Annotated in this window: 63 protein-coding genes and 1 other annotated feature (2 of these 64 only partly in view); of the genes, 42 read left to right on the forward strand and 21 right to left on the reverse strand. The window is 38.0% G+C overall.

Annotated elements, in window-relative coordinates; all coding sequences use genetic code 11:
* The 6 genes from DT250_RS22375 to mnmL all read right to left on the reverse strand — a co-directional run.
* Window positions 1-80, reverse strand: partial view of a PepSY-associated TM helix domain-containing protein gene (locus tag DT250_RS22375; RefSeq protein WP_149213717.1) — the 5' portion only. Its footprint begins 1,222 nt before the window's first position; 80 of the gene's 1,302 nt are visible here — the first part of the coding sequence; it begins with the start codon at window positions 78-80; the stop codon falls past the left edge of the window.
* A 158-nt stretch (window positions 81-238) separates the two neighbouring features.
* The gene (locus DT250_RS22380; RefSeq protein ID WP_149213718.1) at window positions 239-913 is read right to left on the reverse strand and encodes an aspartate/glutamate racemase family protein; all 675 of its coding nucleotides are present in this window, start codon (window positions 911-913) and stop codon (window positions 239-241) included.
* Between the two features lie 24 nt (window positions 914-937).
* Window positions 938-1,618, reverse strand: coding sequence for an ABC transporter permease (locus tag DT250_RS22385; RefSeq protein ID WP_149213719.1), 681 nt, complete (start codon window positions 1,616-1,618; stop codon window positions 938-940).
* 18 nt (window positions 1,619-1,636) lie between these two features.
* The gene (locus tag DT250_RS22390) at window positions 1,637-2,470 is read right to left on the reverse strand and encodes an ABC transporter ATP-binding protein (RefSeq protein WP_149213720.1); all 834 of its coding nucleotides are present in this window, start codon (window positions 2,468-2,470) and stop codon (window positions 1,637-1,639) included.
* Window positions 2,471-2,668: 198 nt separating this feature from the next.
* A complete protein-coding gene (gene mnmM / locus DT250_RS22395) occupies window positions 2,669-3,241 on the reverse strand; it encodes a tRNA 5-(aminomethyl)-2-thiouridylate-methyltransferase MnmM (protein ID WP_088064619.1) in 573 nt (190 codons plus the stop codon).
* Window positions 3,238-4,197, reverse strand: a complete 960-nt coding sequence (gene mnmL, locus DT250_RS22400; RefSeq protein WP_029440192.1) for a tRNA modification radical SAM protein MnmL/YtqA — start codon at window positions 4,195-4,197, stop codon at window positions 3,238-3,240. Before mnmL ends, mnmM begins: the two co-directional genes overlap by 4 nt.
* Before the next feature lie 111 nt (window positions 4,198-4,308).
* Between mnmL and DT250_RS22405 the strand changes: the two genes are divergently transcribed.
* From DT250_RS22405 to DT250_RS22465, 11 genes are all read left to right on the forward strand, one after another.
* Window positions 4,309-4,572 carry a YtzC family protein gene (locus tag DT250_RS22405; RefSeq protein ID WP_000840869.1) on the forward strand — a complete coding sequence of 88 codons (264 nt, stop codon included), beginning with the start codon at window positions 4,309-4,311 and terminating at the stop codon, window positions 4,570-4,572.
* 15 nt (window positions 4,573-4,587) lie between these two features.
* Entirely contained in the window at window positions 4,588-4,737 is a 150-nt protein-coding gene (locus tag DT250_RS22410) for a hypothetical protein (protein WP_001129345.1), read from the forward strand.
* A gap of 136 nt (window positions 4,738-4,873) precedes the next feature.
* Window positions 4,874-5,896: a DUF418 domain-containing protein gene (locus tag DT250_RS22415; RefSeq protein ID WP_088064618.1), complete on the forward strand. Its 1,023-nt coding sequence runs from the start codon at window positions 4,874-4,876 to the stop codon at window positions 5,894-5,896.
* Between the two features lie 253 nt (window positions 5,897-6,149).
* Window positions 6,150-6,911, forward strand: a complete 762-nt coding sequence (locus tag DT250_RS22420) for an ABC transporter ATP-binding protein (RefSeq protein ID WP_046198226.1) — start codon at window positions 6,150-6,152, stop codon at window positions 6,909-6,911.
* 16 nt (window positions 6,912-6,927) lie between these two features.
* Complete coding sequence (locus DT250_RS22425; protein WP_149213721.1) at window positions 6,928-8,787, forward strand: FtsX-like permease family protein; 1,860 nt, start codon at window positions 6,928-6,930, stop codon at window positions 8,785-8,787.
* A gap of 345 nt (window positions 8,788-9,132) precedes the next feature.
* Entirely contained in the window at window positions 9,133-9,699 is a 567-nt protein-coding gene (locus DT250_RS22435; protein WP_088064616.1) for a tyrosine-type recombinase/integrase, read from the forward strand.
* A 34-nt stretch (window positions 9,700-9,733) separates the two neighbouring features.
* Complete coding sequence (locus DT250_RS22440; RefSeq protein ID WP_001026048.1) at window positions 9,734-10,231, forward strand: cation:proton antiporter regulatory subunit; 498 nt, start codon at window positions 9,734-9,736, stop codon at window positions 10,229-10,231.
* Window positions 10,232-10,234: 3 nt separating this feature from the next.
* Window positions 10,235-11,458: a cation:proton antiporter gene (locus DT250_RS22445; RefSeq protein ID WP_149213723.1), complete on the forward strand. Its 1,224-nt coding sequence runs from the start codon at window positions 10,235-10,237 to the stop codon at window positions 11,456-11,458.
* 257 nt (window positions 11,459-11,715) lie between these two features.
* On the forward strand, window positions 11,716-12,909 hold the full coding sequence (locus DT250_RS22450) for an MDR family MFS transporter (RefSeq protein ID WP_001137571.1): 1,194 nt from the start codon (window positions 11,716-11,718) through the stop codon (window positions 12,907-12,909).
* A 188-nt stretch (window positions 12,910-13,097) separates the two neighbouring features.
* Window positions 13,098-13,317, forward strand: a binding site (T-box leader).
* Window positions 13,318-13,382: 65 nt separating this feature from the next.
* Window positions 13,383-15,791 carry a leucine--tRNA ligase gene (gene leuS / locus DT250_RS22455; protein WP_149213724.1) on the forward strand — a complete coding sequence of 803 codons (2,409 nt, stop codon included), beginning with the start codon at window positions 13,383-13,385 and terminating at the stop codon, window positions 15,789-15,791.
* A gap of 203 nt (window positions 15,792-15,994) precedes the next feature.
* Complete coding sequence (locus tag DT250_RS22465; RefSeq protein ID WP_149213726.1) at window positions 15,995-17,011, forward strand: hypothetical protein; 1,017 nt, start codon at window positions 15,995-15,997, stop codon at window positions 17,009-17,011.
* A gap of 44 nt (window positions 17,012-17,055) precedes the next feature.
* Here the strand turns inward: DT250_RS22465 and DT250_RS22470 are convergent, their stop codons facing one another.
* The 5 genes from DT250_RS22470 to DT250_RS22490 all read right to left on the reverse strand — a co-directional run bounded on the left by DT250_RS22470 (window position 17,056) and on the right by DT250_RS22490 (window position 22,392).
* Window positions 17,056-17,478, reverse strand: coding sequence for a pyrophosphohydrolase domain-containing protein (locus DT250_RS22470; protein WP_000180547.1), 423 nt, complete (start codon window positions 17,476-17,478; stop codon window positions 17,056-17,058).
* Between the two features lie 189 nt (window positions 17,479-17,667).
* A complete protein-coding gene (locus DT250_RS22475) occupies window positions 17,668-17,853 on the reverse strand; it encodes a hypothetical protein (protein ID WP_001982745.1) in 186 nt (61 codons plus the stop codon).
* A 90-nt stretch (window positions 17,854-17,943) separates the two neighbouring features.
* Entirely contained in the window at window positions 17,944-19,023 is a 1,080-nt protein-coding gene (locus tag DT250_RS22480; protein ID WP_149213727.1) for a Ger(x)C family spore germination protein, read from the reverse strand.
* Window positions 18,999-20,093, reverse strand: a complete 1,095-nt coding sequence (locus DT250_RS22485) for a spore germination protein (RefSeq protein WP_106382724.1) — start codon at window positions 20,091-20,093, stop codon at window positions 18,999-19,001. Before DT250_RS22485 ends, DT250_RS22480 begins: the two co-directional genes overlap by 25 nt.
* A gap of 16 nt (window positions 20,094-20,109) precedes the next feature.
* The gene (locus DT250_RS22490) at window positions 20,110-22,392 is read right to left on the reverse strand and encodes a spore germination protein (protein WP_149213728.1); all 2,283 of its coding nucleotides are present in this window, start codon (window positions 22,390-22,392) and stop codon (window positions 20,110-20,112) included.
* A gap of 155 nt (window positions 22,393-22,547) precedes the next feature.
* On the opposite strand from DT250_RS22490, the gene DT250_RS22495 reads away from it, so the two are divergent.
* Complete coding sequence (locus DT250_RS22495) at window positions 22,548-23,672, forward strand: homoserine O-acetyltransferase family protein (RefSeq protein ID WP_087984855.1); 1,125 nt, start codon at window positions 22,548-22,550, stop codon at window positions 23,670-23,672.
* Between the two features lie 49 nt (window positions 23,673-23,721).
* Here the strand turns inward: DT250_RS22495 and DT250_RS22500 are convergent, their stop codons facing one another.
* On the reverse strand, window positions 23,722-23,904 hold the full coding sequence (locus DT250_RS22500) for a hypothetical protein (RefSeq protein ID WP_000171896.1): 183 nt from the start codon (window positions 23,902-23,904) through the stop codon (window positions 23,722-23,724).
* A gap of 199 nt (window positions 23,905-24,103) precedes the next feature.
* Between DT250_RS22500 and DT250_RS22505 the strand changes: the two genes are divergently transcribed.
* The 6 genes from DT250_RS22505 to DT250_RS22530 all read left to right on the forward strand — a co-directional run bounded on the left by DT250_RS22505 (window position 24,104) and on the right by DT250_RS22530 (window position 30,138).
* Entirely contained in the window at window positions 24,104-24,409 is a 306-nt protein-coding gene (locus DT250_RS22505) for a rhodanese-like domain-containing protein (protein ID WP_000141210.1), read from the forward strand.
* Between the two features lie 77 nt (window positions 24,410-24,486).
* Complete coding sequence (locus DT250_RS22510) at window positions 24,487-24,711, forward strand: spore germination protein (protein ID WP_000512461.1); 225 nt, start codon at window positions 24,487-24,489, stop codon at window positions 24,709-24,711.
* A gap of 20 nt (window positions 24,712-24,731) precedes the next feature.
* Window positions 24,732-25,055 (forward strand): hypothetical protein, encoded by a 324-nt coding sequence (locus DT250_RS22515; protein WP_001110863.1) that lies wholly within the window; start codon window positions 24,732-24,734, stop codon window positions 25,053-25,055.
* Between the two features lie 118 nt (window positions 25,056-25,173).
* Window positions 25,174-27,921 carry a BclA-related collagen-like exosporium protein gene (locus DT250_RS22520; protein WP_149213729.1) on the forward strand — a complete coding sequence of 916 codons (2,748 nt, stop codon included), beginning with the start codon at window positions 25,174-25,176 and terminating at the stop codon, window positions 27,919-27,921.
* Between the two features lie 173 nt (window positions 27,922-28,094).
* Entirely contained in the window at window positions 28,095-29,108 is a 1,014-nt protein-coding gene (gene moaA / locus DT250_RS22525) for a GTP 3',8-cyclase MoaA (protein ID WP_060486692.1), read from the forward strand.
* A gap of 16 nt (window positions 29,109-29,124) precedes the next feature.
* Window positions 29,125-30,138: a molybdopterin-synthase adenylyltransferase MoeB gene (locus DT250_RS22530; RefSeq protein ID WP_149213730.1), complete on the forward strand. Its 1,014-nt coding sequence runs from the start codon at window positions 29,125-29,127 to the stop codon at window positions 30,136-30,138.
* A gap of 37 nt (window positions 30,139-30,175) precedes the next feature.
* Here DT250_RS22530 and moaC read toward each other — a convergent pair whose 3' ends face one another.
* A complete protein-coding gene (moaC, locus tag DT250_RS22535) occupies window positions 30,176-30,661 on the reverse strand; it encodes a cyclic pyranopterin monophosphate synthase MoaC (protein WP_000094144.1) in 486 nt (161 codons plus the stop codon).
* Between the two features lie 84 nt (window positions 30,662-30,745).
* On the opposite strand from moaC, the gene moeA reads away from it, so the two are divergent.
* The 7 genes from moeA (at window position 30,746) to DT250_RS22570 (ending at window position 35,422) form a co-directional block, all read left to right on the forward strand.
* On the forward strand, window positions 30,746-32,035 hold the full coding sequence (moeA, locus tag DT250_RS22540; RefSeq protein ID WP_097856804.1) for a molybdopterin molybdotransferase MoeA: 1,290 nt from the start codon (window positions 30,746-30,748) through the stop codon (window positions 32,033-32,035).
* Window positions 32,005-32,520 (forward strand): molybdopterin-guanine dinucleotide biosynthesis protein B, encoded by a 516-nt coding sequence (mobB, locus tag DT250_RS22545; protein ID WP_060486695.1) that lies wholly within the window; start codon window positions 32,005-32,007, stop codon window positions 32,518-32,520. The genes moeA and mobB overlap by 31 nt, the downstream gene beginning before the upstream one ends.
* Window positions 32,517-32,981, forward strand: a complete 465-nt coding sequence (gene moaE, locus DT250_RS22550; RefSeq protein ID WP_000185929.1) for a molybdopterin synthase catalytic subunit MoaE — start codon at window positions 32,517-32,519, stop codon at window positions 32,979-32,981. The genes mobB and moaE overlap by 4 nt, the downstream gene beginning before the upstream one ends.
* 2 nt (window positions 32,982-32,983) lie before the next feature.
* Entirely contained in the window at window positions 32,984-33,217 is a 234-nt protein-coding gene (gene moaD, locus DT250_RS22555; RefSeq protein WP_000621775.1) for a molybdopterin converting factor subunit 1, read from the forward strand.
* A gap of 92 nt (window positions 33,218-33,309) precedes the next feature.
* Complete coding sequence (locus DT250_RS22560; RefSeq protein WP_048540764.1) at window positions 33,310-33,729, forward strand: DUF3888 domain-containing protein; 420 nt, start codon at window positions 33,310-33,312, stop codon at window positions 33,727-33,729.
* A 36-nt stretch (window positions 33,730-33,765) separates the two neighbouring features.
* Entirely contained in the window at window positions 33,766-34,623 is an 858-nt protein-coding gene (glcU, locus tag DT250_RS22565) for a glucose uptake protein GlcU (RefSeq protein ID WP_048540762.1), read from the forward strand.
* Between the two features lie 13 nt (window positions 34,624-34,636).
* Window positions 34,637-35,422, forward strand: coding sequence for a glucose 1-dehydrogenase (locus DT250_RS22570; protein WP_000286669.1), 786 nt, complete (start codon window positions 34,637-34,639; stop codon window positions 35,420-35,422).
* A 72-nt stretch (window positions 35,423-35,494) separates the two neighbouring features.
* Here DT250_RS22570 and DT250_RS22575 read toward each other — a convergent pair whose 3' ends face one another.
* Complete coding sequence (locus tag DT250_RS22575) at window positions 35,495-35,989, reverse strand: CarD family transcriptional regulator (RefSeq protein ID WP_000451450.1); 495 nt, start codon at window positions 35,987-35,989, stop codon at window positions 35,495-35,497.
* A 256-nt stretch (window positions 35,990-36,245) separates the two neighbouring features.
* Between DT250_RS22575 and DT250_RS22580 the strand changes: the two genes are divergently transcribed.
* Both DT250_RS22580 and DT250_RS22585 read left to right on the forward strand, forming a co-directional pair.
* Entirely contained in the window at window positions 36,246-36,482 is a 237-nt protein-coding gene (locus DT250_RS22580; protein WP_000533808.1) for a DUF2553 family protein, read from the forward strand.
* Window position 36,483: 1 nt separating this feature from the next.
* Complete coding sequence (locus DT250_RS22585; RefSeq protein ID WP_000621751.1) at window positions 36,484-36,666, forward strand: sporulation protein Cse60; 183 nt, start codon at window positions 36,484-36,486, stop codon at window positions 36,664-36,666.
* A 34-nt stretch (window positions 36,667-36,700) separates the two neighbouring features.
* On the opposite strand, the gene DT250_RS22590 is transcribed toward DT250_RS22585, so the two are convergent.
* Window positions 36,701-36,928, reverse strand: coding sequence for a DUF3973 domain-containing protein (locus DT250_RS22590; RefSeq protein WP_000498995.1), 228 nt, complete (start codon window positions 36,926-36,928; stop codon window positions 36,701-36,703).
* A 424-nt stretch (window positions 36,929-37,352) separates the two neighbouring features.
* On the opposite strand from DT250_RS22590, the gene DT250_RS22600 reads away from it, so the two are divergent.
* The gene (locus tag DT250_RS22600; RefSeq protein WP_106382720.1) at window positions 37,353-37,784 is read left to right on the forward strand and encodes an SRPBCC family protein; all 432 of its coding nucleotides are present in this window, start codon (window positions 37,353-37,355) and stop codon (window positions 37,782-37,784) included.
* A complete protein-coding gene (locus tag DT250_RS22605; RefSeq protein WP_000098837.1) occupies window positions 37,785-38,108 on the forward strand; it encodes an ArsR/SmtB family transcription factor in 324 nt (107 codons plus the stop codon).
* Window positions 38,109-38,140: 32 nt separating this feature from the next.
* Here DT250_RS22605 and DT250_RS22610 read toward each other — a convergent pair whose 3' ends face one another.
* Entirely contained in the window at window positions 38,141-39,580 is a 1,440-nt protein-coding gene (locus DT250_RS22610) for an MDR family MFS transporter (RefSeq protein ID WP_001228003.1), read from the reverse strand.
* Window positions 39,581-39,840: 260 nt separating this feature from the next.
* The gene (locus DT250_RS22615) at window positions 39,841-41,112 is read right to left on the reverse strand and encodes a BaiN/RdsA family NAD(P)/FAD-dependent oxidoreductase (RefSeq protein ID WP_000558876.1); all 1,272 of its coding nucleotides are present in this window, start codon (window positions 41,110-41,112) and stop codon (window positions 39,841-39,843) included.
* Between the two features lie 294 nt (window positions 41,113-41,406).
* Here DT250_RS22615 and DT250_RS22620 point away from each other — a divergent pair, with 294 nt between their 5' ends.
* Both DT250_RS22620 and DT250_RS22625 read left to right on the forward strand, forming a co-directional pair.
* Complete coding sequence (locus DT250_RS22620) at window positions 41,407-43,059, forward strand: putative polysaccharide biosynthesis protein (RefSeq protein ID WP_001284033.1); 1,653 nt, start codon at window positions 41,407-41,409, stop codon at window positions 43,057-43,059.
* 41 nt (window positions 43,060-43,100) lie between these two features.
* Complete coding sequence (locus DT250_RS22625; RefSeq protein WP_001234944.1) at window positions 43,101-43,829, forward strand: pseudouridine synthase; 729 nt, start codon at window positions 43,101-43,103, stop codon at window positions 43,827-43,829.
* 81 nt (window positions 43,830-43,910) lie between these two features.
* On the opposite strand, the gene DT250_RS22630 is transcribed toward DT250_RS22625, so the two are convergent.
* Window positions 43,911-44,132, reverse strand: a complete 222-nt coding sequence (locus tag DT250_RS22630) for a DeoR family transcriptional regulator (protein ID WP_000805512.1) — start codon at window positions 44,130-44,132, stop codon at window positions 43,911-43,913.
* Between the two features lie 357 nt (window positions 44,133-44,489).
* On the opposite strand from DT250_RS22630, the gene pepV reads away from it, so the two are divergent.
* The 4 genes from pepV (at window position 44,490) to DT250_RS22655 (ending at window position 50,266) form a co-directional block, all read left to right on the forward strand.
* Window positions 44,490-45,896, forward strand: coding sequence for a dipeptidase PepV (gene pepV / locus DT250_RS22635; protein WP_147786586.1), 1,407 nt, complete (start codon window positions 44,490-44,492; stop codon window positions 45,894-45,896).
* Window positions 45,897-46,265: 369 nt separating this feature from the next.
* On the forward strand, window positions 46,266-46,811 hold the full coding sequence (thpR, locus tag DT250_RS22640) for an RNA 2',3'-cyclic phosphodiesterase (RefSeq protein ID WP_098147795.1): 546 nt from the start codon (window positions 46,266-46,268) through the stop codon (window positions 46,809-46,811).
* Between the two features lie 288 nt (window positions 46,812-47,099).
* Window positions 47,100-49,241, forward strand: a complete 2,142-nt coding sequence (gene pulA, locus DT250_RS22650) for a type I pullulanase (RefSeq protein ID WP_060486711.1) — start codon at window positions 47,100-47,102, stop codon at window positions 49,239-49,241.
* 227 nt (window positions 49,242-49,468) lie between these two features.
* Entirely contained in the window at window positions 49,469-50,266 is a 798-nt protein-coding gene (locus DT250_RS22655; protein ID WP_087984845.1) for a phosphotransferase family protein, read from the forward strand.
* A 3-nt stretch (window positions 50,267-50,269) separates the two neighbouring features.
* On the opposite strand, the gene DT250_RS22660 is transcribed toward DT250_RS22655, so the two are convergent.
* Complete coding sequence (locus DT250_RS22660) at window positions 50,270-50,548, reverse strand: YtzH-like family protein (protein WP_001122236.1); 279 nt, start codon at window positions 50,546-50,548, stop codon at window positions 50,270-50,272.
* A gap of 227 nt (window positions 50,549-50,775) precedes the next feature.
* On the opposite strand from DT250_RS22660, the gene trmB reads away from it, so the two are divergent.
* Window positions 50,776-51,429 (forward strand): tRNA (guanosine(46)-N7)-methyltransferase TrmB, encoded by a 654-nt coding sequence (trmB, locus tag DT250_RS22665; RefSeq protein ID WP_001239384.1) that lies wholly within the window; start codon window positions 50,776-50,778, stop codon window positions 51,427-51,429.
* 71 nt (window positions 51,430-51,500) lie between these two features.
* Window positions 51,501-52,355: a YtnP family quorum-quenching lactonase gene (locus DT250_RS22670; RefSeq protein ID WP_149213732.1), complete on the forward strand. Its 855-nt coding sequence runs from the start codon at window positions 51,501-51,503 to the stop codon at window positions 52,353-52,355.
* A gap of 40 nt (window positions 52,356-52,395) precedes the next feature.
* Here the strand turns inward: DT250_RS22670 and DT250_RS22675 are convergent, their stop codons facing one another.
* Window positions 52,396-52,905: a GNAT family N-acetyltransferase gene (locus tag DT250_RS22675; RefSeq protein ID WP_149213733.1), complete on the reverse strand. Its 510-nt coding sequence runs from the start codon at window positions 52,903-52,905 to the stop codon at window positions 52,396-52,398.
* A gap of 72 nt (window positions 52,906-52,977) precedes the next feature.
* Window positions 52,978-53,289: a PepSY domain-containing protein gene (locus tag DT250_RS22680; protein WP_048540743.1), complete on the reverse strand. Its 312-nt coding sequence runs from the start codon at window positions 53,287-53,289 to the stop codon at window positions 52,978-52,980.
* 148 nt (window positions 53,290-53,437) lie between these two features.
* Between DT250_RS22680 and DT250_RS22685 the strand changes: the two genes are divergently transcribed.
* The 5 genes from DT250_RS22685 to ytpR all read left to right on the forward strand — a co-directional run.
* Window positions 53,438-54,511 carry a M42 family metallopeptidase gene (locus DT250_RS22685; RefSeq protein ID WP_001031515.1) on the forward strand — a complete coding sequence of 358 codons (1,074 nt, stop codon included), beginning with the start codon at window positions 53,438-53,440 and terminating at the stop codon, window positions 54,509-54,511.
* A gap of 285 nt (window positions 54,512-54,796) precedes the next feature.
* The gene (locus DT250_RS22690; protein WP_147786589.1) at window positions 54,797-55,306 is read left to right on the forward strand and encodes a DUF84 family protein; all 510 of its coding nucleotides are present in this window, start codon (window positions 54,797-54,799) and stop codon (window positions 55,304-55,306) included.
* An 83-nt stretch (window positions 55,307-55,389) separates the two neighbouring features.
* Window positions 55,390-55,704, forward strand: a complete 315-nt coding sequence (locus tag DT250_RS22695) for a thioredoxin family protein (protein ID WP_000838193.1) — start codon at window positions 55,390-55,392, stop codon at window positions 55,702-55,704.
* A 78-nt stretch (window positions 55,705-55,782) separates the two neighbouring features.
* Window positions 55,783-56,595 (forward strand): DUF1444 domain-containing protein, encoded by an 813-nt coding sequence (locus tag DT250_RS22700; RefSeq protein WP_000784602.1) that lies wholly within the window; start codon window positions 55,783-55,785, stop codon window positions 56,593-56,595.
* Window positions 56,592-56,990 carry the 5' portion of a YtpR family tRNA-binding protein gene (gene ytpR, locus DT250_RS22705; RefSeq protein ID WP_048540736.1) on the forward strand. The gene runs 216 nt beyond the window's last position, so only the first 399 of its 615 coding nucleotides appear in the window; the start codon lies at window positions 56,592-56,594; the stop codon falls past the right edge of the window. The genes DT250_RS22700 and ytpR overlap by 4 nt, the downstream gene beginning before the upstream one ends.

A 56,990-nucleotide genomic window follows, 5' to 3' on the forward strand; every position in this document is an offset into this window, starting at 1 on the left:
ATAAGAAGCGGTGTAATAAAAAGCCCAGCATAAAAATGCCAACGCCAAAAAATGTAATGAAGCGAACGATTTACTTTCATACTTTCAGTTCCCCTAACCTTCCCTATATGAATAAATTCCTCATTTTAATATAGCGAGATTAAGTGTGATTACTTTGAAAGAATTGTGAAGAAAGTTAGAAGTTTTGGGGGTTTTTATCAAATAAAAAAACACATTTCAAAAGGAATGTTTTCTATGTTTACGAAGATCTCTTTGTATTTGATAGATACATCCTAACAACCGCCTCAGCAAGACATTGAGAGGAATCAACAAAATCCTCATCCGCCACAACATTTAAATCGGTACATGCGATAATTGCGGTATCTACTTCATTTCTCAATTGTAAAACGAGCGTATGCCACAATTCGCGGGCTTTTTCAATTTCTCCGCCTTTAATACAAGAAATAGTTTGATTAATCATTTCTTGCCATTTTCCATGATGAATGTATTCTATATTCCGTTTTGCAATACCGTCTTGATAAATACCAGCTTGAATTGTCGCTTCTGTTGCGAGAAGCGCGACTCTTTTTGTACTTTCAGGAATTGCTTGTAACGTCTCATCGACTATATTTAAAATCGGGATAGAAAGAGAATGCTGTAATTCTTCAAAATAAAGATGCGCTGTATTGCAGGGCATAGCGATAAAGTCTACGCCAATACTTTCAAGTTTTTGTGCCCCTTCAATAATTGCTTTTTTCATCGCCTCATGATCAATAGGCCGATCCATATAAAACGGTGTTGGACAAGAATAAATCATCATATGAGGAAAGTCCATATCATGCTTTGCTCCGTATATAGTTTGGCACTTTGCTACAACTGTATCAACGAATGGCCCAGTTGATTTTGGCCCCATTCCTGCTAGTATTCCGATCATTGTTTCGTCTCCTTTAATATGTAATTAAAAACGTTTTTTGCGAACGACAAAAAGAAATAAAGTAAGTAATAAAAATGAATATACGATAGCCCAAGCTGTGAGCCATAGCGTGTGAGTAAGTATATTAAATTTATATTGACCAAGCATTAGAAAGCTTTCGACAGGTGGTAAAAACCATAGTAACTCTTTTTTAAACCGAATGGAGGCAATCGTTATAAGTAATATAAATATCAGGCTAAGCCAAGCTGTGCTTGCTTTTGGAATAATATTTCTAGTAAATAAAGTTGCAATTGAAATTCCTAGTATAGAGAAAGACATGTGAATGAGAAATCCGACTAAAAATAAAGAAACTGTCATTTCTTCATTAAACATTTGCAAAAAAATTGGGTAGATTACGGATATAAAAGATAAAACAGTACAAATGAGAAGAGCTGTAATATATTTACCAACGTATAATGCTGAAATGTTATTTGTATGAGAAATAGTAATTTGTTCTTGTACAGGGTCTTCAGTATGAAAAATTGTGATTGTAATCCAGGCAGATAATAAATAAAGGGCGAGAGCTGTTTCTAAGTATGTCGGTACAATAAGAGTCGGTTTATATGTATATACAAAAAGTAAGCTCACAAAGTACATCGCAATAGGAGGGACGTACTTATACGATTTTGTATAGTCGAGAAAATGGTAACGAATAAGCGCGAACATAATAAACCTTCTTTCGATTTAAAAGTTAGGTTGTAGCAGTGTGATAGATGCTTTTTTATGTAATAAAAACTGAAGCATTTCGTTTGTATATTCTTTTTCGATTTGTAATTGAATAAGGTTTTGATTTGAATTGTGTGTAACGTGTATAAAACCTAATTGTTTCCGTAGTTCTATCGCTGAAAACGTTTCGTGAACGATTGCTTCAATATAGACTTGTTCTGCCACTTTTTGCACAGAGATATCTTCTGTGATTGTATGATTTGCTAACGTCACAATTCTATCGGCGAAGTTTTCTAGTAGTTGTTTTTCATGACATGTGAAGAGTATAGATATGCCTTGTTGTTTTAATGAGAGTAAAATATGTTCTAATTCTTGCTGAGAGTTAGGATCAAGTCCAGAAAGAGGTTCATCTAAAATTAATAAATGGACGTCTGTAAGCAATGCTTGCATAATGCCAGTTTTTTGTTTCATACCTTTTGAAAAGTTTCGTAAAACGGAATGCCTTGCATGATGTAAATGGAAAGACTCAAGAAGCATCGGAATTTTATCTTTTAAATATTTTGTTGATAAACCGTGAATGTGGCCGAGATGATATAAATAATCCTCTAATGTAAAACGAATCCCTTCAGGAAAATGTTCAGGTACATAGCCGATTTGTATATGTTCTTTTCTTTGAAGTGTCCCTGCTGTAGGTGAAATAAAACCTGCAATTATTTTGAGTAGAGTACTTTTTCCAGTCCCGTTCCCGCCAATAATAGCGAGTGCCTCTCCTTCTGGAATGGATAAATCGATGTTGTCTAGTATAAGTGATTTGCCGTACTTCTTTTGAATTTCTCTTAGTTCTACTAGCAAAGTTCTATCCTTCTTTCTTCAAATATTGTATATATCCATTATATAGGAGAATAAGAAAAAGACGTGCAATGAGTGCACGTCTTTTTTTGTTATGTTTTGTCGATAAGTCGATATAGTGTGTCGAATCGTCGATATATCGAAAAAATCTTTGATGTATCCGGAGTTACGATAGATATAATTGAAAAATCATCGATATATTTAGCGCTTCTCAATCGCCACAATAAATGGCGGGTTATTTTGCTGGTTAATGAAGCCATATCGTAGTACGTGAGCTTGTTTTTGGTCGAGTTCTTCTGCAAATTTGAGAACAGCGTCGCGTTCTACTTGTCCTTCTGGGTGTCCGTGGTAAATGACAAGGACGATGATTCCTTCAGGTGCCATTACTTCTAGTAATTGTTCAATTGCCGAAAGTGTTGAGTTCGGTTTTGTAACGATATGCTTGTCACCACCAGGAAGGTAACCTAAGTTGAAGATAGCGCCTGTTACTTTTCCTTTTGCATCTTCTGGTAGTACGGATAGAAGCGTATCGTGACTATCGTGAACTAAAACAGTACGTTCAAAAAGCTCTTTTTCTTTTAGACGGATAGTAGAGCTTTCAATTGCTTCTTTTTGAATATCAAATCCAAATACTTTTCCGTTATCTCCAACGATTTCAGCTAGGAAGCATGTGTCATGTCCATTGCCGAGCGTTGCATCTACAGCGTAATCGCCTTCTTTTACTGCCGTTTGCAGTAGTGTGCGAGCAAACGGTAATACACGTTCTAATTTCATTGTTGTTTCTCCTCATTTGCATATTTTCCTTGCCAGCTTCCGCGGCGTACAAATTCTGCATCGATGGAATTTAATACTTCCCATTTATTTAAGCTCCACATTGGACCAATCATTAAGTCAGGCGGACCGTCACCTGTGATACGGTGCACAATTACGTCTTCTGGAATCATTTCAAGTTGGTCAACAACGAGACTTACGTAATCTTCAAGAGAAAGGAATTCTAGTTGTCCTTTTTCATATTGCTTCACCATTGGCGTTCCTTTTAATAAATGAAGTAAATGAATTTTAATTCCTTGTACATCAAGCTTCGCTACTTCACGAGCTGTTTCCATCATCATGTCGTAATCTTCAAGTGGAAGACCGTTAATAATATGAGAGCAAACTCTAATGCCATGCTTACGTAATTTATTTACACCTTCCACGTAAGATGGGTAATCATGAGCGCGATTAATAAGGTTTGCAGTTCGTTCGTGAACAGTTTGTAAACCGAGTTCAACCCAAAGGTATGTGCGTTTATTTAAGTCCGCTAAATATTCAACGACATCGTCCGGTAAGCAATCTGGACGAGTGGCGATAGAAAGACCGACAACGTCTTTTTCTGCTAGAAGCGGTTCGAATTTTTCTTTTAACACTTCAAGTGGTGCATGTGTATTTGTGTACGCTTGGAAATAAGCGATACATTTTCCGTCTTTCCACTTTGAGCGCATTTTTTCTTTCATTTCATGATATTGCGTTATAACATCATCGCGGCGATCACCAGCGAAGTCACCAGATCCGGCAGCACTACAAAATGTACAACCACCGTAAGCAACTGTACCGTCACGGTTCGGGCAATCGAAGCCAGCATCTAATGAAACTTTAAAGATTTTTTCACCAAATTCATTTCGTAAATGGTAATTCCATGTATGATAACGTTTATTGTCGTTTGTATATGGAAAAGGGTTTTGAACCTTCATTACTTTCCCTCCTAAGCCGAGTCAAAATGAAACAAAATCCATTATAACATACTCATAAGGTAGAGATGGAAGGGACACACTAAAGGGGAATTGAAGCAAGGAGGGACAATTATGGCAGAGCGTCAATCACTTGAATCGTATATTACACAAGCGGAACAAGCGGTGGAATATGCGAAAGAACAATTAGACCAAGGTATGAGACAAGAGCATTATAATACGATGGAGTATTCAGATGCACAGTTACAATTAGAACAAGCATATAACGATTTACAAACGATGCAGCAACATGCGAATGATGAGCAACGTGAGCAGTTAAATAGAGCACGCATGGCAATTCGCCAACTGCAACATCAAATGATTATTACACCGCACTAATAAGGAGTGAATGTAATGGCGAAACGTTCCGATCAAAATAATCCAGAGCAAAAAACGCAAAATGGACATAACGCTGAGTTTTCAAATGAACTTGATCCAGTTGTTCAAGTGAAACAGCGCAACAGTAAAAAAGGACAACCTCAAAGATCAAAGCAATCAGAGTAAACCAGGTCGCAATATGACCTGGTTTTATTTTGCTATATGACAATAATGTAAGATTTCTGTAAGGTTTGCCGATAGTTGTAAGCTTACTTTTCCAGTAGAGTAAGGGAGGATTAAATTTTGGACAAGGAGTTGCTTTATGGGGAACAACATTACAAACAAACGAATTGATGAGTTAGATTACATTCGTGGCTTCGCATTACTGGGGATTATTTTAGTAAATATTCTTGCACTACTAAATATTAAGGTACCCGATCCTAATACAGTAGATGCCAGTTATCAAAGGTTTCTATACTTATTTGTAGAAGGTCGTTTCTTCTCGATTTTCTCATTCTTATTTGGAGTAGGATTCTACATCTTTATTACAAGAGCAATTGCGAAAGGGAAGAATGGGTACGTTCTATTTCTACGCCGCGTAGTTGCACTATTTATTTTTGGTTTAATTCATCAAATGTTTCAGCCTGGAGAAGCACTAGCGTTATACGCAATTTGTGGATTAGTCGTTTTACCGTTTTATAAAGCGAAAAAAGAAGTGAATGTAGTACTCGGTCTTATTCTTACGATAGCTTTTAGTATTATGGCAGCTAAGGAATTATTACCATTAGGTTTAATTTTATTAGGTCTTGCTGCAGGGCAGTATAAAGTGTTTGAAAACCTTTCAGCAAAAATCAAACAAGTCGCTATTTTTACAGGCATTATGTTTGTTTTAAGTGTTGCAGCGTTATGGTATCAATATGGGCACGTTCCTGCTAATCCATTTGTAAATATGATAATTATGAATGAAGATGGAACAATGGACGCTGCAGGTCAATTCTTAAAAATTGGTGTTACAGTTGGACCAATTATTTCAGCTTTCTATGTAGGAGCATTAATTTTATTACTTCAGTTAAAACCAGTTCAAACATTGTTAGCACCATTGAAATACTACGGTCGTATGGCTTTAACGAATTATATCGGACAAACTGCAATGATTTTAATTGCTGGTAGTGTATGTAACTTTGCAGGAAACTTAACATACATGCAGACGTTATATGTATGTATCGCAATTTACGCTATTCAAATTGTGTTTAGTGTAATTTGGATGAAAATCTTTAAAATGGGTCCACTAGAATGGATTTGGCGTGTTATTACGTATTGGACGGTAACACCTTTAAAGAAATAGGAAGAGAAGTGGGCTGTTCCTTTTGTGGAACAGTCTATTTTTATTGTCATCTTTTTTCGGTAAGTCGATATTCCTTTGAGAATCGCTGATAAAATTGCATTTACCAATGAGGTTGATCCAAAAGAAAACGAACCTTACACGCGCGCCTTTTTTATATTACAAAAGTGTAAGGTAATTGTAATGTTAACAAATAGCAGTTCTCTTCTAAAAGGCGCAAAATAGGTAATGGAAAAACAAGCGTAGGAGGATATATATGACGAAACCAGTTGTAGACGTGAAAAACGTTCAAAAAGTGTACGGTAAAAAAGGTGAGAACCAATCACACGCGTTAAAAGGTGTTTCATTCTCAATTCAAGAGGGTGAGTTTGTTGGAATTATGGGACCATCTGGTTCTGGTAAAACGACATTATTAAATGTAATTTCAACGCTTGATAAAGCAACGGGCGGCGTTGTTGAAATTGCGGGTACGGATATTACGAAAATGAAGCAAGGTGAGCTTTCTGATTTCCGTTCACAAAAATTAGGATTTATCTTCCAAGACTTTAACTTATTAGAGAACTTATCTATTTATGAAAACATCGCACTTCCACTTTCCCTTCAAGGTGTTTCATCACGTAATATTGGACCGAAAGTAGAAAAAGTAGCGGATATGCTAGGGATTACAGAAATTCTTCAAAAGTATCCATCTGAAGTATCTGGTGGACAAAAGCAGCGTTCAGCAGCAGCGCGTGCACTTGTGCATGAGCCAGCAATTATTTTAGGGGACGAGCCAACAGGAGCTCTTGATTCTAAAAATGCAACGAGTTTACTTGATGCGATGACAAACTTAAATAAAGATCAAGGTGTATCGATTATGATGGTTACGCATGATCCGTATAGTGCAAGTTACTGTCAGCGTATTTTATTCATTCAAGATGGTGAGCTATATAAAGAAATTCATCGCGGTGGTACGCGTGAAGAGTTCTACAAAGAAATTTTAGATGTACTTGCAGATTTAGGTACACAAAAAGCGTAAGAAAGGAGGTTCCAGTATGTTATTTAAACTTTCCATGTCGGGGCTGAAGAGTAAGCTGAAAGATTATATCGTCTTACTTGTTGGTCTTGTCATGTCTATCTCAATTTTTTATATGTTCCAAACGTTAGCGCTGAATAAAGCGTTTATTGAATCTAACTCAGTTATTCAATCAATTGGATTCGTATTCCAGGCAGGTTCATTTTTACTAGCCATTATAACGTTCTTCTATATTTTATATGCGAACTCTTTCTTATTATCTCTTCGTCAAAAAGAGTTTGGTATGTACATGATGTTAGGAGCAAAAAAACATAAAGTTACATTGCTTATGTTTATTGAAACGATTGTATTAGGTGCTGCGTCTCTTGCGATTGGTATTACAGTTGGTGTAGGACTTGCAGAAGGTATCGGACAGTTATTAATGAAACAATTAGAATTTGCTGGTGAAGGCTATAAAGCATTTTATCTTCCATCTATGACTGTTACTTGCATTTTCTTCTTTGCACTATTTGTATTATCAGCAATTATGAACAGTATTAAGTTATCACGTATTTCTGTACTGCAACTTGTACATGCAGATGCACAAACAGAGCGTGTTGCAGTAAAGGGAAAAATGACAGGTGTCGTTGCAATCCTTGCTGTTATTTTATTAGGAATTGGCTATGCATCAATGATCTATATGGCAAAACTAAGAGAAATGGGAATCCTTATTGCATTAATTACAACAACAACTGGTACTTACATGCTATTTGGATCACTTCTCCCAGTTATCATTAGAAAGTTAAAGAGTAATAAAAAACGTAGTGAAAAAGGACTTAATGCTTTTACGTTTGCACAATTAAATTTCCGTATTAATAGCTTAACGAAAGTACTTGCAACGGTAGCGATGTTAGTTGCTCTTGGAGCGGGTGCAATTTCAGGTGGTATGGCGTTTAAAAATAACGTTATAAAAATGGTTGATGGTTTAGTAATATATGATTCAGTTATTCATAACCCAACAGCTGAAGAAAAGAATATTTTAGATGGTATTACATTTAAAGAGAAAAATGAATATCGTTACAAAGTTGATAATAAATACGTTTATTATGTAAAAGAAGATTTAGAGAAAAATCCTCCTTTCGTACAAGATACAAAACAGATGGAAAGTATGAAGGATTTAGGAAAAATAAAGAAAGTTTCAGAGGAACTGCCAGTAGGTGCAGTTTCTAGAGAAATGAATGAAAAAGATGCGAGTGCTAAAGAACTTCCAGAAGAATGGAACGAGGCTTTCAGAACAATTCAGCCATTTTATCTATATGAAGATCATGCAATTAAAATTGTAGATCAGAAAATGTACGATACTGTAAATGGTAAAGAAGGAATCGTAGTTACTGGAAAAACAGACGATTTTGTAGCATACACAAAAGAATGGAAAAAACTTGACGAGTTGCAGCTAGTTAAATATAAAAATGTAAAAGCTGAAAGATTAGATAGTAAATATCAATCTTACAATGGATTCTACGGCGTTGCGAGTGGAACAGTATTTATGGGATTCTTCCTTGGAATTGCGTTCTTAGCAATGATGGCAAGTTGTTTAATGTTTAAAATTCTTTCTGGTGCATCAAAAGATATTACGCGTTATCAAATGCTTCGTAAAATCGGTGTGCGCCGTGAGTTATTAACGAAATCGATTTATAAAGAATTATTCTTAGTATTCTTATTCCCGGCAATTGTGGGTATCGCTCACGTATTAGTTGGTATGAATATTTTCGGATTTATTTTAATAGATCCTTACTTCCGTATTTGGGTACCGATCGTAATTTTCGTAGTTATTTATGCGATTTATTACTTCATTACAGTTCAATTGTATAAAGGAATTGTTCTTCCAAAAGAAGATTAATAGGTAAAAAGCCGAGTGAAAGTGCTCGGCTTTTTGTATTTTCAGAAAAAACATTTTAATGTTACTGAAATATATAATATAATGTAAATAAGTAACATAATATGAAAGTATCAGCAACCGGAAAATGAAAGGAGGAATCCGATCTGTAGAAAGAAGCTGAACTTGTACTCCCCCTATTTTTTCTACCCACACCGTATTTGTACAATCATAAATTTCCAAATGAACAATTGTCGTAAGAGTATATTGTGAAAATAATGGATAATACATGGAAATCTCATAGCATGATAAGGTAAAATGGACAGGATAATGAGAAAATTACCGTTCATAAGATGAGGAGATACATGTATGGAAGTTGTAGAGGCATTAAAAGATATAAGCCAAATTGAGGCTATGAAAAAGTATTTAAAAGAGCATTCGCAGCGAGATTATCTTTTATTTGTTATTGGAATTAACACTGGATTAAAGATCACTGAACTACTTAGTATGAAATTTGAAGAGGTATTGAATGAAGATGGAACTGTTAAAGAGTTCTATTCTCTTCCTGTGAAAGATGAAAAATTTAAACAAGATATTTATTTAAATACAAAAGTAAAAGAAGCCCTTTTAGAGTACGCACAATCTATTGATGCTCAAAGAGAAAACTACGTATTTCAATCTAATAAAACGAAAAATTCAATCTCACGCCAACAAGCATATCGTGTTATCCATAGCGCAGCTGAAGCGGTTGGGATTGTTGGAAAGATTGGAACGAATTCAATGCGAAAAACATTTGGATTTCATGCGTACAAAAGAGGAATAGCGATTGCGCTATTGCAAAAGCATTTTCATCACGCAACTCCATCAGAAACGCTCAAGTATTTAGGAATCTCAAAAGATGAGAAGTTTAAAACAGAGATTGATGTAGATTTGTAAGAGCCGTAACTAAAAACTTTAGGAGGCGGAAAATGTGAATATTAGAGAGAGTGAACTACCTGGCATTGGATGTAAATTTGAAGTGATAACAAAAGGTAATGAAAAAATGGTTATTGTGATTCATGATGATGGCCGAAGAGAAATGTATCATTTTGATGCGGATCATGATGAGAGTATTTCAAGCATTTCTCTTCGTGATTCTGAAGCGAGACAAATTGCGGCTATATTAGGCGGAATGGTATATAGGCCGCAAGCGCTAGACACAATTGAGATGGCTTTTGAAGGATTATCAATTGAATGGTTTAAGGTGGAGAATAATGCACCAGTAGTACAACAAACAATTGGTAGCTTACATGTCAGAAAAACATATAACGTAACGATTATTGCTATTTTGAAAAAGAATATGAAGAAATTCTTTAATCCAGGTCCAGATTCTATTATTGAAGCTGGCGATATGCTCGTATTGTCGGGTGAAAGACATGAAGTGAAAAGAATTATTAATGAATTGCTTTCAGCAGGAGGTGATTCCTAATCGATGGATACTTTAATCTTTGAAGTTGGAACTGCGTTAGTATTAGTAGCTTTTGCAGCTATCCTCGCTGCGAAGTTAAAGTTCTCGATTATTCCGTTTCTCATTATACTCGGTATGTTAGTGGGGCCTCATGCCCCAGATTTAGGACTTATCGATTTAAGGTTTATTGAAAGCGGAGAAGTTATTTCCTTCCTCGGCCGTGTTGGCGTCATATTCCTCTTATTCTACTTAGGTTTAGAATTCTCAATAAAAAAATTAATTAAATCAGGAAAGTCGATTGCTTTTGGGGGTAGTATTCATATATCGCTTAATTTCATATTGGGTTTACTTTATGGATATGCTATGGGTTTCCCCTTATTAGAAACATTAATTATTGCTGGAATCATTACAATCTCATCGAGTGCAATTGTTGCAAAAGTAATTGTTGATTTAAGAAGATCTGGTAATAAAGAGACTGAATTAATATTAGGAATCATTATGTTTGATGATATCTTTTTAGCTGTATATTTATCAGTCGTTTCAGGGTTAGTACTCGGTGGTGCAACATCATTTGTAGGTGCTCTTACATCGGTGTTAATCGCGGTAGGGTATATGCTACTATTCTTTGTAATCGCTAGAAAAGCTACGCCGTTTCTAAATAAAGTATTAGATATTTCGTCAAACGAAATTTTTATTATCGTAATATTCGCCATTTTATTCTTTGTAGCAGGATTTTCAGAAACGATTCATGTTGCTGAGGCAATTGGAGCATTATTGTTAGGACTCGTCTTTTCTGAAACAGAGCATAGTGATCGGATTGAGCATCTCGTCGTTCCGTTTCGTGACTTCTTTGGAGCCATATTCTTTTTCAGTTTCGGTTTAAGTATAGATCCGTTTTCACTTGGAGGAGCAGTGTGGTTGGCATTAGGAGCAGTTTTCATTACGCTCATCGGTAATTTTACAGCTGGAATGATGGCGGGACGTAAAGCCGGGTTATCGCATAAGGCTTCTACGAATATCGGTTTAACCCTTGTATCACGCGGAGAGTTCTCCATTATTGTAGCCAATATCGGCATTGCGGGTGGTTTAATGGCAACGATTAAACCGTTCTCTGCACTGTACGTTTTAATATTAGCATCGTTAGGACCGTTATTAACGAAGGAGTCTGGGAGAATATACTCTCTACTAGATAAAATATTTAAATGGAGTGCGAAAGAACGTGCGAAGCGAGAAAAAGAAGCTGGATAGTATAAATAAGGGGAGACTGCATGAACTTTATGTAGTCTTCCTTTTTTATATATTGTTGTTGATGTCGTTTTTTGTCGGTAAGTCGATATATTCCCCAAATCGCTGATATATTTTCAAGTGACAATTCATATAATTTCATTTACCGAAAAACCATTATCTGAATTTCATCAACTATTAATCAGTTGCCTTCCTATTTAAAAACGACTACAATTTTACTGTTATAGATGAACGAAAAAAATAGAATAGGAGGGGAGACTATGCCAAGGAAAGTATGGCTATTAGTAGCTGGGATGATTATTAATGTCACGGGTGCTTCTTTTTTATGGCCTTTTAATACAATTTATTTGCATGATCACCTAGGAAAATCTTTATCTGTGGCCGGAATGGTATTAATGATCAACTCGCTTACTGGTGTAATCGGAAACTTGCTCGGCGGCGTTTTATTTGATAAATGGGGCGGTTATAAATCAACTTTAGTAGGGATTGTTATTACACTCGTATCGATTTTAGGTCTTGTGTTCTTCCACGGTTGGCCGTTATATGTTGTGTGGCTAGCATTAATCGGCTTTGGTTCTGGAATGGTCTTCCCATCGATGTATGCGATGGTCGGTACGGTTTGGCCAGAGGGCGGAAGACGAGCATTTAATGCGATGTATGTTGGGCAAAACGTTGGTATTGCGATCGGAACAGCGTGCGGTGGTTTAGTTGCATCTTACCGTTTTGATTATATTTTCTTAGCCAATTTTGTTTTGTACTTTGTTTTCTTCTTAATTGCTTTTATTGGATTCCGTGGTATGGAAGACAAGAAAGAGCCAGGAGTGCAAAAAGAAGTCGAAACGAAAAAAGGCTGGACACTTACACCTGGATTCAAAGCACTTCTTATCGTATGTGTAGCATATGCTTTATGCTGGGTTACATATGTGCAGTGGCAAGGGGCGATTGCGACTCATATGCGGGAATTAGATATTAGCCTCCGCCATTATAGTTTATTATGGACGATAAACGGAGCGATGATTGTTTGTGCGCAGCCACTTGTTAGTATGTTAATTCGCTGGATGAAGCGTTCTTTAAAACAACAAATTATGATTGGAATCGTCATTTTTGCGGCGTCATTTATTGTGTTAAGTCAAGCGCAGCAATTTACGATGTTCCTCGTTGCGATGGTGACGTTAACGATTGGTGAGTTATTCGTATGGCCAGCAGTTCCGACCATTGCAAATATACTTGCACCAAAAGATAAGTTAGGGTTTTATCAAGGGGTTGTAAATAGCGCGGCGACTGTAGGGAAAATGTTCGGACCGGTCGTTGGCGGAGCAATTGTTGATTTATACAATATGGAAGTATTGTTTATAGCAATCATGGTAATGCTTGTAGTAGCGATTATTGCAACGAGCATGTATGATAAACGAGTAAAAGTAGAAGAAACAGTAGAAGAAAAAATTGCAGTTTAGTTTGACGGAACATGTAACATGTTTTAGAATATATTTAAATAAAACAACCTTTGGAACAAGGGAGATAGCTCGGCTGTCCTAAGACGAATTCGTTAGTTATTAAGAGTAACGATTAACCGAGAAGCCTTAGCTTCAAGTAAGCTCTTTAGAGATACGAAGTGGTGGGTAGTTCACATTAACTTATATTTGTAATAACAGTGAGAAGGAGTAGTAGTAATAGAAGCTGGTTTAGAGAGTTGACGGTCGGTGCAAGTCAATCCACGTTTCGTTATGAACTCGCCTTTGAGTTGCAGTTGTGAAACTAGTAGTAGCAATTGCCGTTAATCCACGTTACGGATCTAAGCGAATGTATATTTGTACATTAATTTAGGGTGGTACCGCGGGAATCTATAACCTCTCGTCCCTTTCTAGGGATGAGAGGTTTTTTGTATTTTGGGCGGTGAAAATAAATAGAATTTCAAGGAGGGTATCTCATGAGCTTTAATCATCAAAATATTGAGAAGAAGTGGCAAGGGTACTGGGAAGAGAATAAAACATTCCGTACGCCAGATGAGACAGAAAAACCAAAATTTTATGCACTAGATATGTTCCCATATCCATCAGGTGCAGGCCTACACGTAGGACATCCAGAAGGTTATACAGCGACAGATATTTTATCTCGTATGAAGCGTATGCAAGGATATAACGTTCTTCATCCAATGGGATGGGATGCGTTCGGTCTTCCAGCAGAGCAATATGCACTTGATACTGGAAACAGCCCGGCAGAATTTACAGAGCTTAATATTAATACGTTCCGTAATCAAATTAAAGCATTAGGCTTCTCTTACGATTGGGATCGTGAAGTAAATACAACAGATCCAAACTACTACAAGTGGACACAATGGATCTTCCTAAAACTATTTGAAAAAGGTTTAGCTTACGTTGATGAAGTACCTGTAAACTGGTGCCCAGCACTTGGTACAGTACTTGCAAATGAAGAAATCATTGACGGTAAGAGTGAGCGCGGTGGACATCCAGTTGAGCGTCGTCCGATGAGACAGTGGATGTTAAAAATTACAGCTTACGGAGATCGTCTATTAGAAGATCTAGATGAGCTTGATTGGCCAGAAAGCTTAAAAGATATGCAACGTAACTGGATTGGTCGTTCTGAAGGTGCAGAAGTACACTTCAACATCGATGGTACAGACGAGAAATTCACAGTTTTCACAACGCGTCCTGATACACTATTTGGTGCGAGCTACTGTGTACTTGCCCCAGAGCATGCGCTTGTTGCTGACATTACAACAGCAGAGCAAAAAGAAGCTGTAGAAGCTTACATTAACTCTGTTAAAATGAAGAGTGACCTAGAGCGTACAGAACTTGCGAAAGAGAAAACTGGTGTATTCACTGGTGCTTACGCAGTTAACCCAGTAAATGGCGAGAAATTACCAATCTGGATCGCTGACTATGTTCTTGCAACTTACGGAACAGGTGCTGTAATGGCAGTTCCCGCTCATGATGAGCGTGACTATGAATTCGCATCAACGTTCGATCTTCCTATGAAGGAAGTTGTAAAAGGCGGAGACATTACGAAAGAAGCATACACAGGTGATGGTGCGCACGTAAACTCAGCATTCCTTGATGGTTTAAATAAAGAAGAAGCAATCGTAAAAATGATTGAATGGCTTGAAGTAACGAGCGCAGGAAATCAAAAAGTAACGTACCGTCTACGTGACTGGTTATTCAGCCGTCAACGCTACTGGGGTGAGCCAATTCCAGTAATCCACTGGGAAGATGGCACAATGACAGCTGTGAAAGAAGAAGAATTACCATTAGTTCTTCCTAAAACAGAAAACATCCGTCCTTCAGGTACAGGTGAATCACCACTTGCTAACATTGACGAGTGGGTAAACGTTGTTGATCCTGAAACTGGTAAAAAAGGTCGTCGTGAAACGAACACAATGCCACAATGGGCTGGTAGCTGCTGGTATTACCTACGTTACATCGATCCAAACAATAGTGAAGCACTTGTAGATCCTGAAAAAGTAAAACAATGGCTTCCAGTTGATATTTATATCGGCGGAGCAGAGCACGCTGTACTTCACTTACTATATGCTCGTTTCTGGCATAAAGTATTATACGATATCGGTGTAGTTCCAACGAAAGAGCCGTTCCAACAATTATTTAACCAAGGTATGATTCTAGGTGAAAACAACGAGAAAATGAGTAAATCAAAAGGTAACGTTGTAAACCCTGATGATATCGTAGCAAGCCACGGTGCAGATACACTTCGTCTATATGAAATGTTCATGGGACCATTAGATGCTTCAATCGCTTGGTCTGAAAATGGTCTTGACGGAGCTCGTCGTTTCCTAGACCGCGTATGGCGTCTATTCATTCAAGATAACGGTGAATTAAGTGAGAAAATTACGGATGCACCAAATAAAGAGCTTGAAAAAGCTTACCACCAAACAGTGAAGAAAGTAACAGAAGACTATGCAGAACTTCGCTTCAATACAGCGATTTCTCAAATGATGGTATTCATTAACGATGCATATAAAGCTGAAACACTTCCGAAAGAATATGTAGAAGGTTTCGTGAAAATGATTGCACCAGTTGCACCTCACATCGGGGAAGAGCTATGGAGCAAACTTGGATACAATGAAACAATCACATATGCAAGCTGGCCAACATTTGATGAGTCTAAACTTGTAGAAGATGAAGTTGAAATCGTTGTTCAAGTTATGGGCAAAGTTCGCGCGAAACTAACAATGAGTAAAGACGCATCAAAAGAAGAAATGGAACAACTTGCACTTGAAGCAATTCAAGACCAAATTGAAGGGAAAACAGTTCGTAAAGTAATTGTTGTTCCTGGAAAACTTGTTAACGTTGTTGCAAACTAATTCATTCTAAATAAAAGCTCAGAGCATTTATGCTCTGAGCTTTTTTGTGTAGAAAATAATTTCAGGATCTCTTTCATCTAAATTTTTAACTATTCCACTACGTACAAATAAAAGAGCGGAATTCCAATACAGACAAACACCTATTTTTCTATAGGAAATATGATAAAAAAGGTAGGCTAAATTGAGTAGAAGAGGTGAAAGGAATGAAAGGGATGGACAATAATGCACCACATGGCTTCTTCGGAGGCGAATCGGACAGTTATACACAAATGATGTTAATGGGAGGAGCTGGCCAACAAGGGTACGGTGGAATTCCGAGCTGGATGGGTGGAGGAGCAGGGGGATTTCCAACATCGGTAGCGGGCATGCAAACTGGAATGCCTACATTAATGGGAGGGTTTTCGACATCAGGGGCTGGAATGCCTACAGTAACAGGAGGATTTCCGACATCAGTAGCTGGCGTACAGACAGGAATTCCAGTAGGAGTACCAACTACATTTCCTTCTTTCGTTGGAGGAGTGCAGACAGGATTTCCGGTACCGGGAGTAGGTGTTGTAGCAGGTGGAGTAGGTGGTTATCCGCAAGGTGTTCACGGTCATCATGTACACCACCACCACCAAGGCCAACACGGTCATCATGGACATCACCACCATCAAGGCCAACACGGTCATCATGTACATCATCACCATCAAGGCCAACACGGTCATCATGTACATCACCACCATCAAGGTCAACATAGTCATCATGGACACCATCATCACCAAGGCCAACAAGGTCAGCACGGTCATCATCATCACCAAGGTCAACACGGCCATCAACAACAAGTACATCACCACGGACACCATCATATATATCCACAGGCTGTTCTTTATCAAACGCATCAAGGTCAACACGGTCATCATGGTCACCAAGGCCAACACGGTCATCAAGGCCAGCACGGTCATCATGGTCATCATGGTCACCAAGGCCAACACGGTCATCATGGTCAACACGGTCACCAAGGCCAACACGGACACCAAGGTCAACACGGTCATCAAGGCCAACATGGTCAACAGCACCAACATGGTCAACAGCACCAACAGCACCAACAATACCAACAATATCAACAGCAACAATCTTCTCCTTGGACAGGTGGAATTGGAGCAGGAGGAGCAGGAGCAGCAGCAGGAGCGGCTAGCATTGGTGGAGCAGCAGGGCACGCTGGACACGTGGGTCATTAATGAATTGCAGAAAAAAAGACATAATAAAAAACTGCTAGGAAATCCTAGCAGTTTTTTTCAGCTTCTTGGCGCTGGCGTTCGATTTCAGCACGAAGTTGTGGTTCTGGTGCTTGCCAGCCTTCTGGTTTTAGAATTTTGCCGTCACCTTCACGGAATCGAGGTTTTCCATCAGGGAATAGTTTTGCCATGTTTGCGTTATTTACAATTTCGAATCCTTTATCAGGACGTACGCCCATTTCGGCAAACGTTCCGAATGCAAAGTAAATAAGGTCAATTAGTGCATCATATTGATCTTCAACAGTCGTTGCTTCTAAAAATTCTTCTAGCTCTTCTTGCATAAAGCTAGCACGAATTTTTGCACGTTCTTCTGTTAATTTCGTTGGAGTATTTGTCACAGGGTGTCCGAACTCTTCATGCATTTTTGCAACAAGTTCGTATCCTTTATCTAAACCTTTTTCGTTTGTCATGTTGTTTCATCCTTTCTCGCTTTGTGCCGAATCTCATTGTAACATAAGGTGATTATGAAATGAAAAAGGACTGTTCAAAAGTTTCATCTTTTAGTTAAGATAGGGAAAGATTATATCGACTAAACGACAAAACATAACCCATTAATAAAAGAAGGCCATCCCGGAATATTTTTGGGACGGCCTTGCTCGTTATTTTTCTTCTTTTATTAAAATGGATAAAAGAAGATCGATGCCAAACATACCAACGAGCAACATTGGAATAACGACAAGTAAATAACGTGTGAAGGAAACATTTTTTAAGTATGTATGAGCAAATAAAAAGACGCCGAGAAATAAAATACCATTTAAAATAGGCTTTACTAATTTTTTAGACATAAGCTCCCCCGTAAATATCTTCTCTCTCTATCTAAAATAAAAACTCCTCTTTCCGTTGTATCATGCTGGAGAGAGGAGTTCAATCATTTCTCATTCAATTACACCAGAATTTGTAATATTTACGGTGTATTTTATAGTAACTGGAACATCTTTATACATTTGCCTCCACTCTTCTAATTTGAATGGACGATAATGTTGCTTGTATTTAGCTCCTAGCCCGAGCGGATCGACACCTAAAGATTTGAATTGCTTAATTAACTTGTTACCTTGTATATCCAATTGTTTTTGGATGGCTTTCTCAATCTTTTTTGTGTTCTTAGCATTCTCTAAGTTAATTTGTTTTGATACTTCTTGAATGCGAGCATCAATTTTAACATGAATGGAAAAAGAAGGATTTCCATTTTTTATTTTTATATCGTATGTTGGAACAGAACGAATATTATTAATCATTACGTACCCAGGATTTGCTTTAAATTCATGTGAATCCAACTTATGTTTCTCTAAAAGTCCTTTGAATACAAACATATCTTTTTCTGCAATTTTACCAACATATTTATCCTTTTTAAAAAGACCAATTCCGGTGATTTTTATTTTATCACCATGTTTCTTTAAAATTGGAATATAGTAGTCTTGCCCTTCTTGATAATAACGGAATGCTCCTACATGCAGATTATCTGTTGGTAAAGGACCGGTTTCCATATTATGTTCTAGCATTTTTTTTATATAAATTGCAACGTTGGATGAAGTCGTGTACTTTCCTTTTAAAAGTTCAGTACCATTACCTTCAAGTAAAGCAACATATAAGGCATTTCCAATGTTTACATCGCGAATTAATGTATCGAAGGAAGCAACCATTCCTTTCTTAGCAATTCGGGTGGTAAATAGAGCAACTCGCATTTGCCCGCTAGCAAATGGTTGAGAAGACTCTAAAGATGTGTCTGCTTTTACTTGTTTTACAGCATTTGCTGTTCCTTCAAAAACTTGAACTTTGTTCCCTTTTTGCTGAATAGGACAAACAAATGTTACCTTTATTTTATTATCTTTTGCTACATCAAAGACAGTTCCTTGGATAAGGTGTACGTCATCGATAATATTTTTTTGTAAACATCCAGTTAGACTGATGAGTGTTATACAAGAGATAAGTATTAATTTATTTTTGATTTTTTCCATTTTCTTTTCACCCACACAATGATAAATAGGATTGGGATGTATACATAAATGAGCCAAAAGCTCCCCTTTGATGCATTACTAATAAAATTATTAATATCGTGTCTGTTTGTTAAAAGTTGTGAAACAATGAGGGTGATAATGATAAAAGCGATTAAAACACCTCTTTGTTTTACACGGAATATTTCGTGAGTTGCTCTCGTTGCCGCCCACAAAGGTAGAATAAAACTTGTAATAATAACGAGGGCATAAGCTGAAATTGCAATATATTCTAGCCTTTCTATGAATGGTAATTGAATGACTTGGGTCATAGAAAGTTGGGCCCATATCGTTTTTAATAATTGTTTTTCACTAAAAAACGAAAAGGCTAAAAGGGTACTAAATAAATATAGAAGGTTTGAAAATAGTGCTCCAAGCTGGGCGTATTTATGAGATTGCATAGGCTTTTTCACAAATGGATACACCATGAGGTAAATCTCAAAACCGGTCATACTGTAGATTGACAGTTGAGCGGATTTTAAAATGTCTGAAAAAGAATGTGTGAATATAGGTAGTAAATTATCCCAATGTGAATATTTCAAAACGAATAAGCTTAGAAATAAATATCCTAATGTACCACCAACAGAGATGACGCAAATACCGGTAATTACACGAAATCCAGAAGAAATAATGTAATAGCTAACTAAGCATAAAAAGAGTGTTAACATCCAAGTGGAAGCGGTAGGAAACATCCACACTTGAATAATTTCAACGTATGTTCGAATGACGGAAATACTGACGATTAAAAAATAAGCAGCAAAGATGATGTTAACGCCGTTCCCTAGCCACTTTCCAAATGTTTGCCGATGTAAGTCGATTAAATTACCGTTTGTTTCTTTTAATAAAAAATACATCATCCATATAAGAATCTGGATACAGATTCCTGTGATTAGAACGCCCATCCAGCCATCGTATCCAGCGGCCTTGGCAGTAATTCGAGCGAAGCCGAGAACGCCAGCTCCAAACTGTGCACCGTGAATTAAGAAGAAGACAAAGACAGGAGATATTTGATATTTTTCTTGAACTTTACTCATCGATGCACCTCGTTCTTTAATCATCAAAGTCTGATCTATGTTTTGTTGAAATTCCTTTTGCTGATTTTTTTACATGTTGTGGCCTCGCTTGTACATCCCTTGTATCAATCATCGTTAAAGGAAAACGAATCCAAGAGTCCTTAACCGACTGTTGTCTCGTCGGATAAAACAAAGCGTACGGCTTACGTAAGGAAGTAAGTCTGAATAGATGCGTAAATAAGAAGATAAATCCAAGAGAAATCCCGAACAATCCGCCTATTTCTGCAAACATAAGAAATGGAAAGCGTAGTAATCGAACTGCATTACCCATTTTATAAATAGGTGTAATAAAGGAAGCAAGTGCTGATAAGGCAACGATAATTAATAAAATATTACTCGTTAAACCAGCTTGTACAGATGCTTGCCCGATTACGATACCACCTACAATTCCGAGTGTTTGACCAACTTTCATCGGTAATCTCGCGCCAGCTTCTCTCAATAAGTCGATTGCAAGTTCTAAAAAGAGTGCTTCAATTAAAGGTGGGAATGGTACTTGTGCCCTTGATAAAATCAAAGTTTCAAGTAAATCACTTGGAATAAGTTCATAATGATAATTTAAAATTGCAACATATAGTGGTGTAGCACAGATTGAAAATAGAACAGCGATAAGGCGTAAAATGCGTGAAAATGTAGCGTATAGCCAAGAAACGTTATAGTCTTCTGGTGAAATGAAAAAATCGAAATAGGATACTGGCGTAAGTAGAACACTTGGAGAACCATCCACAAAAATAGCAATTTTCCCATCAATGAGTGCTTTTGTAACTCTATCAGTACGTTCTGTATTGATATAGAGAGGGAAAATCGACTTTTCACCCATTAGTTCTTGTATATAAGCACTATCATTAATTTGATCATATTCAAGAGCACGTAATGACTCCTCGAGAAAATCTACATTTTCTTTTTCAGCGAGGTTGTCTAAATACATCATGACAACTTTTGTTTTGGAAAACTCGCCGACAATCATTTCTTTTGTTTGTAAATCTAAAACAGGAAGACGTTTTCGAACTAAATTAATATTTGTATCAATATCCTCTACGAAACCTTCTTGAGGACCGATAACAGTCGATTCGTTTAAAGGAGGGCTTGGTGCCCGATACGTATCAATTGCAATGTTTGCAAGCATACACTTTTGGTCTTGCTGATTTAATTGAATAATCGCATGTCCCTTTAACACCATATCCTCAATTTTTTGTAAATCGTTCGTAATTGTAATACCGCTCATTGGAATATGTTCTTTTAGCTCTTCTAGTGAAGCGTTAGGTCGTTCTAAAAGAGTAGGCATTAAATACTTTTGTAATTTCTCTCCATCAAGCGAAGGGCGATAGTAAGAAATCCAATAAGGCATCGTTTCATCGTCAGATGTGTGATAATTAACAAAATCGCTAGATTTTTTAAGTTTCTCTATTAAATCTTGTAGAGAGTGAATCCGGTCTTTTTCTGGTTTCGTAAAATCATAAATACTATTATTTCCAGAGTTTTGCTGCTGATCTTGATCCGAGTTCCCTTGTTTAGAATGTTGTTGTTGATTCTGATTCGAGTTGTCTTGATTAGAATGTTGTTGATTCTGATTCGAGTCGTTTTGTTTAGAGTTTTGTTGTTGATTCTGATTCGAGTCGTTTTGTTTAGAATTTCGTTGTTGATTCTGATTCGAGTTGTCTTGATTAGAATGTTGCTGATTCTGATTCTGATTCGATTCGTTTTGTTTAGAGTTTTGTTGTTGATTTTGATCTGAGTCGTCTTGTTTAGAGTTTTGTTGTTGATTCTGATCTGAGTCGTTTTGTTTAGAGTTTTGTTGTTGATTCTGATTCGAGTCGTTTTGTTTAGAGTTTTGTTGTTGATTCTGATCTGAGTCGTTTTGTTTAGAATTTCGTTGTTGATTCTGATCCGAGTTGTCTTGTTTAGAATGTTGTTGTTGATTCTGATTCGAGTCGTTTTGTTTAGAGTTTTGTTGTTGATTCTGATTCGAGTTGTCTTGTTTAGAGTTTTGTTGTTGATTCTGATCCGAGTTGTCTTGTTTAGAATGTTGTTGTTGATTCTGATTCGAGTCGTTTTGTTTAGAGTTTTGTTGCTGCTGATCCTGAGAAGGCTCTTTGTGTTCCTCTTTTTTTTGCTCGCTATTGCTATCTTTATTATGTTTCATACTTCTAGTCTGTTCTTTGTTATCATTCTCTTGGTTGTTAGGCTGTTGCTCCGAGTTATCTGTTTCGTTTTTCTCTGTCGTATTTGATGTTTTTTTCTTACGTAGCCAATTCCAAATCATATGTATGCCCTCTTTGATTGTGTAATATAATGCTATTTTGTGGCTAATTTTGTATATTATTCATTTATTTATGAAAAGAAGGAGGAGATTAGTTTGCATAGAAAAAATCCTTTAGTAAGCAGCAGTTCATACTATGGCGGGAAGAGGGCGAGTCTGTGCAATTTGTAAAAAAGGAAAAGTTTGTTTTAAGAGAGTTTACGTTTGAAAATGGTAGGGGAATTCCTGTTCAAATGGGGTATGAGACGTATGGTACTTTAAATAGAGAAAGGTCAAATGCGATTTTGGTATGCCATTATTTTAGTGCAACGAGTCACGCGGCAGGGAAATATACAGCGCATGATGAGGAGTCTGGTTGGTGGGATGGTTTAATTGGACCGGGAAAAGCAGTTGATACAAATAAATATTTTGTTATATGTACTGATAATCTTTGTAATGTGCAGGTTAAGAACCCTTATGTGTTTACAACGGGACCGAAATCGATTCATCCGAAAACTGGAGATGAATATGCGATGGATTTTCCGGTTTTTACATTTCTTGATGTAGCTCGTGTGCAATATGAGTTAATAAAAGATATGGGAATCTCAAGGTTACATGCTGTAATGGGACCGTCAGCTGGTGGGATGATTGCGCAGCAATGGGCTGTTCATTATCCTCATATGGTAGAGCGGATGATTGGTGTTATTACGAACCCGCAAAATCCAATTATTACGTCGGTAAATGTAGCGCAAAATGCAATTGAGGCTATTCAACTAGATCCAAGTTGGAAGGGCGGAAAATATGGAGAAGAGCAGCCAATGAAGGGACTTCATTTAGCAAATAGAATGATGTTTATGAACGCATTTGATGAGCATTTTTATGAAACGACATTCCCTCGTAATAGTGTAGAGAAAGAACCTTATGAAACATTTGCTGCATTAACATCATTTGAGAAAGAAATAAATAAAGTGACATATAGAAGTATAGAGTTAGTAGATGCAAATTCGTGGATATACACTGCGAAAGCAGTTTTATTACATGATATTGCGCATGGATTTTCGTCTTTAGAAGAGGCGCTTTCTAACATAGAAGCAAATGTACTTATGATTCCGTGCAAACAAGATTTGCTTCAGCCGTCACGCTATAATTATAAAATGGTAGACATTTTGCAAAAACAAGGGAAGTATGCGGAAGTGTATGAGATAGAAAGTATAAATGGGCATATGGCAGGAGCATTTGATATTCATTTATTTGAAAAGAAAGTTTATGAATTTTTAAATCGGAAAGTATCTAGTTTGGTGTAGAAAATAAATGGTGTGAAAAAGGTGCGATGTATGTAGTAGGCACCTTTTTTTACATGATTTGTAGACGGAAAATATATGTGGCAATTGCTATACCGAAGAATGCGATACTAAGCAATAGAAATAAGAATGACATTTCTTGTGGTGATTTTATCTTTTTATTATTCTTCATACTAAGTGCAATAATTGCGGCGATTAAGAAAATGATGCCCGTAATGAAAAGAAAAAGTGTCATTTTCATTGGCTCCTTTCATAAAACAAGTATATTGAGGATACAATGCACGAGTTATGTTTGTAAAGAATAAGTTTTGCGAGAAAATTGAGAAATAAAATTTCCATTCTTTGCGTTCTTTCTTTCGCATGCTAAAATTGACTAGATATGCTTGTTTAAGGAAGAGACTAAAGGTTTTATTGTATATAAGGAGGAACGACATATGACAGAAGTTAAAACAATTACTACAGAAGAAGTGCAAGAGCGTTTAGAAAATGGAGAAACGTTATTTTTAGTAGACGTAAGGGAAGATGAAGAAGTAGCGGCAGGGAAAATTCCAGAAGCTGTACATATTAAAATGGGTGATATCCCAAATAAAGTAGATTTCTTTGATAAAGAGAATGAATATATCTTTATTTGTCGCTCGGGAATGCGCAGTGAAAATGTATGCCATTATTTAAATGAGCAAGGATTTAAAACAATGAACATGGTTGGCGGTATGCTTCAATATGAAGGTGAAACGAAATAAGTAGCTAAAAAAACTTGAAACGTGTTTGTTTCAAGTTTTTTTCTTTTGCATACAGTGTACAAAAGGGGGATAGGTAAATGGGGATTAACTTGCGGAAAGTAAAAATTATTAATAATACAGGGGCTGTTAATGTCGGTGACTGTTATGATATCTCACCTTTAGCTGTAGCAAAAATATATGCAGGTGCTGGAGGATCGAGTGCGGCTATTTTTTTAAATGGGAAAAGGCAGCCAGAAGCGGTGATTCGAACATCAGTATTTCTTCCGCCATTAGCAACGAGTACACGTACATTAGGTTCATAGAGGAAAGGTAGAGTGTAATTATGCCTGCTCATATAAAAGAGTTTGTTATTGTGAATAACACTGGGAATATATTTACTGGTGATAATTTGAGTGATACGTCATTTACTGCTACGAAATCGTATAGTGGCTCAATGGGGTGCACTTGGATTGACGTTGTTACAGTAATAGGGACGGAGACGAAGCTTTGTTTACAGCCGGGTGATTCGGTGACGACAACATATACAAGAGGCACTCCTGCCGGTACTGTAACAGGAACAAATATGGGGCAAAGTGTAAATGCATCGAGTATAGCACAAGCTGTCCCTAATACAGATAATATGGATTCAATTGCTGGACTCCCTTAAGGATTTAAGGGAGTTTTTATTATTTCAAATAAAAATAGTCTTTGAGTTTGTTTTTGTAAATACATATTAAGAAGAGGTTTGTTTCATGTAAAAAAGATGGTGTGCAGGTGGTGAAAGTGTGAGAGAGCGCGATAAAAAACATTCATTAAACTCTAATTTCAGAATTTCACCAAATCTTATTGGTCCTACCTTTCCACCCGTTCCAACGGGATTTACTGGCATTGGGATTACTGGCTCAACCGGTCCCCAAGGTCCGACTGGCCCTCAAGGACCAAGAGGATTACAAGGTCTGATGGGGGAGATGGGCCCGACAGGACCTCAAGGTGTGCAAGGGATACAAGGACCAGTTGGACCAATAGGTGCAACAGGTCCAGAAGGACAGCAGGGGCCGCAAGGATTGAGGGGAGCACAGGGAGCTACAGGAGCGACAGGACCAGAAGGAGTGCAAGGGTTGCAAGGTCCGATTGGTCCAACAGGAGCGACTGGGACACAAGGTATACAGGGGATACAAGGGTTACAAGGTCCGATTGGAGCGACTGGACCTGAGGGACCTCAAGGAATTCAAGGTGTGCAAGGGGTACCAGGTGCAACCGGTCCACAAGGAATACAAGGGGCACAAGGGATACAAGGACCACAAGGACCGAGTGGAAGTGCGGGGACAACAGGAGCAACTGGTCAAGGGGTTACAGGCCCAACTGGAATAACAGGTCCAACAGGGATAACGGGTCCATCTGGAGGACCACCAGGTCCGACGGGGGCAACTGGTGCGACAGGTCCAGGAGGTGGACCGAGTGGAAGTACAGGTGCGACGGGAGCAACGGGAAATACAGGGGTAACAGGAAGTACAGGTGTAACTGGAGTAACGGGAAATACAGGACCGACTGGAAGTACAGGAGAAACAGGAGCACAGGGATTGCAAGGAATACAAGGGGTTCAAGGGCCAATTGGACCAACAGGTCCAGAAGGTCCGCAAGGTATTCAAGGTATTCCGGGGCCGACGGGCGTAACTGGTGAACAAGGAATACAAGGAGTTCAGGGAATTCAAGGGATAACAGGAGCAACAGGAGATCAAGGTCCACAAGGTATACAGGGAGCTATAGGGCCTCAAGGTGTAACAGGAGCAACAGGAGATCAAGGTCCACAAGGTATACAAGGAGTACCGGGTCCAACAGGAGAAACGGGACCACAAGGAGTTCAAGGGATTCAAGGCCCGATGGGTGAGATCGGACCAACAGGACCAGAAGGCCCAGAAGGACTTCAAGGTCCGCAAGGAATCCAAGGGGTGCCAGGACCAGCTGGAGCAACAGGTCCAGAGGGGCCGCAAGGTATACAGGGAATCCAAGGGCCAATAGGAGCAACAGGTCCAGAAGGTCCACAAGGTATACAGGGGGCTATAGGACCTCAAGGTGTAACAGGAGCAACAGGAGCACAAGGAGCAACTGGAATTCAAGGTGTACAAGGGAATATAGGAGCAACAGGTCCAGAGGGCCCGCAAGGAGTGCAAGGTACTCAAGGGGAAATAGGCCCAACAGGTCCAATGGGAATACAGGGCGTGCAAGGTATTCAAGGAATTCAAGGTCCAACGGGTGCGCAAGGAGTGCAGGGGCCACAGGGAATTCAAGGGGGCCAAGGTCCAACCGGAGTAACAGGAGATACGGGTGTAACCGGAGCGACAGGGGAAGGAACTACAGGCCCGACAGGAGTAACCGGTCCAACAGGGGTAACTGGTCCTTCTGGAGGACCAGCAGGACCGAGTGGTCCAACGGGGCCATCAGGTCCGACAGGAGTGACAGGTCCATCCGGTGGACCACCTGGACCAACAGGAGCAACCGGTGTGATAGGCTCAACTGGAGTGACAGGAGCGACAGGAGAAACAGGAGCAACTGGTGTGACGGGCTTACAGGGACCCCAAGGAATTCAAGGTGTTCAAGGAGAAATAGGTCCAACCGGTCCGCAAGGTGTTCAAGGTCCCCAAGGGATACAAGGAGTAACGGGAGCAACGGGAGATCAAGGCTCACAAGGAATCCAAGGCCCGCAAGGAATCCAAGGCCCAACCGGTCCACAAGGAGTACAAGGAGATCAAGGCCCACAAGGGATTCAAGGTGCGACAGGAGAAACAGGAGCACAAGGTCCACAGGGAATTCAAGGAATCCAAGGAGTGCAGGGGCCGACCGGTCCACAAGGCCCAACAGGAATTCAAGGTGTTCAAGGAGAAATAGGTCCAACCGGTCCGCAAGGCGTGCAAGGGTTGCAAGGTCCACAAGGCCCGACGGGATCCACTGGAGCAACAGGAGCGACAGGCCCACAAGGAATTCAAGGAGCACAAGGAATCCAAGGCCCAACGGGATCCACTGGAGCAACAGGTTCACAAGGCCCAACAGGGGACACAGGTCCAACCGGTCCAACTGGAGCTGGAGCAACCGGGTCCACTGGAGCAACGGGTGTGACCGGAGTTAGTACAACTGCAACGTATGCATTTGCGAATAATACATCAGGAACCGCTATTTCCGTTTTATTAGGTGGTACAAATGTACCATTACCGAACAATCAAAATATTGGACCAGGAATTACCGTTAGCGGAGGAAATACCGTATTTACGGTTGCGAATGCGGGGAATTACTATATAGCTTATACAATAAATTTAACAGCCTCTTTACTTGTAAGTTCTCGTATAACTGTAAATGGCAGTCCGCTTGCAGGAACAATAAATTCACCAGCAATAGCTACAGGTTCATTTAATGCGACAATAATTGCTAATTTGCCTGCTGGAGCTGCCATTAGTCTGCAGTTATTTGGATTAGTTGCAATAGCTACATTATCTACGGCAACGCCAGGAGCTACTCTAACTATTATTAGACTAAGTTAATAGGAAGAAAACCTTGGAGCTTTTATGCTTCAAGGTTTTTTATCCTGTTATTTGTAGGTAGTCTAATTGGTTAGGAAAGTTTCACTTTATTCACTTAAGCAAAAACATCGCAGTTCGAAAATATATTATAATAGAATGAAAAGAGAGAAATTTGACAGAAAGGGAGGGTGGCGATGCAGGAGATGGTTACAGATTTTTTTGGACGCCCACTTCAAGATTTGCGCATATCTGTCATTGATCGTTGCAATTTTAGATGTACATATTGTATGCCAGCGGAAGTTTTTGGGCCAGATTATGCTTTTTTGAAAGATGAGTTTTTACTGACGTTTGATGAAATTGAGCGTTTGGCAAAACTATTTGTTAGCATCGGTGTACGAAAAATTAGACTTACTGGTGGCGAGCCACTACTGCGTAAAGATTTAACAAAACTTATTGCTCGTCTCGTGAAAATTGAAGGGTTAGTAGATATAGGGTTAACGACAAATGCAATTCATTTAACGAAACAAGCAAAAGCATTAAAAGAAGCTGGATTACATAGAGTAAATGTTAGTTTGGATGCAATAGATGACGATGTATTTAAGGACATTAATGGTCGGAATATCAATACGAAACCTGTTATAAAGGGAATTATGGCTGCAAAAGAGGCCGGGCTTGATGTAAAGGTAAATATGGTTGTGAAAAAAGGGATGAATGAACATCAAGTACTTCCGATGGCTGCTTATTTTAAAGAGCAAGGAATCACACTTAGGTTTATTGAGTTTATGGATGTTGGTAGTACAAATGGATGGAACTTTGATCAAGTCGTTACAAAGCAAGAATTAATTGAAATGATTCATAGTGTGTATCCACTTGAGCCAGCTGAAGCGCATTATTTCGGTGAAGTTGCGAAGCGATATCGTTACGTTGGAACAAATATCGAAGTCGGTTTTATTACTTCTGTTTCAGAGTCATTTTGTTCCTCTTGTACGAGAGCAAGAATTTCGGCAGATGGAAAGTTTTATACTTGCTTATTTGCGACAGAAGGATTGGATGTAAGGAAACTTCTTAGAGGAAATCTTTCGGATGATGAGTTAGTAAGCGTTATACAAGATGTATGGATGAATAGAAAAGACAGGTATTCGGATGAACGGACAGAAGAAAGTGCAAAGAATCGTCCGAAAATTGAAATGTCTTATATAGGAGGATAAGAAAGGGGGCTATCGTATGCAGGAGCGATATTCAAGACAAATATTATTTTCTGGTGTTGGAGAAGAAGGTCAGAGAAAAATTAGAGAGAAGCATGTGCTTATTATCGGCGCTGGCGCTCTCGGGGCAGCGAATGCAGAAGCAATTGTTAGAGCAGGTGTTGGCAAAATAACAATTGCGGATCGTGATTATGTAGAGTGGAGTAATTTACAAAGGCAACAATTATATACAGAAGAAGATGCAAAGCAATATAAACCAAAGGCGGTAGCAGCAGCAGAGCATTTACAAGCGATTAATTCTGAGGTGAAAATAAATCCGGTTGTGACTGATGTAACAGTGCGAGAAATGGAAGAGCTAGTGAATGATGTAGATTTAATATTAGATGCGACAGATAATTTTGAAACGCGTCTTCTTATTAATGATATTTCACAAAAGTATAATATTCCGTGGATATATGGTGGTTGTGTCGGAAGCTACGGAGTAACGTATACAATTTTACCAGGAAAAACACCGTGTTTCCGCTGTTTAATGGAACATCCAGCGGGCGGGGCAACATGTGATACGGCTGGTATTATACAGCCCGCAGTACAATTAGTAGTTGCGCATCAAATAACGGAAGCGCTGAAAATATTAGTAGAAGACTATGGGGCACTTCGCGAAACGATGTTATCGTTTGATCTTTGGAATAATCAACAGATGGCATTTAAAGTGAATAGGCAGAAAAAAGACACATGTTTATCTTGCGGAAGATTACGTACATATCCGAGTTTAACATTTGAAGCACAAACAAAAACAGAAGTGTTATGTGGCCGAAATACAGTACAAATCCGTCCAGGTGTGCGGAATGAATTTAATTTAGAAGAAATTAAAAAGCGCTTACAAAGAAGTGTGGATGTAAAAGCTACTCCGTATTTATTATCATTTCCGGTGGAGGAATTTCGTTTTGTTTTATTTACAGATGGCAGGGCGTTCATTCATGGGACGAATGATATAAATATAGCAAAACGCTTATATACAAGATATATAGGTTGAACCTAAAGGGAGCCCTTTAGGTTCAACGGAAAGAAGATTAAGACTTTCTCGTATAATCTCCACTTTTTCCACCTGTTTTTTCAAATAAGTAAGTTTCGCCAATAATCATACCTTTATCAACAGCTTTGCACATATCGTACACAGTAAGAGCTGTAGCGGAAGCGGCTGTTAAAGCTTCCATTTCAACACCGGTGCTACCTTCTGTTTTAACTTTTACTTCAATAAGTAATCGATATTGTTCTTCGGATTGTTTCCAATCGAAAGAAACGTCAACACCTTTTAATAATAAAGGATGGCACATTGGGATAATATCAGAAGTGCGTTTCGCAGCCATAATACCTGCGATTTGTGCAACTGCTAATACGTCACCTTTCCCAATTTCATTGTGAGAGATTTTATCGTAAATTTCTTTTGTAACGACAATGCTCGAGCACGCAATTGCTGTTCGGACGGTTGCTTTTTTGTCACTTATATCAACCATCTTCGCGCGTCCTTGGTCATTAAAGTGTGTAAATGAAGACATGGAATTCCTCCTTGAAGTTAATTTCTATTTAATATATAAAGTTTAATCGAGATAAAAAAAATTGCAAATATGAGGTGAGAAACGATGATAGAAAAACGAATTCCAATTCAAGTTGCTGAGGCAGTAGAGAGAGTAATGGAATATGCGAAAAATGGTGAAGTAGAAGAGGTTTCTATTACGGAAAGTTACGGGAGAATTCTTGGGGAGGATGTTATCTCTGATCATGACGTTCCTCATTTCGATCGTTCTCCTTACGATGGTTTCGCGATTCGAGCAGAAGATACGAAAGAAGCACATCAAGAGAATGCGATTGAGTTTGAAGTAATAGGAGAAATCGGGGCAGGATCTGTTTTTACAGAAGAAGTAGGACATTTTCAGGCGGTTCGTATTATGACAGGAGCAGCTATTCCAGAGGATTGTAATGCAGTCGTAATGCTAGAGTTGACGGAAGGTTTTGAGAAGAACGGAAAAACATATATGAAGGTAAAGCGTCCTTTTCATAGTGGTGACAATGTGTCATTTAAAGGAGAAGATATAAAGAAAAATCAAGTTCTCGTTCAGAAAGGTGTTGCAATTAATCCAGGTGTTGCCGCCTTATTAGCGACGTTTGGATATAGTACTGTGAAGGTTGTAAAACAGCCTGTTGTTGGTATTGTGACGACAGGAAGTGAACTGTTAGAGGTACACGAGTCGTTACAGCCGGGGAAAATTAGAAATAGTAACTCGTATATGATTGCCGCTCAAATTATGAAAGTCGGAGGGAAAGTGCGTTATTATGGCCAACTTGCTGACGAGTTAGATGCATGCTTTGCAGCTGTTCAATCAGCGATGAATGAGGTTGATATTTTAATTACAACAGGCGGTGTGTCGGTAGGAGATTATGACTACTTGCCAGCTATTTATGAAAGATTACAGGCGAATGTACTCTTTAATAAAATAGCGATGAGACCAGGAAGTGTAACGACAGTAGCTGAAGTTGATGGAAAGTTACTTTTCGGTTTATCAGGAAATCCGTCAGCTTGCTACGTAGGCTTTGAGCTATTTGTGCATCCGGTTATAAAAACATATTTGTATGCGAAAGAACCCCACGTATATAGAGCAGATGCTATTTTACAAAAAGATTTTCCGAAGCCAAATCCGTTTACTCGTTTTGTAAGAGCAAACGTGACAATCGTGGACGGGGCATTACAAGCGATGCCGGTCGGTTTAGATAAATCGAGTGCGGTCTCTTCACTCGCCGATGCGAATGCTTTTATTGTGTTGCCTGGAGGAACGAGAGGATTTGAGGCAGGGATGAAAGTATCTGTATTATTGTTAGAGCACGACGAGGGATGTGATTGGCCATGGGCAAAGCCCCTTCAATCTTACAAATAGTAGGATATCAAAATAGCGGGAAAACAACGCTCGTTGAGAAAATTGTGTATGCATTAGCTGAACGAAACATGAAAGTTGCTACAATTAAGCATCACGGGCACGGAGGTTTTCCAGAAGTAGCGCAAAAAGATAGTGAAAGGCACCGAAAGGCTGGGGCTGTTGTCAGTAGTGTAGAAGGCGCTGGATTACTTTCACTGTCGTCATTAAGAGAGGAATGGTCCTTGCAAGAAATTATTCGCTTATATGAGTTTTTTGAAGTGGATACAATTTTAATAGAGGGCTATAAAAAAGAGAGCTATCCGAAAGTAGTATTACTTCGTTCTGCGGAAGACGTTGAACTTTTACATAAAGTAGAAAATATAGTAGCGGTTATTACGTGGCATGATGCACCTGCAAACTTACGAGAAGAATATAAAGTATTTCATATAACAGAAGAAGAGTTGTATATAGACTGGTTTATACAAACGGTAAGGAGTACGAAATGACAAATACGTATTATGAAGTAATTGATACAGAAATCTCGATTGAAGAGGTAGCAAAGAAGGTTATTCGCCGCGAATGCGGTGCTGTTACAACATTTATTGGAACGGTTAGGGAGTTTACGAAAGGGCGTCGTACATTATACTTAGAATATGTCGCTTATAAAACGATGGCAGAAAAGATGCTAGAGAAAATTGGCTCAGAAGTGAAAGAGAAGTGGCCAGGTACACACGTTGCGATTACACATCGCATCGGTACACTGCAAATTTCTGATATCGCGGTTGTTGTTGCTGTTTCAACACCGCATCGTAAAGCGGCCTATGAGGCGAATGAATACATTATGGAACGTATAAAACAAATTGTTCCGATTTGGAAAAAGGAGTTTTGGGAAGATGGAGACTCATGGATTGGTGATCAATTAGAAAAAACGCCATATCCGGCAGGGGAGCCTGGGAAGGAGCTGTAAGTATGATTCGAGTATTATTATTTGCGCACTTGCAAGAGGAAGCAGGAACAAGTGAATTACAAATAGAGAAAGAAAATATTACGGTTGCAGAGTTAAAAGATGTTGTTGCTAAAGAATATAATGTACCAGTGACAGCATCAACTATGGTTGCGATTAATGAAGAATATGCGAATGAAGATGATACGATCCGAGATGGTGATGTTGTTGCACTAATCCCACCAGTGAGCGGTGGTTAATATTGGATTCATTAAAACGACTTTCCTACATAGGGAAGTCGTTTTTTTATGGAAGTTTTGCGAACACTAACTTATAGAACAAGGAGGGTGTTATGAAAAAAATATGTGTAGTTATTACAATGCTATGTGCAATCTTTTTCTCTTCTCCAAGTGATTCTTTTGCGAAAGAATCGAGGGAGCAGCTGTTAGAGAGTGCATTATCAAATAGGTACTATTCAGTTATTAGACAAGTGACAGAAGATCAGTATGAATGTGCTTCCGTTATAAATATAAAACGTCTCGGTAAGAACGGTGAGTTCGTTCCTAGATTTGAAATTACGCTACAATTTCTTACGTTCCAAGGTGCACATAATCCGCCGAATGATAAAGTTACACTTATTTTGGAAGATTATTTAGATCACGTAAAAATAAAGAAGGTGGAGCGAGAAAAGAATGTTTCTGGTGCTATTGCAGAAAAAGTTTGTGAACGGGAAAAAGAAAAAATAAAAGCTCACTCTAATGATTCAGAGTGATAACTTATGACATTTAGTAAAGAAAGGTAATGAGCGATGGACATACTTTTAGCGATTTTACCGGCTATATTTTGGGGAAGTATTGTGCTATTTAACGTGAAACTGGGCGGGGGACCGTATAGTCAAACGCTCGGTACAACGTTTGGGGCACTTATTTTCTCGATTGTTGTTTATATTTTTATGAAGCCAGTATTAACTCCTACTGTTATTGGAGTTGGAATTGTGTCAGGTTTATTTTGGGCACTTGGTCAGGCGAATCAATTAAAAAGTATTGATTTAATGGGCGTTTCGAGAACGATGCCCATTTCAACAGGACTGCAATTAGTTGCGACGACTTTATTTGGAGTCATCGTATTTCATGAGTGGTCCACGACTATATCAGTCGTCCTTGGTGTTTTGGCTCTCGTTTGTATTATTATCGGTGTTATTTTAACATCACTTCAAAGTGAAGAAGAAAAGAGTGCAGAGCAGGCCGGGAATTTTAAAAGGGGCATTATCATTTTATTGATTTCAACAGTCGGTTATTTAGTTTACGTAGTAGTGATTAGGCTATTTAACGTAGATGGTTGGTCAGCTTTATTGCCACAAGCAGTTGGTATGGTGTTAGGGGGCGTTTTGCTTACGTTTAAACATCATCCATTTAATAAATATGCACTACGAAATATTATCCCAGGATTAATTTGGGCAGCTGGAAATATGTTTTTATTCATTTCGCAGCCGCGTGTTGGAGTGGCAACAAGTTTTTCGCTATCGCAAATGGGAATTATTATTTCAACGCTTGGCGGGATTCTTATATTAGGTGAAAGAAAAACGAAACGCCAATTAACGGGGATTGTTGTCGGTATCGTTTTTATTATCGCAGCCGGAATAATGTTAGGTGTTGCAAAAAGTTAAAGGGGGTATTGAAATGTATAGTGATTTAGCAGGAAAAGTTGTCGTTATTACAGGATCAGCAACTGGTCTTGGAAGAGCAATGGGAGTACGGTTTGCTAAGGAGAAAGCAAAAGTAGTAATTAACTATCGCTCACGAGAGTCAGAAGCGCATGATGTATTAGAAGAAATTAAAAAAGTAGGCGGAGAAGCGATTGCTGTAAAAGGTGATGTGACAGTTGAATCTGATGTCGTGAACCTCATTCAATCTGCTGTGAAAGAGTTTGGTACGCTTGACGTTATGATTAATAATGCAGGGATAGAAAACGCGGTCCCGTCGCATGAAATGCCGTTAGAGGATTGGAATAAAGTAATCAATACAAATTTAACAGGTGCTTTTTTAGGAAGCCGTGAAGCGATTAAATATTTTGTAGAACATGATATTAAAGGTTCTGTTATTAATATGTCGAGTGTTCATGAGAAAATTCCGTGGCCACTATTCGTGCACTATGCGGCGAGTAAGGGTGGTATTAAACTGATGACAGAAACGTTAGCGTTAGAATATGCACCAAAAGGTATTCGAGTAAATAATATTGGGCCAGGTGCAATAAATACGCCAATTAATGCAGAAAAGTTTGCTGATCCTAAAAAACGTGCTGACGTAGAAAGTATGATACCGATGGGCTACATTGGAAAGCCGGAAGAAATTGCAGCAGTCGCAACGTGGCTCGCTTCATCAGAAGCGAGTTACGTAACTGGAATTACGTTATTTGCAGATGGTGGAATGACTTTATACCCGTCGTTTCAAGCAGGTCGCGGGTAATATAAAAGGACAAAGAGGTTTATCTCTTTGTCCTTTTTTCTGCAAAAAAAATAGCGGTCGGCTATTTTAAATTTAATGATTAATTGTATCTTGAAGAAATTCTGTTGCTTGATGTTCAGAAACATTTTGCACAAGTGCAACTTCGCTAATCATCATTTTGCGTGCATTATCTAGCATTTGTTTTTCGCTCGCATTTAATGCTCTCTCTTTATTACGGCGAAGTAAATCGCGAACAACTTCTGCGCTATCTTGCAGATTGCCGTTTTTCATTTTTTCCATATTCATTGTATATCTCTGTTTCCAGGAAAGTGATGTGTCTGATTCCCCGTTTTGAAATTCAAGAAGTATAACATCTAATGTACCTTTATCTACGATATAACGAATACCTGATTTTTGTAATTGATCCATAGGAAGCATTATTTGCATGTCTTTACTAATGATACGTATCACACAATATTGACGTGTTGTTCCTAATATTTCTTTCTCTTCAATGGCTTCGATGACTCCTGCGCCGTTCATTGGATAAACGATTTTATCGCCAATTTGAAACAAATCATCCACCTCCATATGTGGTAACCACTTTTAATGATAGCACAAGTGAGTGAAAATGTCAAATTTTATATAATACCATAATGTTGATATTATAGTCAATAAGTAAAAACTCTTTTTTTTTTATATGTTTTTTTGCTCTTATTTATTGATGATTTTTTTGAAAAATAGTACAGACGAAGAAAGAAGGCATATCCACTTATTTTTAAGCATAAAATGTAAAATCGCTAATACAATATACCTAAATCCGTTCTTTGCAAGGGAGGGAGAGAAGGTGGGGCGCACAATAAGAATTGATATTACAAATAAAGTTGTAGCTAAATTTAGACCGGATTATTTGGAATTATATACGAGTAAATTTATGATAGGTAAGTTTTATGTCTATACTGAAGGTAAACAATATGTGTTAGAAGACGGATATATATATGAAGACGGAAAATTTTATCGCATCATAGATACGCACCGTGGCAATAATCAAGCGGCGGAGGGCTGCGATCTAGGATGGTGTTAACATGATTCGTGTGAAAGTGTTTGATGAAAGTCACGAAAAAGACTTAGAAGACGCTGTAAATGTTTTTTTGAAAAAGATTGATGATAGTAATTTTGTAGATATTAAGTACCAAGTCGGTGTTTCCATTAATGATGACGAAAACCAAATTTATTGTTTTTCAGCAATGATCGTTTATAAAGCATAAAAAAGAGCTGGGTGAGCCAGCTCTTTTTTATGTTTTATGTTGGGACAACATGTGTCGGTAATACGTTCATAATAGATTGAGTTGTGCCTAATTTCTTTTTCGCTAAAAGAGGCTCCCCTGTTTCATGGTTTTGGGCATCTGTACACATACCAAGGTGATAACGATCACCTAAAAATGGATCGATATAAAAACCGTTTTTGAATACTTTATCATTCGGATGTTTTTCATGGTGAATGTCAGAGCAATTAATGCAATAGAACATAGCTTTCATCCCCTTTTTATTTTTGTTTGAAAAAAGTGAGTTGGTAGTCATTTCGCTCCTAAGGAAATGTTGAGGAGAAGAGAAATAACTACCTACTCAAATGGTGGGCATATTCCTTCTGATTTTTCATATCTCGCGTAGTGTCCCTGAGGGAAGGAGGAGAGACGAAATACGCATGATATACGTAAGGCACTTCTTTCAAGATAAATGATGGAGTTTCATGTTGAGAGAAGTTTTTATTTTTTGTTGCCTTTGTGAGTATATTATGAGGGAATGCTCAGAGGGTGTTTGTCCTGTTGAAAAAATGTTGAGAATTTCTCAACAGTAAAAAATAACTAGCGTTGACATGAAACCAAAAGGTGTTATATCATTGAAGTATAACCAAAAGGTGTTATATTTAATTGCCGAATAAAGGAGAATGAAAATGGAACAACAAAATACATTAACTGATATTAAACAAACGATCGTTTTTAACGCGTCTATGCAAAAAGTATGGAATGTAGTATCAACTGCAGAAGGGATTGCGTCATGGTTTATGCCGAATGATTTTGTATTAGAGGTAGGGCATGAATTTCATGTGCAATCACCATTTGGCCCATCACCATGTAAAGTGTTAGAAATTGATGAACCAAACCATCTATCTTTCTCATGGGATACAGATGGCTGGGTCGTTTCATTTAATCTGAAAGACCTAGGAGATAATAAAACAGAATTTACGTTAATTCACGGCGGCTGGAAACATCCTGATGAAATTCTTCCGAAAGCGAATGCGAAGAGCTCTATTATTCGCGATAGAATGAGTGGCGGCTGGGTAGCGATTGTAAATGAAAAACTGAAAAAGGTTGTTGAAGGCTAAGTGTCTTCATCAGCAGCGAAATATGATGTATTTCAAGCAATTGCTGATCCAACCCGCCGAGAAGTAATACGGTTATTAAGTGATAAAGAGTTACCGATTTCCAAAATAACGGATCATTTTCCGATGAGTCGTACTGCGGTTGTAAAGCACCTTCATATTCTTTCGGAAGCGAATTTAGTAAGCGGAAGAAAAAGCGGAAGAGAGAAGATATATCGTTTGCATCCAGAACCATTAGAGGAATTACAACAGTGGCTCTCATATTATGAACGTTTTTGGGATAATAAATTATCTATGCTGAAACATATTGTGGAGAATGAAGAGTAAAAAGAGGATGACCAAAATGGTCATCCTCTTTATTATTGCTCACTTGTTTGAGTAGCTGGTTTTAATAAAATCCAAGCGATAATTAGTGTAAATACTGCTAATACGAAAGTACTCATATAAATGACGTGTACACTTGATGCTAATGCCTCTTGCGATTCGGTTACTACGTTTGCTGTAGTTCCTCCGTGTCCGCCACCAGATACAAGATCAAGGTTTTGAATACCGCGTGCATGAATCATCGTATTAAAGATTGTGCCAAAGATTGCAGCACCTAACGTTTGACTAAATGTATTAATAAATGTGTTTAAACCAACGGCTGTTCCGCGTGTATGAGCTGGTACGGCTGCTTGAATTGTTACCATATAAATAGGTGTCACAAGCCCCATTCCTAATCCGAATAATCCGACTGCTACATAGATAAGGAACGATGGTGAATTTGTTGATAATGTAAATAATAAGAACGTAGCGACTGATAAAATGCTAGCTCCAAGTAAAATGATTTGTTTCGTTTTTAATTTGCCTACTAAGTTACCAGAGAAAATAGCGCCAAATGTCCACATAACAGGGATTGGCATTAAAATAAGTCCGGCTTCTGTCGCATTTTTTCCTAATACACCTTGGCTCCAAATTGGAAGGTACATTGTAATACTAATGATCATTGCGCCAGCAATGAGCGTTAATATGTTTATTGTAGATAATGTACGGTTAGAGAAAAGTGCTAGCGGAATTAATGGTTCCGGAGATTTTTTCTCGATGAATAAGAAAATAATGAATGAAACGACGGCAAAGATTAATAGGCCGATAATTGTTATGTCGCCCCAGTTTTGCTTACTGCTACCTGTTAATAATGCATATAGTAGAGCGATCGTACTTAATGAGAAGACTGTTGCACCAAGATAGTCGATATGGTGTTTAGCGGGCTTAATAGATTCTTTGTAGTAAATGGCGATCATTAAGCAAGCGATAATTCCAAATGGGACGTTTAAGAAGAAAATATAACGCCAAGATAGAGAATCAACTAAAAATCCACCGACTAACGGTCCGATAACACCCGATACACCCCAAACGGCACTCATCCAACCTTGTGCTTTCGCGCGGTCTCTCGCTTCGCTATATAAGTCTCCAATAATCGTCATTGTGATCGGCATAACAGCACCAGCACCTATACCTTGAAGAGCACGGAAGAAGATTAATTGTTCCATTGATGTAACGACTCCGCAAAGCGCAGAACCGATTAAGAAGATTGTAGCTCCGATGAGTAAAACTTTTTTACGGCCGAATAAATCAGCTAACTTTCCGTATATTGGAGTCGAAACAGCTGTTGCAAGCATATAAATTGCATATACCCAACTAACAAGTTCGACGCCTGACAAATCACTCGTTATACGAGGGATCGCTGTACTAACAATCGTTCCTTCTACCGCAGAAAGAAACGTCATTAGCATTAAAGACATCATGACTTTTTTTCTCATATTTTTTCCCCTTACCCTTTTTCAAATATTCAACAATATAAAATATAAAGGTACTAAGGTATATAAAGCAACAAAAAAGCAATGGGAAGTTAGGAGGAGCGTATATTTGTCGTTCTTTGTCGGTAAGTTGATATATTTAAGAAAACGCCGATATATGTTGTAGAAACGCTGATATATTCGAGGAATCGCCGATATAATTGTAGAATCACTGATATAATTTCATATACCTAAAAAAAGAAACAGGAAGCCCTGTTTCTTTTTTAATATTGCATTTTCGCGTTTTCTCCAGCCGTTGTTCCGGCAATTCTACCAGTAACGAGAGCAGATGTAATATTATAGCCGCCAGTATAACCATGAATATCAAGAACTTCTCCGCAGAAATATACGCCGTTCGTGAATTTAGAAGACATTTCTTTCGGGTTAATTTCTTTAACGGATACACCGCCGCCAGTAACGAATGCTTTTTCAATTGACTGCGTACCATTTACATTCACAGTAAACTCTTTAAAGTCTTTCACAAGTGCACGAATTTTCTCGTGAGAAACTTGTCCAGCTTGTTCGCTGCCATCAATTTCATTCTTTTCTAATAAGAATAGGAAGTAACGTTCAGGAACATAACCTTTTAATACATTTTTAATCCCTTTTTTCGGATCTTCTTTCATTTGTTTCAGCATGCGCTGGAATAGTTGTTCACTATTTTCTTCTGGCAATGCATCGATACTCATTTGAATCGTATTCGTTTTAAACTTTTTCAGTGCTTTCACGACGAATTGGCTACAACGAAGAGCGGCAGGACCAGATAGGCCGAAATGAGTGAAGAGCATGTCCATTTTGTGAGAAATGATAGCTTTTCCTTTCGGGTTTAATACGCTTAAGTTAACATCGCGTAAAGCAAGACCTTGTAAGGAGCGATCACGAATAAATGGTTCGTTTGAAAGGATTGGTACTTCTGTTGGGAATAGCTCTGTAATTGTATGCCCAGCTTTTTCAGCCCAAGCGTATCCGTCTCCAGTAGAGCCAGTTTGAGGAACGGATTTTCCGCCAACAGCGATAACGACATGATTCGTTTCTAACACTTCGCCAGTTTGCAGTACGACTGCTTTCGTTTGACCGTTCTCATATTCAATTGTTTCAACGGGTGTATTCGTACGGATTTTTACACCTAAGTCTTTTAATCGTGTTAAAAGTGCGTCTACTACTGATTGTGCTTTATTTGATACAGGGAACATGCGACCATGATCTTCTTCTTTTAGTTGCACGCCAAGCTTTTCGAAGAATGTAATAATATCTTCATTATTGAAAATAGAAAAAGCGCTGTATAAGAAGCGACCGTTTCCTGGTATATGTTTAACGATCTCATCAAGTGGTAGACGGTTCGTTACGTTACAACGACCACCACCAGAAATCGCAAGTTTACGCCCTAGTTTATTTCCTTTATCAAGAAGTAAGACACTTGCGCCTTCTTCTGCAGCACCGATTGCAGCCATTAGCCCAGAAGGCCCGCCGCCGATGACAATAACATCATAATGCATAATATATCGACCTCATTTTCTACATTTCCTGCCTAAAAGAATAGCATGTTTTCCCTTAAAAGAAAAATAGAGTGAAGTACTGCTTAAGGAGAGAATTGTGGTACAATACAAAAGTTAGAGTTCAGCACTATCCTGCTATTTGTGGGCAATAAGACAAAAACCTTAAGATGTAAGAGAAATAAAAAGGGAATTTGGTAGCTCATAAATGCTCGAATAGTTCAACTAATAATCAGTGGGGAAGAACACCCACACTGATTAAAGTTTCACTTTATGTAGATGTAGGAGGATTTTTGTATGTCCGATTCGAAATTTCTGCGCGGAACGCTTATTGTTACGTTAGGGACATTTTTAGTAAAGTTCTTAGGCATGATTTACGTCTTTCCGTTTCATGCATTAGTAGGTACAGAAGGCGGAACGCTCTATACATATGGATACATTCCATATACGATCTTTTTAAGTATTGCAACGGCAGGGGTGCCGCTTGCTGTTTCCAAATTTGTTTCCAAATATAATGCGCTTGGCGATTATAAAACGAGCCGGAGAATGTTCCGTTCGGGAATGGTTATGATGATAGTAACAGGAGTTCTTTCGTTCCTAGTTCTATACATGACAGCGCCACTGTTTGCAGAAGCAATGCTTGGTAAACAAAGTATACACAGTAATGTAGAAGAAGTTACGACGATTATTCGTCTTGTAAGTTTTGCACTTATTGTTGTACCCGCAGCGAGTTTAATTCGTGGTTATTTCCAAGGTCACCAATCGATGGGACCGACTACTGTTTCGCAAATTATTGAACAAATTATTCGTATCGTCTTTTTATTAGCGGGTAGTTTTATCGTTATTAAAGTACTTGGCGGTACAGTTGCAACAGCAGTTGGGGTAGCGACATTTGCTGCGTTCGTTTCAGCAGTTGGAGCGCTCGGTGTACTCATTTGGTACTGGTTAAAACGTAAAAAACATTTGGATCAATATTTAATTGAACAAACTGTACCAGAATCGACAGTGAGTACGGTTCAATTATTTAAAGAATTATTTGCATATGCGATTCCTTACGTTGTAATTGGGTTAACAATTCCTTTATATCAACAAATTGATACATTGACATTTAACTCAATTATGCAAGCGATTGGCCAAGGTGATATCGCAGAGCGAGCGCTTGGTATTTTCACAATGTGGACGCATAAATTAATTATGATTCCTGTATCGCTTGCAACAGCGTTTAGTTTAACGCTTGTACCAGCGATTACAAAATCATTTACTGAAAAACAATACCGCTATTTAAAGTTACAAATTACACAAACATTCCAGGCAAATATGTTCTTAACATTGCCAGCAGTTGTCGGTATTTCAACACTTGCATATCCAATTTATACTGCGTTCTATGATTCAGATCCACTAGGTGGACAAGTATTAATGTGGTATGCACCGGTTGCGTTGTTATTCGCTTTATTTACAGTAACAGCAGCAATTCTGCAAGGGATCAATCAACAAAAACATGCGATTGTCGCGCTTATTATGGGTGTTATTTTGAAATTCGTATGTAACGTAATCTTTATTCGTTATTTCGGTACAGTTGGAGCGATTTTAGCAACTGCAGTCGGATTCTTAGCTTCAGTATGGTATACGAATCGACAAATCAAAAAACATGTACACTATTCATTTGGTGTTGTATATAAGAGAACTTTCCAAATTGCAGTATTAACACTTGTAATGGTCATTGCTGTAAAGTTATCACAATGGACTCTGTCCTTCATGATCTCACCTGATGGCCGAATGGGTGCTCTTATTACAGTTGTGGTTTGTGCAGGTATTGGTGGTCTTGTGTATGGATTGTTAGCAATTCGCACAGGAGTACTTGAACGAGTATTTGGCGGAGAAGCGTTAGAGAAAATCCAACGTAAACTTGGCAATAGATTCAAAATAAAGTTGAAATCAAAAGGGGCGTAATTACGTCCCCTTTTCTATGATAAACAAAGAAGGTGAAAAACGTGAGATTAGATAAATTATTAGCAAATATGGGATATGGAAGTAGAAAAGAAGTAAAGAAATTATTGAAAGACGGCGTTGTAAAAATTGATGGAACGCCAGTGAAAGATGCGAAGGTTCATGTAAATGTAGAAGAACAAGAAGTTATGATTCACGGAGAAGTTGTGGAATATAAAGAGTTTGTTTATTTAATGTTGCATAAACCACAAGGCGTTATTTCAGCGACAGAAGATGATAATCATGAAACGGTAATAGATTTATTAGAGTTAGAAGACGCAATCTTTGATCCGTTCCCAGTTGGACGACTTGATATTGATACGGAAGGTTTCTTATTGATAACAAATGACGGGAAGTTATCACATCAATTGTTATCTCCGAAAAAGCATGTGCCGAAAAAATATTATGCACACGTTGCAGGAGTAGTAACAGAAGAGGATGTAAAAGAGTTTGCTAAAGGTGTTATTTTAGATGATGGCTATGAAACAAAGCCAGGTGCACTTACAATATTAAAAAGCGATGAGATTTCTGAAATCGAGCTTGTAATTACAGAAGGAAAGTTCCATCAAGTGAAGCGTATGTTTGAAGCGGTAGGGAAAAAAGTAGTCTACCTAAAGAGAACAGAGATGGGACCATTAGTATTAGATGAAGAGCTAGAACTTGGACAATACCGAGAGCTATCAGATGAAGAAGTAGAAATGTTAAAAACATATCAAGTAGATACTGAGAAATAGTGCTGTTTTTGGCGCAGAAAAGACCCCTTTCTAACGAGTTAGAAAGGGGTATGTATTTATTTACATACAATTATTTGTTCATTATGAGGTCATTCTCACTTTCTTTCCTGTTGTTGTCCACTTACCGCGGCAAGGGCTATACACGAGTTCATTAAACTGCAACACATTTAGATCACGTTGTATCGTTCGCGGTGTGATCCCGAACTCATCTACAAGGTCTTTCGTCGTTACCGTTCCGTTTTCATTGATGTACATATAAATTGATTTAATGCGTGTTAGCATACGAGTAGTTGTAGGTTTCAAGAGAAAACCACTCCTCTACTAGTTTTTTTGACCCCATTCAGGAAAGAAGGTCGTTACTACCATTGTACTCTACATGATAAAATTCATGCTTTAATCTACTTAAATTTTACAGAAATTTAACAAATATTCATATAGAAAAATATTGGTAGTTGACATTGTATATATGGTCAGTCAACTAACACATAAAATTCTACGTAAAACGCCAAATTCCTGCAAATTTTTTTAGAAAAATAAAAGAAAAACTAATAAGAAATATCTGAAATATTACAATTGTTAGGTATTTAAGTTTCGTATATGGCATAAGAGATTTCGGTTTGTTATGATGAAAGAAACAATATAGTGAAGGATGGATGCGTGATGTCAGCGATTAATTGGACAGAAGAAGTTGCAAAACGAAAAGATGATTTAATTTGTGATACACAACAATTTTTACAAATTAAAAGTGTATGGGAAGAAGAATCAGCGAAAGAGGGCGCACCATTCGGTGAAGGTGTAGAAAAAGCTTTATCTTTCATGTTACATAAAGGAGAAACTGAAGGTTTTGCTTCTAAAAATTTAGAAGGGTATGCAGGTCATCTTGAAATGGGACAAGGAGAAGAGTTAGTAGGTATTCTTTGTCACGTTGATGTTGTGCCAGAAGGAGATGGCTGGACGACTCCGGCATATAGTGCAGATATTCGCGATGGAAAGATTTTTGCACGTGGTGCAATTGACGATAAAGGCCCAACGATGGCAGCTTATTATGCGATGAAAATTGTGAAAGAATTAGGTTTGCCTCTTTCAAAACGCGTTCGCATGATTTTAGGAACAGATGAGGAAAGCAATTGGAAATGTGTAGATCACTATTTTAAAAACGAAGAAATGCCAACAATCGGTTTTGCGCCAGACGCAGATTTTCCAATTATTAATGCAGAAAAAGGAATTTCTGATATACAAGTTGTGCAAAGTGGTAGTGAAGAAAAGAAAGGTACATATGAACTTGTTTCATTTGAATCAGGTCGCCGTTTAAATATGGTTCCTGATTTTGCAGAAGCGATTATTACAGGAGAAGATGTAAATGCACTTACAGTAGCATATGAAGAGTATTTACAAACTGCTAAAAAAATAGGTGAAGCAATTGTAGAAGGTAATACGGTGACGTTGCAAATTAAAGGGATTTCAGCTCACGGATCTACTCCAGAGAAGGGTGAGAATGCAGGTTTATTACTGGCAAACTTCTTAACTACAGTTGCTCTTGATGGAAAAGGGTCTTCGTTTGCATCGTTTGTAACAGAAACATTTACAGGAGATATTTTAGGAGAGAAAGCTGGTATTTCTTATAAAGACGATATTAGCGGACCGTTAACTGTGAATGTTGGTCGCCTTTCTTATACGAAAGAGAATGGTGGTAATTTAGGATTAAATGTACGTTACCCGGTTACGACTAACTTTGACGAAATGATTGCAAAGTTAAAAGAATACGTTGGTAATCATGGATTTAAAGTGGCGGATTATTCAAACTCTCGCCCGCATCATGTTGATAAAGACCACGTGTTAATTCGTACGTTGCAGCGCGTATATGAAGAACAAACAGGAGAAAAAGCAGAACTATTAGCAATCGGCGGTGGTACTTACGCTCGTTCATTGAAAGCTGGCGTTGCGTTTGGTCCGTTGTTCCCTGGAAAAGAAGAACTTGCGCATCAAAAAGACGAATACATTGAAATTGAAGACTTATTAAAAGCAACAGCAATTTACGCGCAAGCAATTCATGAATTAGCGAAGTAATGGATATATAAATAAGAAGAGGCCGTCCCGATACATATTTTGGGACGGTTTTCTGTTACGTATAGGTTGCTTTTCTTATCGTATTTAGTTGTTAAGTCGATATAATTTCATTTATCCCGCATTAACGGGCAGTAAGACCCCCACTTTAAAATTTAGCGAAAGCGAAGAAGTTAGGTGGGGATCAACTGCCCGTAAAAGCCCGATTGGTGAGGGCTGATAATCAGTAGGGGATGGACAAAACCCCCACTGATTAAAGTTTCATTTTATTAACGCGACCCTAACTTGGTTAGACTTGTAGGGAAGTTTGATTCTATTTAATTGAATGAGATAAGAAAGAAAAGCAACAATAGAAAGAAGGAGAAGATGTACATGGAGCCGCATTATTTTGTCGCGATTACGTTACCGAATCATATAAAAGAAGTGCTGTCTAACTATAAAGAGGAAATGCAGGAGGAATTACCATTTCGTTCATGGGTACATAAAGAAGACTACCATATTACCCTTTCATTTTTAGGTAGTGCAACAGAGGAACAATTAGAAGGAATAAAGAATGGATTACAAACCCTTACAGAAACGCAAGAACTAGCGTTCACATTACAAGGATTTTCTACGTTCGGTATGGAAGATAGGCCGCGTATTTTTTGGTCGAAGGTAAGCGAGAATTACGATTTGCTTCAATTACAAAAGCAAGTGCACGCTATGTGTGAAGGGAATGGATTTTCTTTAGAAGCGCGCCCGTATCATCCGCATATTACTGTTGCTCGTAAATGGGTAGGAGAAGAGAAGTTTGATTTAGAACATATAAAGGAAGTACCTGAAATATCATTTCAAGCGGATACGATTACTTTATACGAATCTCACGTGAAGGAGACACCGAAGTATAAAGCGATTGCTGAAATAAAATTACAAAAATAGAATGTATGAAAACGTTTTTTATACAGGTGAATATACTATAGAGAATAATGAGTTACTGTATAGGGCTTCGATGATAAGAAAAGTCTTATCATTTGCAGCTCGTTTCATCCCTCTATTTGCGGGCAGTAAGACTCCTAACTTAAAATTAGGATCAAGCAAAGAAGTTAGGTGGGAGATCAACTGCCCATAAAGGCCCAATTGGTGAAGGCTAATAATCAGTGGGGTAAAGCTTTCACGCTGATTAAAGTTTCACTTTATTTTAACTTTAAGAATGATGGTGATTTTTTTATGTTGAAAGTAAAACGTCCATTTGATGCCTATTTAGATGAAATGAATAAAATTACAATTTTGCTCCCACATGCGTATGGAACAAGCCGGACATTTCGTTTGCAAGAAGGAAGTAACGTGAAAGATTTACCGATTGCTCATACAATTGCGCTTCCGGATGCAACGAAGTATGAGTGCTTTATAGAAGAGCCGCTAGATGTGGGGAAGTATTATACAGTACGAGATGAACGGAATGAAGAAACAGATTTACAAATAGGTGCTGTCATAAGAACAGCGATTTTCGATGAAAAGTATTATTACGAAGGTACAGATTTAGGGGCTGTTTATCAAAAAGAAGCAACGACATTTAAAGTATGGGCTCCAACTGCGAGGCTTGCGAAAGTAAGGATTTATAAAAGTGATAAAGAATATACCGATCATGAAATGTATAGAGGAGAAAGTGGGGTTTGGACTCATACATTACAAGGTAATTTAGCTGAAGAAAAGTATACATTTCTTGTTTGTATTAATTTAATATGGAATGAAGCAGTGGATCCTTACGCAAAGTCAGTGACTGTAAATGGGAAGTACGGCGTTGTTATCGATTTGGAAAAGACAAATGTAACAAGACGAGAGCAATTACCACCATTACACGCAATGACAGATGCCATACTGTATGAACTGCATATTCGTGATGCCACTATTCATAAGGGCAGTGGAGTGAGTAAAAAAGGAACATATAAAGGGCTAATGGAAGAAGGGACAACAGGGCGAAATGGGACGTTAACAGGCTTGTCTCATATAAAAGATTTGGGTGTTACACATGTTGAATTATTGCCTTTATATTGTTTCGGTGGTGTAGATGAGGCGAATCCTTCTTCTGCATATAATTGGGGTTACAATCCATTATATTACAATGCGCCTACGGGATTTTATGCTACAAACCCTTCTGACCCGTATAACAGGATAGTAGAGTGTAAGCAACTAATTGAAACATTTCATGAGCACGGCATTAGGGTGATTATAGATGTTGTATACAATCATGTGTATGAAAGAGAGCTATCATCATTTGAAAAGCTTGTCCCAGGATATTATTTTCGTCATGGTGAAGATGGTATGCCTTCTAATGGGACGGGAGTCGGGAATGATATAGCATCTGAACGGAAAATGATGAGGAAATTTATTGTAGAGTCTATTTTATATTGGCTTACTGAATACAATGTTGATGGATTCCGATTCGACTTAATGGGAATTTTAGATGTTGATACAATGAATATAATAGAAAAAGAAGTACGAAACATAAAGCGAGATGCATTGTTATTAGGAGAAGGGTGGGAGCTACAAACACCACTTCCTCTAGAGGAAAAAGCAACGTTAAATAACGCAAAGAAAATGCCGCATATTGCGCAATTTAATGATCAATTTCGTGATGGGATAAAAGGGAGTACCTTTCATATAAATAAGCGTGGTTTTGCATTTGGTGGGCATGTAGACTGTAATCATTTGCAGTATATAGCATCGGGAAGTCTTTTGAGTATGAAAGAAACAGGTCTGTTTCTAGAGCCTGTGCAAAGCATTAACTATGTAGAATGTCATGACAATATGACGATGTGGGATAAACTAATGCGGAGTAATGAAGAACCAGAAGAGATTTTGAAAAAACGTCACCTTCTAGCGAGCGCAATGGTGATTCTTTCGCAAGGCATCCCTTTCTTACATGCTGGGCAAGAGTTTTATCGTACGAAGCAAGGAAATGAAAATAGTTATAATGCAAATGATGAAATTAATCAATTAGATTGGGATCAAAAAGAGGAAGAGATAGAGACCGTTAACTATATAAAAGGTTTAATTGCGATTCGCAAAGAGCACAGAGCATTCCGATTACAAAACGCAGACCTTATAAAAAAGCACATGACTTTTTTGCAAACATCTCCAGAAGTACTTGCATATCACCTAGAGCATGCAGAATCATTTGGACCGTGGAAAGAGATTATAGTTTTATTTAATAGCGGTTTAGAAGCTAAAACGGTGCAACTTCCGAAAGAAGAAACGTGGCATGTGTTAGTAAACGAAAAGCAAGCGAAAATAGAGCCAATTTCTTCATTTAGAGGAAAGGAACTTAGGCTCGCTCCGATTAGCACGTATATATTGACGATAATGTGACAAATCGCTACTTGACGATGAGAATGTAATAAATGTAGAATTGACAAAGGTGACGATTTTGATAAGTTGTCATTCTATGACAGGTTTTGTAAAATAAAATAGAGAGTTTTTGGCTTATGCCAAGTTTTCTTTTCATTTACAGTAAAATATATGAATCCACAACATATGTAGAAATGTTGCGGTTTTTCTTTTCATAACTATAAAAGATAAGGATTTGTTAACGGGTAATGAATATGGAATGGTTGGAACAATTATTAGGAAAAGAGTGGAGTCTTGTACCGGCTGGTGGAGTAACGGGCGATGCGTATATTGCGCAAAACGGACAACAGAAGTTATTTTTAAAGCGGAATACATCGCCCTTTTTAGCGGTATTGTCAGCAGAAGGAATTGTTCCAAAATTACTTTGGACAAGAAGGGTAACGAACGGTGATGTAATTTCTGCTCAAAAATGGCTTCCGGGACAGAAGCTAGAGCCAGAGGATATGAAACTAGAACGTGTTGCGAAACTTTTGAAGAAAATACACTCTTCTAAAGCGCTTGTACAGATGATTCAAAGACTTGGGAAGCAGCCGCTTCACGCACAAGAGTTATTACAACAACTGCAACTTGTTTTAAGAGGAGATATAAGGGATGATGAAACAATTCAGCAAGGCCTTCAATATTTAATGGATTCATTAAAAGATATTGAATACAATGAATTCGTTGTATGCCATTGTGATGTGAACCATAACAACTGGCTATTGTCGGATGAAGATGAGTTGTTTTTAATTGATTGGGATGGAGCTGTAATTGCTGACCCAGCTCTAGACCTCGGTATGTTATTATATTGGTACATTCCGCGCCACGAATGGAGCGAGTGGCTCAAATATTATGATATTGAAATGGATGAATCGCTGCTTAGGCGTATGAGATGGTATGTAATAGCACAAACGATTTTGTCTATGCAATGGCACACAACAAAAAAACAGCAAGCAGAAGCTGAATATTGGCATCAATATTTACAGCAACTACTTGCTTCAGAGTAATACTTAAGAAAAATTGTCCATTCCAGCAATCCACTGAGTAAGTTGTTCTTGATTATTGGAAATGTGGTTGTCCAAATTAGAGGAAGATTTACCCGATTGACTATAAGAATATACATCGTTTAGCATTGCTTTAGCGTCACTACTTATACTATCGTTTGCGAGTAACGATTGAATGAGACGCTCTAATTGCTCGCATTCAGAAACTGTCCCGCAACAATCACTTTGGTGATTGACTAAAATATCTTTCAGCACTTCTAATTGATGTTGTTGATTAATTGGCATGAACGGATCATCCTTTCGATTGTTTTTCTCTTCAAATGTACGAGAAAAAGCTGTTTCGTCATGGAATGTTTAATGCTGTATGTAGTTTTTATCAAAATGGTACATCTTATACTTGAAAGAAACGGACCGAGTGCTCGTACGTACTTGGTTTTTTGTTTGGGAGATTGATTAAACAGAGAGAAGGAATTATTCCTTTAAAATAGCTATGTAAAGAGAGGGAGACATCTATGCGTTTAAGACATAAACCATATGCAATGGATCGAATTAATGAGTATTCACATATCGTAATTGGAAACCCAGAGGAGCGCGCGGGTAACTGGAAAGAAGTATTTGGAAATGAGCAACCAATTCATATTGAAGTAGGTACAGGTCGTGGCCGCTTTATGTACGATATGGCAAAAGCAAACCCACATATTAATTATATTGGAATTGAAAAATTCACAAGTGTTGTTGTAGATGCACTTGATAAATTAATTGAAGAAGAAGTACCGAACTTAAAGTTAATTAATAAAGATGCTGAAGATTTAACAGTTTTCTTTGCAAAAGGTGAGATTGACCGCGTTTATTTAAACTTCTCAGACCCATGGCCGAAGAATCGTCATACGAAGCGTCGTCTAACGTATAAAACATTTTTACGCAATTATGAAGAAGTGTTAGTAGAAGGTGGAGAAATTCATTTCAAAACAGATAACCAAGGTTTATTTGAATACTCTCTAATGAGTATGGCTGAGTATGGTATGTTATTAACTTACCTGAGCCTAGATCTTCATAATAGTGATTATGAAGGAAACATTATGACAGAATACGAAGAGAAATTCTCAAGTAAAGGTCATCGTATTTACCGAGTTGAAGCAAAATATCGCACAGAGCCTATGCAGTAATGCATAGGTTTTTTTTGTAACTAAAATAATCGGAATTTTATGTTAATATTGAAAGGAAAGGGGGATGAAAAATGGAACAGTTACAAATTGGAGATATAAAAGTGACGTGGCTAAAAGGCGGGAACACACATTTAGATGGAGGAGCAATGTTTGGTGTTGTACCGAAAGTGCTTTGGTCACGTAAATATAAACATAATGATACAAATCATATTTATTTACGAACAGATCCGTTACTTTTGCAAACGAAAGACGGTAATATGCTCATTGATTCCGGAATAGGAAACGGTAAATTGAATGAGAAGATGAAGCGAAATCAAGGTGTAACAGAAGAGTCATCGGTTTATAAATCATTAGAAAAACTAGATTTAAAACCTGAAGATATTCAGTATGTCTTAATGACACACCTGCATTTTGATCATGCATCTGGTTTAACGAAATGGGAAGGTGATCACCTTGTACCATCGTTTCCGAATGCGAAAGTTTACGTAAGCGAAACAGAATGGAATGAAATGAGGAACCCAAATATCAGGTCGCGCAATACATATTGGAAGGAAAATTGGGAGCCGATTGTAGATCAAGTTGCTACATTCCAGCAAGAAATAGAAATTACGGATGAAATAAAAATGGCGCATACAGGTGGTCATAGTGATGGACATGCAGTTATTGCTTTAGAAAGCAAAGGGGAAACGATGATTCATTTAGCAGACCTATTGCCGACGCACGCACATCAAAATGTACTATGGGTGATGGCCTACGATGATTATCCAATGACATCAATTGAAAATAAGAAAAAGTGGATGGAGTACGGCGCTGAAAACGATGCTTGGTTTACGTTTTATCATGACGCGTATTACCGTGCAGTAAAGTGGAATAAGGAAGGACATATTGTAGAAAAGATAGAGCGGAAAACGAGTGTAGAAGCATAAAAATAGGAGGTTGTTCCAGAATATTTGCTGGAGCAGCCTCCTATTTAGATATGCTATATAAATAATGAAGCATATCTCCATTATAATATTTAGTCATGAATTCTTTTTCTTTAATCATACCAAGCTTCTTAGCAACTTTTTGTGAAGCAATATTGTCATGTTTAATAATTGAATAGACTTTTGACAGTCCTAATTCATTAAAAGCATATTCTTTAATGCTTTTAGTAATTTCACTTGCGTAACCTTTATGCCAAAACTCTTTTTTTAACAAATATCCAATTTCTATGACCTGTTCAACATCGGTATCCTGCATACTTAAACCGGCATTTCCTATAAATTCATCAGTTTCTTTTAGATACATCCCCCATAAGCCAAAGCCAAAATCTTTATATCGTTTTATATTTCTATCTAACCAGGATTGAACATCAGCATCAGAAAAATTGTGCTCATAAGCATACATTACATCTGGATCTTGCAACATCATTTTTAAATCATCAAAATCATCTTGTCGTATTTCCTTTAGGCATAAGTATTCGGTTTCTAATATCATCTAACATCGATACTCCTTTTATTTCTTTCACAATTAAAAAATAAGAGGTTCACCTAATGGGAACCCTCCTTTTTATGCTGCTATAACCTCTAAAACAGTACCTGTTTTAGCATCAACTAAAAATTCAAATCGTTCTTGTATATCATCTAACATTGTTGTAAGACCGCCACGATAAACTTCGTATGCGACATCATATTTTTCAAATGCCTCTGGAACCATATGTACCCAAGAGCCAGTAATTTCACCTTTATGACTTAATGCTTGTTTCACCATTTTCAATGCTTTTTCTGAAGAAATATGGGATTGTTCTTGTACTTTGTTTGCAACAAGATAACCAGCTGCGAACCCAACGCCAAGACCTGCTACTAAACCTTTCCAGCTCATATATTCACCTCAATTCTATAAAATAAAAATAGTGTACCAATAATAATTATAAAGCAAATACAGTTAAAAAAGAAGAAACTAGAAACATTTCGAAAATTTCGTTACAATAAAAGAGGTATTCTACTAAGGTTTGAAAGAAGGGGACTTCGTGAATAAAGAGACATTACAATTATTTCGTACGTTAACAGAATTACAAGGTGCATCAGGTTTCGAACATGATGTACGCCGTTTTATGAAGCAAGAATTAAGCAAATATGCGGATGAAATTGTGCAAGACGGTTTAGGTAGCGTATTTGGTCTGAAAAAAGGGGACGAAACTGGCCCACGTGTTCTTGTAGCAGGTCATATGGATGAAGTAGGTTTCATGGTTACGCAAATTACGAAAAACGGGATGCTTCGTTTTCAAACGTTAGGCGGCTGGTGGAGTCAAGTGTTATTAGCGCAACGTGTACAAGTTATGACGAAGAATGGTCCTGTTATTGGGGTTGTTGGTTCTATTCCTCCTCATTTATTAAGTGACGCGCAACGTGCAAAACCGATGGATATAAAAAATATGTTAATTGATATAGGTGCAGATAGCTACGAAGATGCGATTGAGATTGGTGTAAAACCAGGACAACAAATCGTGCCAATCTGTCCGTTTACGCCGATGGCAAATGAAAAGAAAATTATGGCGAAAGCTTGGGACAACCGTTATGGATGTGGCCTTGCAATCGAATTATTAAAAGAATTAAAAGATGAAACATTACCAAACACATTATACTCTGGTGCGACTGTACAAGAAGAAGTTGGTCTTCGCGGTGCACAAACTGCTGCAAATATGATTCAACCAGACATTTTCTATGCGCTTGATGCAAGTCCAGCAAACGATGCATCTGGTGATAAAACGCAGTTCGGTCAATTAGGAAAAGGTGCTCTTCTTCGTATTTACGACCGTACAATGGTAACACATAGAGGAATGCGCGAATTCATTTTAGATACAGCAGAAACACACAACATTCCGTACCAATACTTTATTTCACAAGGTGGTACAGATGCGGGCCGTGTACATACAAGTAACTCAGGTATCCCATCAGCAGTAATTGGTGTTTGCGCACGTTACATTCATACACATGCTTCTATTTTACATGTTGATGATTATGCGGCAGCAAAAGAACTCATTACGAAGCTTGTAAGAGCAACGGATAAAACGACGTTAGAGACAATTAAGAATAACGCGTAGAGGAGAAGGGCGAAAAACCCTTCTTTTTTTAGGTTGAATAGATGCCCCAGCGGTGTGTGGTGGCGGTTGGTGCTTAATAGGTGCTCGAATGGTGTATTAAGACCGCGGGTAGAAAGAAAGAAGAAGCCTGTTTTTTTGTTTAGGACCAATAATATTGCGGAAAGCCATCTTCTTTTATAGGTAGAAGGGATTCCACTGTGGTGTGTGATAGTGGTTGGTACTTAATTTGTGCCGAAGCGGATATTGGATGGAACAAAATGATGAATTTTTATAGAGGTGAACGAAATGAAAGTAGTAGTTGGATCGAAGAATAAAACGAAAGTTGGTGCTGTGGAGAAGGTTTGGAAAGATGCTACAATTACATCTCTTTCTGTTCCTTCAGGGGTAGCAAATCAGCCGTTTACAGATGAAGAGACGATGCAAGGAGCGGTTAATAGAGCGAAGCGAGCGCTACAAGAAGGAGAAGCTCAAATTGGTATTGGATTAGAAGGTGGCGTAATGAAAACGGAGCACGGTTTATTTATGTGTAACTGGGGCGCGCTAGCAACAAATACCGGTAAAACATTCGTTGCAGGCGGTGCACGTATTAAGTTACCAGATGATTTTTTAGCACCTCTTGAAGATGGCAAGGAGTTAAGTGAAGTGATGGAAGAGTTTGTACAAAGAAAAGATATTCGTAGTCACGAAGGTGCTATCGGTATTTTTACAGATGATTATGTCGACCGCACGGAATTATTTGTACACGTTGTTAAGTTACTTGTTGGGCAATATAAGTATGACGAAAAGCAAGCATAAACCTTGCACCATGCGCGATGTATGGTAGTATAAAAGAAAGATTATAACATGAAAAAATGCACTCGTTAGAGGAGGAAATATAGATGAAATCATTAGAAAGCATGGAGCAATTCCAACAATTGAAAAATGAAGAGAATGTAGTCTTTATGTTCTCAGCAGAATGGTGCCCAGACTGCCGTTTTGTAGACCCGTTTATGCCAGAAGTAGAAGAGAAATATAGTGATTTCTCATTTTACTATGTAGATCGTGATGAGTTTATTGATCTATGCGTAAAATTAGACGTATTTGGCATTCCGAGCTTTGTAGCGTACAATAAGGGTGAAGAAACAGGTCGCTATGTAAACAAAGATCGTAAAACACAAGAGCAAATCGAAGAGTTCATTGAAGGTTTAAAATAAGGCAATTTGCCAATTGAATTGTAAAACAACCTCTACCTTCGCGGGGGAGGTTATTTTTTTGGAAGGGAGGAAAAAGAGATGAAGATGACAAGTAAAAAGATGAAAGACGAGTTAATGAAGAAATTATCTCGCCCAGAATGGGACTTTCAGTATGATAGCGAGAAAGAAGTTCTACGTATAGAACAGAAAGACTCGAAAAAAGGTATTAACGTATCGCTTCCAGGAGTTGTGGCAAAATGGGAAGTGAATAAAGAAAAAGCAATTGAAGAGGTTGCTTATTACGTACAAGAAGCGTTAATTGCGATGCATAAAGAAGAAAATAGCGCAGCGAAAATTTTACCTGTTATTCGCTCTACTTCTTTCCCGAAACAAGCAGAAGAAGGAAATCCGTTTATTATGACGGATCATACGGCGGAAACACGTATTTACTACGCGTTAGATTCGAATAAAACGTATCGACTCATTGATGAGCGTCTATTACAAAAATTAGAACTTACAGAGCAACAAGTGCGTGAGATGGCATTATTCAACGCTCGCTCATTAGGTTATGAATTTAAACAAGAAACAGTAGCAGGGAATACATTCTACTTTTTAAACACAAATGATGGGTATGATGCGACGCGTATTTTAAACGAATCGTTACTACAATCGATGCGTGAAAAGATTTCTGGTGACATGGTTGTTGCTGTTCCTCACCAAGATGTATTAATTATTGCTGATATCGTCAACGAAATCGGTTATGATATTATTGCACAAATGACAATGAAATTTTTTGCCGAAGGGCATGTTCCGATTACATCACTTTCATTCGTATATGAAGATGGAGACTTCGAGCCAATCTTTATTTTAGCGAAGAATCGGAAGAAGACAGACGGAAAAGAGAAAGGATGAACGAAGTGAACGTTTTTTACAACCTTGAAGGAATTGGTGACACTCTAATTGTTGCCTTACAAGATATTACTTTAGAGAACCGTACTTTTGATCGCAAAGGAGATGTTGCACGCGTATACGATCGTGAAAGCAATGTAACAGCAGGATTCAACATCTTTAATGCGTCTTCTTACTTAGAGGTAAAAGAAACAGGTAACCTAACATTAACGAAAGAATTTGTAGAAAAAATCAACGGGATTTTAGCGAAGAACGGCTTTGAAGAAAAAGTAGAAGCAGATCTTTCTCCAAAATTTGTTGTAGGCTATGTAGCTGAAAAAGAGAAGCATCCAAATGCTGATAAGCTAAACATTTGTAAAGTAGAAATCGGTACAGAAACATTACAAATCGTATGTGGC

The organism is Bacillus sp. AR2-1, assembly GCF_008368755.1.
Lineage (GTDB): Bacteria > Bacillota > Bacilli > Bacillales > Bacillaceae_G > Bacillus_A > Bacillus_A wiedmannii.

What these genes read in the sequence shown, in the direction of transcription:
- DT250_RS22380 (WP_149213718.1), bottom strand. Translation starts at nt 913, where the DNA reads ATGATCGGAATACTAGCAGGAATGGGGCCAAAATCAACTGGGCCATTC.
- DT250_RS22415 (WP_088064618.1), top strand. Translation starts at nt 4,874, where the DNA reads ATGGGGAACAACATTACAAACAAACGAATTGATGAGTTAGATTACATT.
- DT250_RS22585 (WP_000621751.1), top strand. Translation starts at nt 36,484, where the DNA reads ATGATTCGTGTGAAAGTGTTTGATGAAAGTCACGAAAAAGACTTAGAA.
- thpR (WP_098147795.1), top strand. Translation starts at nt 46,266, where the DNA reads ATGGAGCCGCATTATTTTGTCGCGATTACGTTACCGAATCATATAAAA.
- DT250_RS22680 (WP_048540743.1), bottom strand. Translation starts at nt 53,289, where the DNA reads ATGAGCTGGAAAGGTTTAGTAGCAGGTCTTGGCGTTGGGTTCGCAGCT.
- DT250_RS22700 (WP_000784602.1), top strand. Translation starts at nt 55,783, where the DNA reads ATGAAGATGACAAGTAAAAAGATGAAAGACGAGTTAATGAAGAAATTA.
- leuS (WP_149213724.1), top strand. Translation starts at nt 13,383, where the DNA reads ATGAGCTTTAATCATCAAAATATTGAGAAGAAGTGGCAAGGGTACTGG.
- DT250_RS22660 (WP_001122236.1), bottom strand. Translation starts at nt 50,548, where the DNA reads ATGCCAATTAATCAACAACATCAATTAGAAGTGCTGAAAGATATTTTA.
- DT250_RS22420 (WP_046198226.1), top strand. Translation starts at nt 6,150, where the DNA reads ATGACGAAACCAGTTGTAGACGTGAAAAACGTTCAAAAAGTGTACGGT.
- glcU (WP_048540762.1), top strand. Translation starts at nt 33,766, where the DNA reads ATGGACATACTTTTAGCGATTTTACCGGCTATATTTTGGGGAAGTATT.
- DT250_RS22485 (WP_106382724.1), bottom strand. Translation starts at nt 20,093, where the DNA reads ATGAGTAAAGTTCAAGAAAAATATCAAATATCTCCTGTCTTTGTCTTC.
- DT250_RS22435 (WP_088064616.1), top strand. Translation starts at nt 9,133, where the DNA reads ATGGAAGTTGTAGAGGCATTAAAAGATATAAGCCAAATTGAGGCTATG.
- pulA (WP_060486711.1), top strand. Translation starts at nt 47,100, where the DNA reads ATGTTGAAAGTAAAACGTCCATTTGATGCCTATTTAGATGAAATGAAT.
- DT250_RS22615 (WP_000558876.1), bottom strand. Translation starts at nt 41,112, where the DNA reads ATGCATTATGATGTTATTGTCATCGGCGGCGGGCCTTCTGGGCTAATG.
- DT250_RS22410 (WP_001129345.1), top strand. Translation starts at nt 4,588, where the DNA reads ATGGCGAAACGTTCCGATCAAAATAATCCAGAGCAAAAAACGCAAAAT.
- DT250_RS22445 (WP_149213723.1), top strand. Translation starts at nt 10,235, where the DNA reads ATGGATACTTTAATCTTTGAAGTTGGAACTGCGTTAGTATTAGTAGCT.
- mnmM (WP_088064619.1), bottom strand. Translation starts at nt 3,241, where the DNA reads ATGAAATTAGAACGTGTATTACCGTTTGCTCGCACACTACTGCAAACG.
- DT250_RS22675 (WP_149213733.1), bottom strand. Translation starts at nt 52,905, where the DNA reads ATGATATTAGAAACCGAATACTTATGCCTAAAGGAAATACGACAAGAT.
- DT250_RS22505 (WP_000141210.1), top strand. Translation starts at nt 24,104, where the DNA reads ATGACAGAAGTTAAAACAATTACTACAGAAGAAGTGCAAGAGCGTTTA.
- DT250_RS22475 (WP_001982745.1), bottom strand. Translation starts at nt 17,853, where the DNA reads ATGTCTAAAAAATTAGTAAAGCCTATTTTAAATGGTATTTTATTTCTC.
- DT250_RS22425 (WP_149213721.1), top strand. Translation starts at nt 6,928, where the DNA reads ATGTTATTTAAACTTTCCATGTCGGGGCTGAAGAGTAAGCTGAAAGAT.
- DT250_RS22590 (WP_000498995.1), bottom strand. Translation starts at nt 36,928, where the DNA reads ATGTTCTATTGCATTAATTGCTCTGACATTCACCATGAAAAACATCCG.
- trmB (WP_001239384.1), top strand. Translation starts at nt 50,776, where the DNA reads ATGCGTTTAAGACATAAACCATATGCAATGGATCGAATTAATGAGTAT.
- moeA (WP_097856804.1), top strand. Translation starts at nt 30,746, where the DNA reads ATGATAGAAAAACGAATTCCAATTCAAGTTGCTGAGGCAGTAGAGAGA.
- DT250_RS22670 (WP_149213732.1), top strand. Translation starts at nt 51,501, where the DNA reads ATGGAACAGTTACAAATTGGAGATATAAAAGTGACGTGGCTAAAAGGC.
- DT250_RS22695 (WP_000838193.1), top strand. Translation starts at nt 55,390, where the DNA reads ATGAAATCATTAGAAAGCATGGAGCAATTCCAACAATTGAAAAATGAA.
- DT250_RS22515 (WP_001110863.1), top strand. Translation starts at nt 24,732, where the DNA reads ATGCCTGCTCATATAAAAGAGTTTGTTATTGTGAATAACACTGGGAAT.
- DT250_RS22530 (WP_149213730.1), top strand. Translation starts at nt 29,125, where the DNA reads ATGCAGGAGCGATATTCAAGACAAATATTATTTTCTGGTGTTGGAGAA.
- DT250_RS22465 (WP_149213726.1), top strand. Translation starts at nt 15,995, where the DNA reads ATGAAAGGGATGGACAATAATGCACCACATGGCTTCTTCGGAGGCGAA.
- DT250_RS22570 (WP_000286669.1), top strand. Translation starts at nt 34,637, where the DNA reads ATGTATAGTGATTTAGCAGGAAAAGTTGTCGTTATTACAGGATCAGCA.
- mobB (WP_060486695.1), top strand. Translation starts at nt 32,005, where the DNA reads ATGGGCAAAGCCCCTTCAATCTTACAAATAGTAGGATATCAAAATAGC.
- DT250_RS22490 (WP_149213728.1), bottom strand. Translation starts at nt 22,392, where the DNA reads ATGATTTGGAATTGGCTACGTAAGAAAAAAACATCAAATACGACAGAG.
- DT250_RS22405 (WP_000840869.1), top strand. Translation starts at nt 4,309, where the DNA reads ATGGCAGAGCGTCAATCACTTGAATCGTATATTACACAAGCGGAACAA.
- mnmL (WP_029440192.1), bottom strand. Translation starts at nt 4,197, where the DNA reads ATGAAGGTTCAAAACCCTTTTCCATATACAAACGACAATAAACGTTAT.
- DT250_RS22610 (WP_001228003.1), bottom strand. Translation starts at nt 39,580, where the DNA reads ATGAGAAAAAAAGTCATGATGTCTTTAATGCTAATGACGTTTCTTTCT.
- DT250_RS22470 (WP_000180547.1), bottom strand. Translation starts at nt 17,478, where the DNA reads ATGACAAACGAAAAAGGTTTAGATAAAGGATACGAACTTGTTGCAAAA.
- DT250_RS22655 (WP_087984845.1), top strand. Translation starts at nt 49,469, where the DNA reads ATGAATATGGAATGGTTGGAACAATTATTAGGAAAAGAGTGGAGTCTT.
- DT250_RS22500 (WP_000171896.1), bottom strand. Translation starts at nt 23,904, where the DNA reads ATGACACTTTTTCTTTTCATTACGGGCATCATTTTCTTAATCGCCGCA.
- moaA (WP_060486692.1), top strand. Translation starts at nt 28,095, where the DNA reads ATGCAGGAGATGGTTACAGATTTTTTTGGACGCCCACTTCAAGATTTG.
- DT250_RS22690 (WP_147786589.1), top strand. Translation starts at nt 54,797, where the DNA reads ATGAAAGTAGTAGTTGGATCGAAGAATAAAACGAAAGTTGGTGCTGTG.
- DT250_RS22620 (WP_001284033.1), top strand. Translation starts at nt 41,407, where the DNA reads ATGTCCGATTCGAAATTTCTGCGCGGAACGCTTATTGTTACGTTAGGG.
- DT250_RS22560 (WP_048540764.1), top strand. Translation starts at nt 33,310, where the DNA reads ATGAAAAAAATATGTGTAGTTATTACAATGCTATGTGCAATCTTTTTC.
- DT250_RS22600 (WP_106382720.1), top strand. Translation starts at nt 37,353, where the DNA reads ATGGAACAACAAAATACATTAACTGATATTAAACAAACGATCGTTTTT.
- moaD (WP_000621775.1), top strand. Translation starts at nt 32,984, where the DNA reads ATGATTCGAGTATTATTATTTGCGCACTTGCAAGAGGAAGCAGGAACA.
- pepV (WP_147786586.1), top strand. Translation starts at nt 44,490, where the DNA reads ATGTCAGCGATTAATTGGACAGAAGAAGTTGCAAAACGAAAAGATGAT.
- DT250_RS22510 (WP_000512461.1), top strand. Translation starts at nt 24,487, where the DNA reads ATGGGGATTAACTTGCGGAAAGTAAAAATTATTAATAATACAGGGGCT.
- moaE (WP_000185929.1), top strand. Translation starts at nt 32,517, where the DNA reads ATGACAAATACGTATTATGAAGTAATTGATACAGAAATCTCGATTGAA.
- DT250_RS22385 (WP_149213719.1), bottom strand. Translation starts at nt 1,618, where the DNA reads ATGTTCGCGCTTATTCGTTACCATTTTCTCGACTATACAAAATCGTAT.
- DT250_RS22575 (WP_000451450.1), bottom strand. Translation starts at nt 35,989, where the DNA reads ATGGAGGTGGATGATTTGTTTCAAATTGGCGATAAAATCGTTTATCCA.
- DT250_RS22450 (WP_001137571.1), top strand. Translation starts at nt 11,716, where the DNA reads ATGCCAAGGAAAGTATGGCTATTAGTAGCTGGGATGATTATTAATGTC.
- moaC (WP_000094144.1), bottom strand. Translation starts at nt 30,661, where the DNA reads ATGTCTTCATTTACACACTTTAATGACCAAGGACGCGCGAAGATGGTT.
- DT250_RS22480 (WP_149213727.1), bottom strand. Translation starts at nt 19,023, where the DNA reads ATGGAAAAAATCAAAAATAAATTAATACTTATCTCTTGTATAACACTC.